The sequence below is a fragment of the Polaribacter sp. IC073 genome, assembly GCF_007997075.1.
Lineage (GTDB): Bacteria > Bacteroidota > Bacteroidia > Flavobacteriales > Flavobacteriaceae > Polaribacter.
Window position 1 is genome coordinate 115,343 of sequence record NZ_VORS01000008.1, and the last position, 57,671, is coordinate 173,013.

The following is a 57,671-nucleotide window of genomic DNA, read 5'->3' on the forward strand; positions in this document are numbered from 1 at the left end:
TGCATCTTCTCTAATAGGATCTTTAAACTATATTGTCACAGTTTTAAATATGCGAACAAAAGGAATGAAAATGACAAGATTGCCATTAACAATTTGGGCATTTTTTATTACAGCTATTATTGGTGTAGTTTCCTTTCCTGTGTTATTATCAGCATCTTTATTATTGGTTTTCGACAGAAGTTTTGGAACTTCATTTTATTTATCAGATATTTTTATTTCTGGAGAAGTCCTGCACTATCAAGGAGGTTCACCAGTATTGTATGAACACTTATTTTGGTTCTTAGGTCACCCAGAAGTATATATTGTTTTATTACCGGCATTGGGTATTACTTCAGAGGTGATATCTACAAATGCTAGAAAACCAATTTTTGGTTATAGAGCAATGATTGGTTCTATTATGGCAATTGCATTTTTATCTACAATTGTTTGGGGACACCATATGTTTGTATCTGGTATGAATCCTTTCTTAGGATCTGTATTTACATTTACAACCTTATTAATTGCAATTCCTTCTGCTGTAAAAGCCTTTAATTATGTTACTACCTTATGGAAAGGTAATTTGCAATTGAATCCTGCAATGCTATTTTCTATTGGTTTGGTTTCTACATTCGTAACAGGTGGTTTAACGGGATTGGTTTTAGGAGATTCTGCTTTAGATATTAATGTTCACGATACGTATTTTGTAGTAGCGCATTTCCACTTAGTAATGGGTGTTTCTGCAATCTTCGGTATGTTTGCTGGTGTGTATCACTGGTTTCCGAAAATGTATGGTAGAATGATGAATAAAACTTTAGGATACTGGCATTTCTGGTTAAGTATTATATGTGCTTACGGTGTTTTCTGGCCGATGCATTTTATTGGATTAGCAGGTTTACCACGTAGATATTATACAAATACAAACTTTCCAATGTTTGATGATTTAGCAGACATTAACGTTGTGATTACAATTTTTGCCTTAGTCGGTGGTATTGCTCAAATCTTCTTTATTGCAAATTTCTTTATCTCTATGTATAGAGGTGAAAAAGCAACACAAAATCCATGGAAATCGAATACTTTAGAGTGGACAACTCCGGTAGAACATGTACATGGTAACTGGCCAGGGAAATTACCAGTTGTTCATAGATGGGCTTATGATTATAGTAAGCGTGTAGATGCAAATGATGATGATAGTGATTACTTACACGGTCAAGATTTTGTTTTACAAACAACACCTTTATTAGAAGGTGAAGAGCCATCATAAATTATAAATCTTATGCTTGTGCAAACAAGAATCGACATAAAAACTAAAAAGCCTTTCCAATTCGGAAAGGTTTTTTTGTTATGTAACAAAAGGTACAATATAGTATTTGAATTAATATTATCTTTGTTCTATGAATGAAAACTTAAACCCTGAAAACGATAATTTATCTAACGAAGACTTAGACGTAGAAAAAAAATTACGTCCACTTTCTTTTGATGATTTTACAGGTCAAGATCAAGCAATTGATAATTTAAAAGTTTTTGTTGAAGCAGCAAATCAAAGAGAAGAAGCGTTAGATCACACTTTATTTCATGGCCCTCCAGGACTAGGAAAAACTACATTAGCCCATATTTTAGCAAATGAGTTGCAAGTGGGTATAAAGGTAACTTCCGGCCCGGTTTTAGACAAGCCAGGAGATTTAGCGGGTTTATTGACCAATCTAGATGAGCGTGATGTTTTATTTATTGATGAAATTCATCGTTTGAGTCCGATTGTAGAAGAATATCTATACTCTGCAATGGAAGACTATAAGATTGATATCATGATTGAATCTGGCCCTAATGCCAGAACGGTCCAAATCAACTTAGAACCATTTACTTTAATTGGTGCAACAACGCGTTCAGGATTGTTAACAGCTCCAATGAGAGCGAGATTCGGTATTAGTAGTAGATTACACTATTACAAAACGGAGTTGCTAACTACAATTATCCAAAGAAGTGCACACATTTTAAAAGTGCCAATTTCAATGGAATCTGCGATAGAAATTGCGGGCAGAAGTAGAGGAACACCAAGAATAGCAAATGCATTATTACGAAGAGTTCGTGATTTTGCACAAATTAAAGGTGACGGAGCAATTACTATTGAAATTGCAAAATATGCTTTGAAAGCATTAAATGTAGATGCACATGGTTTAGATGAAATGGATAATAAAATTTTGGCAACCATTATAGATAAATTTAAAGGAGGTCCGGTAGGTATTTCAACGATTGCGACTGCAGTTAGTGAAAATACGGAAACAATTGAAGAAGTATATGAGCCTTTTTTAATTCAACAAGGGTTTATCATGCGAACTCCAAGAGGAAGAGAAGTAACAGATTTAGCATACAAACATTTAGGAAGGGTAAAAGGTAGGAATGAAGGAGAATTTTTTTAAAAAATTGTAAGCTTGAGGCATCAAGTTTTAAGCATAATACCTCAAGTATATAGCTAAAAAATGAATATAAAAAAGATAATACCAATCTTAGAATGGTTACCAAACTACAATTCTTCACTTTTTAAAGGTGATTTAATTGCTGGAACCACTGTGGGTATTATTTTAATTCCGCAAGGTATTGCGTACGCACTTATTGCAGGATTGCCACCAATTTATGGTTTGTATTGTGCTTTAGTACCACAAATAATGTATGCTATCTTTGGTTCTTCAAGACAAGTTGCAATTGGTCCTGTAGCGATGGATTCTTTAATTGTTGCAACGGGAGTTTCTACTTTGGCATTGGCAGGTTCAGAAAGTTATATTGCTATTGCTATTTTATTAGCTTTAATGGTAGGCTCCATTCAGTTTATAATGGGGATTTTTAGTTTAGGTTTTATTGTAAACTTCCTTTCGAAACCGGTTATTACTGGTTTTACTTCTGCAATTGCACTAACTATTGGTTTTAATCAATTTAGAAATTTGTTAGGTGTAGATTTTGTTCAAAGTGATCAAATACAAGTTATTGTAAAAGATATTTGGCTTCACATAAGTAATTTTAATTATCATACGACTAGCATCGGATTGATTTCCGTAGTTGTAATTATCTTTTTTAGAAAAATAAATAAGAAAATTCCGAATGCATTAATTGTTGTTATTTTAGGGATTTTAATTATGAAATTTTTTGGTAAAGGTTTCGAAGACGTTTCCATAGTAAAAGACATTCCTTCTGGTTTACCAAAATTCGGAATGCCAAGTTTCGACTTAGATCAAATGAGAGAATTGTTGCCAATTGCTTTAACTTTAGTAATGGTTGGTTACTTAGAAACTATATCTATAGGTAAATCATTAGAAGCAAAACAAGACGAATATAGAATACGACCCAACCAAGAATTAATTGCTTTAGGAATCAGTAATATGGTAGGTTCTTTGTTTAAAGCATACCCAAGTACTTCTAGTTTCTCCCGATCTGCTATCAACCAAGAAAGTGGGGCAAGAACAGGAATGGCGGCATTAATTTCTGTTGTAATGGTGAGTATTACACTGCTATTTTTAACTCCGTTATTTTATCACTTACCAAAGACCGTTTTGGCTGCAATTATTATTGTAGCTGTTTTCGGACTCGTAAATTTTAAAGAAGCTAAGTTTCTTTGGAAAGCAAATCAGTTAGATTTCTGGTTAATGTTGGCTACATTTTCAGCAACATTATTATTAGGAATCGAATATGGAATAATTGTTGGAGTTGGCCTATCATTAGTCATATTAATTTATAGAACTTCTAGACCTTACGTTGCCGAATTAGGCAAAGTACCCAACTCTAATTTTTATAGAAATAAACACAGGTTCGATGATGTTATTATTGATGATGATATTTTAGTTTTTCGATTTGATGCTCAGTTATTTTATGCAAACTCAGGTTATTTTAGAGATAAATTAGATGAAATGATGGACAGGAAGGGCAGTGCCTTAAAATTGATTGTTCTAGATGCAGAAAGTATCAATAGAGTAGATAGCACAGGTGTAGAAATGCTAAAAGAACGCATTCGATTTTGTCAGAAAAAGGGAATCATTTTTTATTTAGCAGGTGTAAAAGGACCTGTAAGAGATGATTTATTTAGAAGCGGTATTTTAGAGATAATAGATTTAACTCATTTTTTTATGCGCCCTAATCAGGCAGTTAAATTTTATAAAACAGGAGATCGAAGACATCAAGAAAAATATGCGAAATACATACACCAAGCATATGACTAATAAAAAAATAATTTTCCGAGCTTAAAAGTGAAAATAGGAATCAAACAAAGTTGATAAATATCATTTGACATTATTTGTTGATACTGTTATTTAGAAGCTTACAAAAAGAGAATAAAATATGATTATAGAACAAATTTATACAGGTTGTTTAGCTCAAGGAGCTTATTATATAGAAAGTAATGGCGAAGTTGCTATTATCGATCCATTAAGAGAAGTACAAGATTACATCGATAGGGCTGCAAACAATAATGCTAAAATAAAATACATTTTTGAAACACATTTTCACGCAGATTTTGTGAGTGGCCACGTAACTTTAGCAGAAAAAACAGGTGCAAAAATAGTGTATGGTCCAACGGCAAAAACAAGTTTCGATGCAATCATTGCAGAAGATAATCAGGTTTTTAAAGTAGGGGATATTACCATAACGGTTTTACACACGCCAGGTCATACCATGGAAAGTTCTTGTTATTTATTGAAAGATAAAAATGGAAAAGATTATGCTATTTTTAGCGGAGACACACTGTTTCTAGGAGATGTAGGAAGACCAGATTTAGCTCAAAAAGGAGCTATTACAGAAGAAGATTTGGCAGGATTCTTATTCGATAGTTTAAGAAATAAAGTAATGCCCTTGGCAGATGATGTCATTGTATATCCGGCACACGGAGCAGGTTCTGCCTGTGGTAAAAATTTAAGTAAAGAAACTGTAGGTACTATTGGCAACCAAAAAGAAACCAATTATGCGTTAAGAGCAGACATGACAAAGGCAGAATTTGTTAAAGAAGTAACCGATGGTTTATTGCCTCCGCCAGCATATTTTCCTTTGAATGTAAAACTGAATAAAGAAGGTTATAAGTCTATAGATGAAGTTCTAGAAAATAGTGCAAAACCTTTATCTGTAAAAGCATTTGAGATTCATGCAAATGAAACAAACGCATTAATTTTAGATGTTCGTCATCAATCAGAATTTATAAAAGGTTTTATACCACAATCTATTTTTATTGGTTTAGGTGGTACTTTTGCACCTTGGGTTGGCGCATTAATTAAAGATATAAAACAACCAATTTTGTTAGTAACTCCAGAAGGCGAAGAAGAAGCTACTATTATACGTTTGTCTAGAGTTGGCTTTGATAACGTTTTAGGATATTTAAAAGGAAGTTTTTCTTCATGGAAAGAAGCAGGCAAAGAAATTGATACTTTAGAATCTGTATCTGCACATGTCTTAGAAGAAAAAATTAAAGAAAACATGCCTGTTTTTGATGTAAGAAAACCTGGTGAATATGAGAGTGAACATATAAAAGTAGCAGATAGTACGCCTTTAGATTTCTTAAATACTCATATTTCAGAATTTCCGAAGAAAGGAAACTTCTATGTGCATTGTGCTGGGGGTTACCGTTCTGTAATTGCTTCTTCTATTTTAAAAGCACGTGGTTTTCACAATGTTATTGATGTTTCTGGTGGTTATGCAGCTATAAAAGAAACAACTATAGAAAGAACAGCAGCAGTGTGTCCATCAACTTTAAAATAAAATAAGATGAAAAATATAATCGGTCTTTTTTTAATGAGTTTCTTTTTTATTAATTGTAGTTCTTCAGAAGAATTAAAATCTATTTCTACACAAGAATTAAAGGTTTTATTGGAAAAAGAAAAAGTGCAATTAATGGATGTTCGAACTCCTAAAGAAATTGAAGAAGGTTTTATAGAAAGTGCAAAATTTGCTAATTTCTTTGAGGCAGATTTTTATGAAAAAGCGTCTAAGCAGTTAGATAAAAACAAACCCGTCTACTTATACTGTAGAAGTGGTGGAAGAAGTGTAAAAGCTTCTTTAATATTAAAAGAAAAGGGATTTAAGGTTGTAAACGTCTTAGGAGGTTACAGTCAATGGGAAAAAGAAAATTAGAAATTATGATAATAGAAATTCAAATAGAAAACTTAAAATGTGGTGGTTGTGCGGCAACGATTAAAAAAGGATTGTTAAGTTTAGAAAATGTAGATGAAGTTGAAGTAAATGTAGAAAAATCTATTGTTTCTATTACTTCTGAAACTGAAAATCTAGTACTGATAAAAGAAAAATTATCTAAATTAGGATATCCGGAAGTGGGTGATAAAAATAGCATTGTTCACAAGGCAAAATCTTTTGTTAGTTGTGCCGTTGGTAAAATGGATTCATAAATAAAAAAGCGAGCTTTAAGCTCGCTTTTTTATTATAAATGTTTGCCAACATTAAGACTTTCGTAACTTCTTGTAAAATAGATACAAATACCTAATTTTTGGCACAAAAAAAATCCCAAAGGTAAGTTTGAGATTTTAAATTAGTTGTCATTTTTTGTTATCCTAAATAAGTTCTTAACATGTGCGTCTTAGATTTCGATTGTAAGCGCTTAATTGCTCGTTGCTTTACTTGTCTAACACGTTCTCTTGTTAAGTCGAAACGTTCGCCAATTTCAGACAAACTAGAAGCAACTTCATTACCAATACCGTAATACATTTTTATAACTTTTGCTTCTTTAAAAGTAAGGGTACCTAAAGCTCTTTCTATTTCAATTTTTAAAGATTGACTCATCAACTCCTTATCTGGTTTTGGTGAATCTTCAGATTGTAAAAGGTTGTATAAATTAGAATCTTCTCCTTCATTAAAAGGCGCATCCATAGAAACATGTCTTCCAGAATTTTTTAAAGATTGCTCTACTTCTGTTTCAGTCATGTCTAACTGTTTCGCAATTTCTTTATTGGTAGGCATGCGCTGCTCACCTTGCTCTAAGCGAGCATATATTTTTCTTATTTTGTTGATGCTTCCTATTTTATTAAGAGGCAAACGTACAATTCTAGATTGTTCTGCTAAGGCTTGCATAATTGCTTGACGAATCCACCAAACAGCATAAGAAATAAACTTAAAACCTCTAGTCTCATCAAAACGTTTGGCAGCTTTTACCAACCCTAAATTGCCTTCATTTATTAAATCAGATAATTTTAAACCTTGTCCTTGGTATTGTTTTGCAACGGAAACAACAAATCTTAAATTTGCGCTAACAAGTGCATCTAACGCGCGATTATCTCCTTTTTTAATTTTCAAAGCCAATTCTACTTCTTCATCAGCAGTAATAAGCCCAATTTTACTAATTTCCTGAAAATATTTATCTAAAGATTCTGCGTCACGATTAGTTACCTGTTTTACAATTTTAAGTTGTCTCATGTTTTTATTTGGATTTTTTTAAGGATTGATACTATGAAGTTTTAAAAAGAAATAGATCTTCTAAAAAATTATTGAAAATTGCTAAAAGAAATAAAAAGTTTTAGAATGCAGGAAGTGTAAAATCATTCAATTGACAAGCCTCAACATATTGCTTGTTGCTGTTATTGTATGTAAAAGTAGCAGTGTTTACCATAGATTTTTAATATACGAAAAAACGAGCGATTTTTCATGAAAATCGCTCGTTTTGGGTATTTTTTAACAGATTTTAATCAGTTTTGATTAAAAATAGGTGTTTTATTAAAATTTTAAAGTAACACCAACTAAGAAGTTTCTTGTTGCTTGCGGATAATAACCTGCACCATCTACCGTAGTCACTGTGCCTCGGTTAGACGAAGTGTCATCAAACGTGTAATAATAACCTCTGTCTACATATTCATTATTAAAAATGTTGTTTATCAAAGCAGAAAACACAATAGATTTAAAAATTTTGGTTGGTTTCATTTCATAAACTACATTAAGGTCTGAAGTAAAATAATTGTCTAAAACATCATTATTAGAGATTGCACTGCTAAAATTACTCATAAACTGCTTGCCAACATATTTAGATAGAAATGAAAATTGTAAATTATCCTTTGGTTGGTATGTAAAAATATTCCCGACAACAACATCTGGAGAAAAAGATAAATCTGTTTTACCCAAAGGTTGTGGCTCTACAATACCATCTCTAGTAATAAAAAAGTCTCTATTTTTATTAGAACTAAAAGCCGCATTTGGTTTTATAGAAAACTGATTACTCAAACGAATGTCTGCATCAATTTCTAAACCTAATCTGTAACTGCCACCAGAAGTTGCTCTTATTGGCGCTCCAACATCATCTAAAGCTCCCGTTAAAACCAACTGATTCTTATAATCCATATAATAAATGTTGGTATTTAATTTAATGGTTTCACTTTTTAGACGCCAACCCAATTCTAAATCATTTAAAGTTTCTGGTGTGGTAACTCCGCCTTCAAAATCATTTCTATTTGGTTCTCTGTTTGCTACTGCAAAAGAAGTGTACAGATTGTTCTGAGGATTCAATTTATAGGTAAATCCAAATTTAGGATTAAAGAAATTAAAATCTGCATCTACATTTATCTGCTTAATTTTAGAGGTAATTCCGTTTGTTTTATAATTCACAAAACGACCTTGAACATCTACATAAGCAGCTAATTTTTCGCTGATATCAAACGTTGCTTTTGCAAACAAAGAAAAATCTGTTTTTTTTGCATCCGAAAAATAATAACGATCTCTAATAGACACGTCAGAAGCTAAGTTTTCTCCCCAAATTACTTCACCAAAATGGTCTCCTGTATAATTAGAATACGAAATTCCTGTAATAAAATTTAGCTTATCCGTTTTATAATTGGTGTTGAAGTTAAAAACATAAAAATCATTGTCTAACCAACGTCTAACAATTAAATCGCTTCCGTTTACTATTAAATTATTAAAATCAGCAGCGTCTTCTTCACTTTTATACTGCTCAAAATAACCAGACCCTTTAGTGTAATTCAAACCAATGTTTGTAGACCAATTATCGGTCAGTTTTTCGTTCCAATGCAATTGATAATGATTCTGTTCGAAATTATCAACTTCATTCTCGTACGTGTATGGATTTTGCTTTCTATCTTCTTTTAATTGAGCCGCCGTTAAACCTTCCCAAGCTTGGTACGTTCTTTCCTTACCGCCAAAAGTAATTGCTTTTATCAGCGTATTTTCATCTGTATAACTTGCTTGTAAATAGTACGATTTTAAATCTGCAAAAGCTCTGTCTACATAGCCGTCTGAATAAATATTAGACAAACGACCAGCAACTTCTATGTGATCATTTAACTTCCCTGTACTAAACTTTACGGTATGTTTTCTGGTGCCGTAAGAACCAAAAGAATTTGATATTTCTGCAAAAGCATCTTCCGAAACAGCATCTGTTAAAATGTTTAAACTTGCACCAAAAGCACCAGAACCGTTCGTAGACGTACCAACACCACGTTGCAATTGTAAATTCTGAGTAGAAGAAGCAAAATCGCCTAAATTTACCCAAAAAGAACCATGACTTTCGGCATCGTTATAAGGAATTCCGTTTACGGTAACATTAATACGTTCACCGTTAGAACCACGAACACTCATGTAGGTATAACCAACACCAGCACCAGCGTCTGAAGACGAAACTACAGAAGGCATATAATTTAGTAAAACAGGAATGTCTTGCCCTAAATTACGTTTGGCAATTTCCTTTTTAGACAAGTTAGAGAATGTAACAGGCACATCTGCATTTACACGAACCGCAGAAACCAATACTTCTTCTAAAACGGTAGTATCTGGCTTTAGTTGAATGATATATTCTTCATCTTGAGAAATAATAATTTTTTCTGAAATTGTTTTATAACCCAGAAAAGAAACTTCAACCGTATACATTCCTTTTTTTAAGTTAAAGCTAAAGTTACCATCAATATTTGTTGATGTTCCTTTTTTTAGTTCTTTAACAAAAACAGAAGCGCCAATTAAATGTTTTTCATTTTCGTCTACAACTTTTCCTGAAAATGTAAAGGACTGTGCGTTTGCAAGTGTACTTACAAACAAGAATAAAAAAATGGTAATTTTTTTCATTTTAAAGAAATTTAAAACGAATAAAAAGAGGTAATTATTCTTGTGGTTATTATTGAATAATTAGTGTCATTACAAAGAATTACAACGTGGTAATCTCTTCATTTAAAGATTGTTTAAAGTCTTCGCAACAACTTGTTATAATTCCCTAAACAGCATTATCTGTTCTAGGTTCATTGGGTATGATCTCAGCTTTTTAAAGCACCCCTTTATGAGAACGCTGCAAAGATAATTTGGATTTTTGGAATGAGGAACAACAAACGTGTTTTTTTAGTAGCTATTTCCTGCTTTCCACTATATCTTTTTATTTTCTGTTATTGCAAAGGTTACTTTTTTATAAACGGTGTCATTTCATAATTAAAACAGATTGCTTCGTTCCTCGCAATAACGCTTATCTATTTTAAAAATAAAAAGGATGCCGTTTCAATCAGGGCTAGACTTGTTTGTGAGTTTTCGGTTTTACTAAAAAGAAATTTTATTTTTAATCTAGTTTTGGTTTCTTTCTAAGGGCCTTTTTTACAGAAGTCCTTTTTTTTCTTTCGGTATTTCTTTTAATAGAATTTTTACTAGGTTTTGTTTTCCTTCTTTTTTTAGGACGAATTAAATTCGTTTTTATCAACTGTAAAAAACGTTTAATAGCAAGTTCTTTATTTCTGTGTTGAGAGCGTGTTTCTTCACAAAAAAGAATAAGTACATTTTCTTTTGTTAGTTTTGATGAAAGTTTTGCCTTTAGAAGTAGTATTTCATTTTCAGAGAGCGCAAGTGAATTTTCTAAATCGAAACTTAGTTCAATCTTAGAAGACGTTTTATTTACATGCTGTCCGCCAGCACCAGAACTTCTAGTTGCTTTAAAGTTTAATTCTTTTAAGAGGATTTCTGAATTCATTTATTAAAAGAGTTTAGAGTATAGAAAACAGATGAGCTGTCTTTGCTCTATTTTCTTTTGTTTATTTTAATTAATACTCATAAGAATTGCTAAAATCACCCGTATTTTGGTGCAGAAAATGCATGTCTAAATCTTGCAAAGAATCAGAAAACGAGTGTAAATTTTCTTTATGAGCAATTATTTTATTGATTGCTTCTGTAGCATCTTTTAAACGTGTTTCTTTATTCCCCTTTAATAGAAGATACGGTTTGTTATTCGTTATTAAAGATTTTTCAAAGGCTTTAAACATTTCTAAACGTTGTTCTGGGCGGTCACGTAAATCATCTTCTTCCCAAGGTGTATCAATATACGTTAGTAAATACAAATTGTAGGTGTTTTTATTTGCCGCTTCGTTTAATTTTTCATCTACAAAGCCGCCATAAAAGAGTTCTGAATAGACTTTTGTTTCTAATAAGTCGGTGTCGCAAATTAAGATTTTATCAGCTTTTTTTGCCAAAGAATTCTCTAATTTCATTTGTCCGATTGCAATCGGTAATAAATCTTCTTTTTCACAAGTTTTACGCTCGTTATTCCATTTATTTTGCAAATACTCGCGCGCAAATTCTGGCGCCCAAACAGTATTATAGTATCGTGCTAAATGACGAGAAAGTGTTGTTTTTCCTGAAGATTCTGGACCAAATAAAACAACTTTTACGATGTTAATTGGGTCTTGTTTAAGTTCTTTTTCCATGCTAAATAACCAAAAATGGCAATAAAAGTAAATCCGAAATATTGAAAACTCGTAAAAGTAAATCCTTTATAGAAATATAAAGGTATAGAAATTAGATCTCCAACAATCCAAAATAACCAGTTTTCTACTTTACGTTTTGCCATTAGCCACATACCAACAAAGAAAATTGCAGTGGTAATGGTGTCTACATAAGCAACCCAACTTGTCCATTTGTCAAAACCTTTATAAATAATAAAAACAAAGAGCAACGCAGCAAAAAAGATGGCAACGGAAACTTTTTTTTCTTTAGTTGTTGTTAAAGAAATAGGTGTCACATCTACTTCATCTACTTTACGAGTCCAGATATACCAACCATAAACACTCATTATAAAATAATAACCATTAATCATCATGTCTCCTAAAAGGTCCCACTTGTAAAGAAGGTACACAAAAATAATTGTGCTAATCATTCCTGTTGGAAACACCCAAATTTTATTCTGTTTGGAATACCAAACTGATAAAAAACCGAAAATTACGGCAATAATTTCTAAAGTAATGTCTAGTTTAGAATAGGTATTGTATTGCTCGAAAAGAAAGTTGAAAATCTCTGACATTTATTGTTGTTTGATCTTGTAAATTTAAGGTTTTTTGTCACTCTAACCCAAGAACGATTTTTTTTATAATACTCGCTATTTTTTCAATTCTTCAAAAAAAGTGGCATCATTTTCAAAAGCAGTCCCAATAACCACAATATCTGCGCCAGCATTAAAAGCTATTTCTAATTGTTCTTTAGAACGTATTCCGCCTCCAACAATTAAAGGAATAGCAAGATTCTTTCTCACAAGAGAGATAATGTTCTCTTCCACAGGAACTCTGGCGCCGGAACCAGCTTCTAGATAAATTAGTTTCTTGCCAGCAAACTGACCAGCCAAAGCAGTATTTAAAATTAACTCTAAGTTTTCTTGGGCAATTGGCTTTGTGTTGCTCACTTTCTGTGTTGCCGTTTCTTTTTTGCCGTCAATCAATATATAACCCGTCGAAAGAATTTCTAAATTAGAATCTTTTAAAATCGGAGCTGCTTTTATTTGTTGTTCAATTAAATACTCTGGGTTTCTGCCAGAAATAAGACTTAAAAATAAAATTCCGTCTGCTTTGTGTGAAATTTGTGAAACATCACCAGGAAATAAAATAACAGGTAAGTTGGTTGCTTTTTTAATTGCAGTAACTACATTTTCTGTCTGATTGTCTTTGTCGGTGCTTCCGCCAACAAGAATATGTGTGGCAATTGATCTATGGACTTTCTTAAAAAAAGCAGGAATATTTTCTACATTCATTTTTTCAGGATCAATTAAAACAGCCAATAATTTTTTGCCTTGTTCTCTTGCCGATAAAATATTTTGGTAGATATTCACAATTGCGAAAATACAGTTTTTTGTCATCTTTCAAGGCTTCAAAAACTTTTAGGTATTTATGCTTATAAGTTTTCGATACAATTTCGAAGAAAAACCAGAATCACTTAAACTCACATTCCGTTTTCTTAATGGCGATTATCAGGTGATTTTTACATGCTGCTACATCGAGTGATTTTGCTTTTCGCAAAATTGTATCGAGATGTTTTGTTGTTTGTGTTTTCGATATTTTTTTCTTTACCCTTTAGAAAACACACAAACTAACACTAATTTCTATCAGCACAAATAAATAGAATTTCACTCGAGCAGTCTTCTATTTAATGGATGGAATTCTTAAGAATGAGATTGCTTCATTGCATTCGCAACGATGATAATTTTGCAAATTTTATACTTTTAACAGCACAAACTAGTACGCATACACACAAGTAAACCCTTCAAACTCTAAAAACTGAATGTTATAAGAAGCTGCTTTTCCTTCATATCTAATTTCACCGCTAGTTTTTTCATCTTCAAACTTAAAATCTTCAATATGAATATGATGTAAAAAGAGTAGTTTTTTCTTTCCGTAGATTTTATACAAACTTTCTTTTGCTCCCCAAACAATGGTTAATTTACTAATTAAAGCATCCGCATTTGCAATGGTTCTATACTCTTCAATAGGAGTAAATTTATGGGCTATTTTTAGAATTTTATCACGTTGTTTTTCAATATCAATACCAACATGTAGATCATCAGAAATAATCAAACCAGAAAAAGTAAAAGAATGTGTAATAGAAATAAATTTCCCGTCTTTTAAATGTGGTTTTCCAAATTCATCATAAATTAAATCGGTATCAGAATACCCAGCTTCCTTTAATAAATGGCGCACACTTAGAAATCCTCGTTGATGCAATTCAGATTTCATGCCATCTAAACGAATCTGATTATTTTCTGTTAGTAAAACGTTCTTATTTAAATCATTAAAAGATTCTTCAATCTTCCAGATTAGAACTTTTGTCTTTTCATTAACCGTTAAACTTTTGTAAAGAGCCATACTTTTTTAAAATGGATGTCGTAACTTTGCAGTTCGAAAAATTAGAATATAAATATACATAATATGAGCACAAAAACAGCTTACGTACCAAACAAAGTTAAGGATATTTCTTTAGCTGCTTGGGGAAGAAAAGAAATTAACTTAGCCGAAGCAGAAATGCCAGGTTTAATGTCTCTAAGAGAAGAATATAAAAACGAACAACCTTTAAAAGGTGCAAGAATTGCAGGATGTTTACACATGACCATTCAAACTGCAGTTTTAATTGAAACGCTACAAGCTTTAGGAGCAGAAGTAACTTGGAGTTCTTGTAATATTTTTTCTACGCAAGATCAAGCTGCGGCTGCAATTGCTGAAGCAGGAACTGCTGTGTATGCTTGGAAAGATATGACAGAAGAAGAATTTGACTGGTGTATCGAACAAACTTTATTTTTTGGTGAGGATAAAAAACCATTAAATATGATTTTAGATGACGGTGGAGATTTAACAAATATGGTTTTAGATCGTTTTCCTGAATTAGCTGCAGGAATTAATGGTTTATCAGAAGAAACTACTACAGGAGTTCATAGATTATATGAAAGAGTGAAAAACGGAACATTGCCGATGCCAGCAATTAATGTGAACGATTCTGTTACAAAATCGAAATTCGATAATAAATATGGTTGTAAAGAATCTGCAGTAGATGCAATTCGTAGAGCAACAGATATTATGTTAGCCGGTAAACGTGTAACTGTTTGTGGTTATGGTGATGTTGGTAAAGGAACAGCAGCTTCTTTTAAAGGTGCGGGTTCTATTGTAACGGTTACAGAAATCGATCCTATTTGTGCATTACAAGCGGCAATGGACGGTTTTGAAGTAAAACGTTTAGAAACGGTGATCGCAAATTCAGACATTATTATTACCACTACAGGAAACAAAGATATTATACAAGGACGTCATTTCGAAGCAATGAAAGACAAAGTTATTGTATGTAATATTGGGCATTTTGATAATGAAATTGATATGGCTTGGTTAAATACAAACCACGGAAATACTAAAGATACCATCAAACCACAAGTAGATAAATACAACATTAACGGAAACGATATTATTTTGCTTGCAGAAGGTCGTTTGGTAAACTTAGGTTGTGCAACAGGTCACCCAAGTTTTGTTATGAGTAATTCATTTACAAACCAGACGTTAGCGCAAATCGAACTTTGGAAAAATGCCGATGCTTATGGAAACGATGTGTATATGTTACCAAAACATTTAGATGAAAAAGTAGCCTTTTTACACTTAGCAAAAATAGGAGTAGAGCTTACAGAATTACGTGAAGAGCAAGCATCTTATATTGGTGTAACTGTAAACGGACCATTTAAGCCAGAGCACTATAGATACTAAATAGTTGTTAGGTTTTAGTCGTTAGCTATTAGTAGCAACTTAAATTTACAAACTATTTGTCATTTCGAAAGGAGTCTTTTTAGACGACTGAGGAATTTCACAAAATTAAAAAACCCTTTCATTTATTTGAAAGGGTTTTTCTTTTTCTGCCATTTTACCTTTTAATGCCTGTCATTCCGAAATGAGCCTTTTTAGGCGATTGAGGAATCTCATAACAATTTTATTTTTTGGGCGTTTTAACAGGCTTTCACTACTCGCTTTTTTGTTGAGAAAACAAAAAGAGCTCAAACAGACCGTTCTATCCTTAACGCGAATACTCAATAACTAAACTAGTTTCATCAATTTTAAGTACCTTTCAAAAAAATAGATCCTGAATGAAAACAGTAAATACTTCAACGTTAGAAAATAGATTAAACCTTTTAGAAAGTTATATTCCACATAGCAAAAGTGTAGCTGTTAATGTATCTAAAGCAGCTGTTGCATGGCATTTAGACCATAGTTTAAGAGTATTGAATGCTGTAGCAGAAAGTATGAGTAAATCTGACCCAACATTATTTAGAAATAACTTTACTTTCATCGGAAAAATATGCCTTAAAATAGGTTTCTTTCCAAGAGGAAAAGCGAAAGCACCAAAATATCTTAAATCTCCAGAAGTAATTTTAGAAGCAGCTCTTGTTTCACAATTAGCAGCAGCAAGAGCACATATAAAAGTAATTAAGAACTTAGAAGAAAATGCTTATTTCAGACATCCATTATTTGGACATATAAATAAGAAAAGAGTATTCCGTTTTATGGATACACATACAAATCATCACTTAAAAATAGTAAAGAGTATTTTAAAAAAGTAGATGCTACTTTTTAACTTCTATATCTTTGTGACAATTAAGGATTTTAAAAAAAAAATCTATTTTGAAGAAAAAAACATTGCTTTCCATAATTTCTGTAGTTATTTTAGTAGCTGTTTATGGTTACGAACAATTTTTAAACTCTAAAGAAGAAGGTGTTTTAATAGAAAATGGTAAAATATTAAAAGAAACTACCAACCAATATTTTCTACCAACAAGTACGACCAATCAAGTGGTGCATCATCAAAATTATTCGCTATCATATAGCGAGAAGCACGAACAAGCAGAATGGGTAGCTTATGAGTTAAAAGCATCACATATAAGTACTACAAATTATAAAAGGCCTTATTTTGAAATAGACAATGCCGTAAAAACCAAAGCAGCACATTGGCGGAATTATAAAAAATCTGGTTACGATAAGGGGCATTTATGTCCTGCAGCCGACAGACGTTTTTCAAAATCAGCACACGATGAAACCTTTTTAACAAGTAATATAAGTCCGCAAGAACATCGATTTAATGCAGGTATTTGGAATCGTTTAGAACAAAAAGTACGCTATTGGGCAAAGAAGAACGATGGAGTTTTTGTAATTACAGGTGGCGTTTTAGAGCATAATTTAAAAACTATTGGAAGTGAAGCCGTTGCTGTTCCAAATCAGTTTTACAAAGTAATTTTAGATAAAACAAAAGGTAAAATTAAAATGTTGGCTTTTTTAATGCCTCACAAAGAATCTAAGCTATCATTGTATAAATTTGTGGTTTCCGTAGATACAGTAGAAGCATTAACAGGTATCGATTTCTTTAAAGAGTTAGACGATACTATCGAAGAAAAATTAGAAAGCTCTAATAATTACAAAAATTGGAGTTTTTAATAAGAGGTGTTTTCTTTTTGGGCGTTCTAAAAGGCTATTCACTATATCTTTTTATGAAAAATAAAAAAGGATGTCGTTTCTATCCTTTACGCAGACTTTAGCCTTTTAAGAAAAGTGTTTGCAAATAAAAAAACCTCACAATTTAAATTGTGAGGCTTTTTGGTTTGCTAGTTTTTCTCTTTTTTGAGTTCACCTTTATGGTCTTCAATAATTTTGCTGTCTCTATATTTACAACAAGGATGTACAGAATTGTAAGCTTCATCTGTGGCTATAAAATCTTTAACATCGTGCCCAACATTGGCAATGTTTTGTTTTATGGTTTCAAGAGATGTTTTGCGTTCATCTAAAATGATGTTCATTTGATGCGATTTCACGTCCCAAATAGCAAATTTTACACCTTTGGTTTTTAAAGCAGCAGTTTCAATACGTTTTTTACACATACCGCAAATACCATTAACTTCAAAAGCAACTTTTGCATTTTTTTTCTTTTTCTCTTGTTTTACATCTTGTGCTTGAGCGGAAAACCCAATCAAGAATAAACTGAATATAAATAGTATTTTTTTCATTGTTTTAATTATTTCCACCGCGTGGGTTATTTAATTTTAAATCGTAAGCCTGCATACACTGCACGTCCAAAAATTGGCGAATACACAATTGTGGTATCAAAATATGCGCCAAAAGGATTGTCGCTAGCTAAAATAGGATTTTTCTGCTGCACATTGGTTAAGTTTTCGCTTCCTAAATATACTTCAAACTTCTTTGAAAACACTTTTGTAATCTGAGAATTTAATAAACTATAACGCTCGGTATACTTTGGTAGTTTATATTGTGTAGGATTTGTTGCGGTATTTGGCAAACGTTGTTTTCCTATATTGTTAAAGGTGACATCAAATTTCCATTGTGCACCATTCTCTTTTGCGGTTGTTTCGTAAGAAAGGTTTGCAAAGAATCTATTGTTTGGCTGAATTGGTTTTTGCAATTTTCCGTTTCTATAATCTGTAGAAATATCAAAGTATTTAAAAGCAGTTCTTAAATCAAGGTTTTTCGCCAATTCATAATTTACTTCTACCTGAAAACTATCTGCAATACTTTTTCCGTTTAAATCATAGAAAGAGATTTCTTGCGGATTCTCCCAATCTACCACCACTTGATTGCTGAAATCGGTTCTGTAAAAATCAAACGTAATATCTCCTTTTTTATTGAATAGATTAAATTTCTGTAAATAAGAAACGCCGTAATTCCATGCAACTTCAGCATTTAAACCGTAAATATCTCCACCTACATCATCAATATTTATTTGTCTAGAACTTGCAAATAATTGCTGGTTCTCGGCAAAAATATTCGCACTTCTTTTTCCTCTTCCTGCGGAAGCTCTAAAAACTCCTTTTTCCCAAGGAACATATCTTACGTGAATTCTAGGCGTAATAAAAGTGCCTAATAAATTATGCGTGTCTGCACGAATTCCGGCTGTTAAACTAAAATTATCTAAATTGTCAAAAGCATATTCGAAAAAAGCTCCGATAGAATTTTCTTTTCTGTTATAATTGGTACTATTCACAAGTTCATCAAATTTATCATAGGTAAAATTAATTCCAGTTTTAAACTTGCTTCTGGTGTCACCAATAATCGAGTTGAAAAGTAAGTTAGAATACAAACTTTCATGTTTAATATCGTAGACATTCAATCCGAAATAAGAATCTTGCTGATGATTGCTGTAGGCTACTTGTAAACCAAAGTTTTGAAAAGGTAATTCAGGAAAAACATAGCCTAATTTAAGCGAAGTCTCAAAACGTTTGGTGTCAATTTCACTTCCCCAAGTATTGGTAGTTCCTTTGTCTGTTTTTGGGTTAAAGTTCAATTCTCCTGTTTGTTTTTCATCATTTAAAAACCGAACATTTATAAAACTAACCCAACCATTTTGTGCATCTGTATATTGCCAACGGTTCATTACATTTATTTGATTTGCCAAAGGTGCATCTAGAAAATTATCGTTGTTTTTATCAAATTTCTCTCCTCTGTAATTTCCATGAATGTATAAACCTGTTTGCCATTTATCGGAAATTCTCTCGTTAAAATGCGTGTTTAATTCTAACCTACCATTCAAAGAACTGTAAGCGTTTAAAAAGAATTTATTGTCTGAAAAAGGTTTTACCAATTCAGCATTTATTTGTCCGGAAATACTCTCGTAACCATTTACAACAGAACCTGCTCCTTTGGTAATCTGAATGCTTTCTACCCAAGTTCCTGGGGTAAATGTGAGTCCGAATGCTTGTGCAGCACCCCGAATAGAAGGAATGTTTTCTTGCATAATTTGCAAATACGGACTTTTAAGTCCTAACATTTGTATTTGACGCGTTCCTGTTAACGCATCAGAAAAACTAACATCTATTGAAGGATTGGTTTCAAAACTCTCTGCCAAATTGCAGCAGGCAGCTTTTAATAACTCGTCATTATTTACAGTGAAAGTATTTGCAGTGGCAAACAAAGATTTCTGAATAGCATCTCTTTTAGCTCTAATTGTTATTTCTTCTAAAGCACTTTCCGAAGTTATAAAATGATGAATTACATCTAGATTATTAATAATTAACGTATCGGTTTTATATCCAATATAACTGACAACTAATTTTTTGTATTCCTTGTTGTACGGTATTGTAAACCATCCTTTTTCGTTGGTAATTGCACCAATATTTGTATTTAGCCAATTTACAGTTGCACCAGAAACACCTAAATTATCTTTCGGATTTTGTTTGTCCATAATCATTCCTTTTACATTCGTTTGGGCAAAAAGGAAGATTGGAAATAGCAGCACAAAACTACTAAGTAAGTATTTTTTCATTGATATTTAATTTATAATAATTAAAACGACACTTCTCTAAAAAGAAGTTTTTTAGTTGGAATTATAATAAAATCAAATTAAAAAAGATTGGTATAAAACCTGATAATCTAAGGGTTTATCTGGCAGAAAAAAGGAATTATAATTTACTTTAGTAGCCTTAGTTTCTACAAATAAGTTTTGATGAAAAGTAGTGTTAACAGTTAGAAATTGCTGTTTTTGAAAACTTATTTTATTTTTAGAATGTTGCTGTAGTTCTTTTTGACCCTCAATCTTATGAACTTCATCTGAACAGCAATCTTTTGATTCGATAGAAAATTCATCTTTTAAATCGCTTTTACAAACGTCTGCATCACCAGTAAAAGAAATAGCAATTAGAGAATCGCCACAATAATGACTTTCAACCGTAAAAGAAAAGGTTGAAAATAGCACTAAAAAGGCTAATAAAAAGGATGTTATTTTGGTAATACTTATTTTCATTTCAACTGCAAATTTACAATAAGAAACACTAACTTTTTTGTAAAATTATCTGTTACTTATTTTTTGAAAGTAAAATGCTGGTAACAGAATTAATAAGAATAACGGATGAATGATAAATCTTCGAATATAAAAAGGCAGTAAATAACCGCTTTCAAACTGATCTCTTAATAAAAGTACAAACACTACAATTAAGGTCATAAAAGCTGTCATTAAAAAAAAACCTGTAAATTTTATATAATCTTTTCTCTCAAAAAGTACCCAAATGAAGCCTAATGTTATTATTGAATTTAAAATATATCGATAAAGCATGTCTATTGTTAAAAACCACATGTTAATTTGAGGCATTTTTGTGTACAAGTAGTCGTTTTTAAAATATTCAATTAAAGGGTCATAAAATAATTCTGCAGAAAATGCTCTCACTATAAATAAGAGTGAGGTGAGTATTAAAAGCGACATTATCTTTAGGTATGTATTCATTTTTTATAGTTCGAAAATTTGTGAACCCAAAGTACCCAAAGTAAAAAGACAGTACCGTAAATTATGGCAGGAAATACTAGGTTGTGTAAAAATTCTTGCTGATTTGGGTACTTGTAAATCATTACTGCTAAAAAAGCAATTCGAGCTACATTTATACTGTAGATAAATAGGCTTCCTAAAATAACGTACAAAATAGTCGCTTTCAATGAACCAGAAAAAGCAATTATAAAAGCGATAAATAATATAATAATACTTAGAGAATTACAACCTTCAATTACTCTTGCGGTATACTTCCCTTCAATTAAAAGTTTAACAGAAAGTTCTTTTTTGTGCTGATACGCGCCAGCATCAAAATTAAAAAACTCTAATAAAGTTACCGTTTGGTCTGCAACGATTGTTGTTATAGATGCAGTTTTAAACCCTCCTTCTTTTTGTTGAGAATTTTGTAAGTAAGTAGCATATATTGCGAATAATATAAAATAGGTTGCAAAAAACTTAATTAGAAAAATGACTACGTTTTTATGTTTTTTCACAATGTAAAATCCTTTAATTTTGCAACTTTAAGTCTATAAACAAATATATAAAAATGGATACAAATACACTAAAGAATAAAATTGAAAGTATTATTTCGCTAAATGATACTAAAGAATTTATATTACAAGCAATTTGCGATTTATTAGAAAGCGAAATTTCGTATTATGATTGGGTTGGTTTTTATTTTAAAAACGGAGATAAGAATGAGTTAAAGTTGGCACAGTATACAGGGGAAGAAACAGAGCATACTATTATTCCTTTTGGAAAAGGTATTTGTGGGCAAGTTGCAGTAAGTAATAAAAATTTTGTGGTACAAGATGTTTCTGAGCAAGAGAATTATATTTCTTGTGGTTGGAAGGTAAAGTCGGAGATTGTAATTCCTATTTTTGTGAATGAAGAAAATATTGGTCAAATAGACATAGATTCTCATACAGCAAATGTTTTTACAGATAAAGACGAAGAACTTTTAGAATATATTTGTAAAAAAGTTGCAAAGATATTGGAGTAAAATACTTTTACAAGTATTTTTTACTTATATTTATTAGATTATAGGATTTCTATAATTATTAAACCCCTAAGTAATGAGAAAAAAACAGTACACTGCAATTGCTGTTGGTAGCAATAACCATTCTAATTTTATTAAAAAAGAGGAGTCTTGGACAAATAAATTCGTACAATGGTTTCATGATTTTTTAGAATCTACATAGTTTTTTTATTGATTTTTTTTTAGCCCTCTAAAGAAATGAAAAAAACCTTCAAATTTTTTGTCTAAAATAGCTACTTTTTTAAAAAAGAAGGAACCTAAAAGAACACCAAGAAATTACAATGCTTTGGTAGCGAATTTTAAAGCAAAAGTTAAAGTAATCTAGTTGTTAATTACTTCTGTTTTTTGTTGCTCTTTTTTATTGAATTTAAAGGTTGGTTTTACTAATTTTGCATGCTTAACAACACAACACTAAATGAGCACTTCAAAAACAATTAAATCCGCATTAATTTCGGTATTTCACAAAGATGGTTTAGCACCAATTGTAAAAAAATTAGATGAATTAAATGTTACTATTTATTCAACAGGAGGAACCGAGAAGTTTATCAAAGAACTTGGTATCGATGTAGTTCCTGTAGAAGATGTTACCTCTTACCCATCTATTTTAGGCGGAAGAGTAAAAACATTACACCCAAAAGTTTTTGGAGGAATTTTAAATAGACAAGAGCATGCAGGTGATGTTGCTGAGTTAGCAGAGTATAACATTCCGCAAATAGATTTGGTTATTGTAGATTTATATCCGTTTGAGAAAACAGTTGCTTCAGGAGCATCTGAAGAAGATATCGTAGAAAAAATTGATATTGGTGGTATTTCTTTAATTAGAGCATCAGCAAAAAACTTTAAAGATACGTTTACCGTTTCTTCAATGGACCAGTATGACGATTTCTTATCAGTTTTATCAGAAAATAAGGGAGAAACTACCATTGCGCAAAGAAAGAAATTTGCTTCAAAATCTTTTAATGTTTCTTCACATTACGATACTGCCATTTTTAATTACTTCAATAATAATGAAGAACCTGCTTTAAAAATAAGTGAAACGAATGCGCAAGTTTTAAGATATGGAGAAAATCCACATCAAAAAGGATATTTCTTTGGAGATTTAGAATCAATTTTCGATAAGTTACATGGTAAAGAATTAAGTTACAACAATTTATTAGATGTGGATGCTGCTGTAAATTTAATAGAAGAGTTTAAAGGAGAAACACCAACTTTTGCAATTTTAAAGCATAATAATGCATGTGGTTTTGCTCAAAGAGAAACCATTAAGCAAGCGTATGTAGATGCATTGGCTGGAGATCCTGTTTCTGCTTTTGGAGGTGTTTTAATTGCAAATACAGAAATAGATGCAGCAACTGCAAAAGAAATTCATAAATTATTTTGTGAAGTTGTAATTGCACCAAGTTATTCAGACGAAGCTTTATCAATCTTAAAAGGAAAGAAAAATAGAATTATCTTAATTAAGAAAGAAGTAGCATTACCTACAACAACAATTAGAACATGTTTAAATGGTAATTTAGTGCAAGATAAAGACAGTATTACAGATCAATTAGAAGATTTAAAATACGTTACCAACAATAAACCAGCTCAATCGGAGTTAGATGATTTATTATTTGCTTCTAAATTATGTAAGAACACCAAGTCTAACACAATTATTTTAGTAAAGAATAAACAATTGTTAGCTGGTGGTACAGGACAAACAAGTAGAGTAGATGCTTTAAACCAAGCAATTGAAAAGGCTAATTCTTTCAAATTCGATTTAAACGGATGTGTAATGGCAAGTGATGCTTTTTTCCCTTTTCCAGATTGTGTAGAAATTGCAGACAATGCAGGTATAAAAAGTGTGATTCAACCAGGAGGTTCTATTAAAGATCAATTAAGTATAGATTATTGTAATGACCACAATATATCTATGGTAATGACAGGAACTAGACATTTTAAACATTAATAATTTATAGGTAATTTACAATCAGAAATTTAGTAAATTTGTAACACTATAGTAAGAATAATACAACAAAGATATTTTATGGGTTTTTTTGATTTTATGACCGAAGATATTGCGATTGATTTAGGGACCGCAAATACTTTGATAATTCACAACGGAAAAGTGGTTATCGACAGTCCTTCTATTGTCGCAAGAAATAGAATTACTGGAAAAATTATTGCAATTGGTCAAGAAGCCAATTTAATGCAAGGAAAAACCCATGAAAATATCAAAACAATTCGTCCCTTAAAAGACGGAGTTATTGCAGATTTTCAGGCTTCTGAAGAAATGATTAAAGAATTTGTAAAGCAGATTCCGTCTATTAAAAAGAAATTATTTCCACCAGCATTAAGAATGGTTATTTGTATTCCTTCGGGAATTACAGAGGTAGAGAAACGTGCTGTTAGAGATTCTGCAAAACACATGAATGCCAAAGAAATCTATTTAATTTATGAACCGATGGCTGCTGCAATTGGTGTTGGAATCGACATTATGGAGCCTAAAGGAAATATGATTATAGACATAGGAGGTGGTACTACAGAAATTGCAGTTATAGCTTTGGCTGGTATTGTGTGTGATCAATCTGTAAAAGTTGCAGGAGATCTTTTTACCAATGATATTATGTATTATATGCGCACACAGCATAACTTACATGTTGGTGAAACTACGGCAGAAAAAATAAAAATCACAATTGGTGCAGCTACAGAAGATTTAGAAGTTCCGCCAGAAGATATGTTGGTTCAAGGAAGAGATTTATTAAGTGGTAAGCCAAAACAAGTGCAAGTTTCTTACAGAGAAATTGCAAAAGCATTAGACAAATCTATTTTAAGAATAGAAGATGCTGTTATGGAAACGTTGTCTAAAACACCACCAGAATTAGCCGCAGATATTTATAATACCGGTATTTATTTAGCCGGAGGAGGTTCTATGTTAAGAGGTTTAGATAAAAGACTTTCTAGAAAAACAGATTTGCCTGTTTATGTAGCAGAAGATCCTTTAAGAGCTGTAGTTCGTGGAACAGGAATTGCTTTAAAAGAATTAGATAAATACAAAAATGTATTAATGAAATAATCTTTTAGCAGCCTTAAAATGCAACAACTTATTTACTTTTTTCAAAAGTTTAAACATTTTTTATTCTTTTTGTTGTTGCAATTAATTGCTTTAACACTTACTTTTAATAATCTTAATTTTCATAAAAGCAAATATGTAAATTCGGCAAATGCCATAACAGGTGGTATGTATAATCAGGTTTCTAGTATTTCTGATTATTTTGATCTAAAAAAGACAAATACAGCACTTTTAGAAGACAATACACGCCTAAGAAATTTGCTGCAACAAAAAACAGCAATGTCTTTTGCTTCGGATTCTATTGTTATAGATACCGTTAAATATCATCAAAAATATACATTCTCAAACGCGAAGATCATCAACAATAATTATGTGAACGCATTTAATTTCTTAACAATTGATAAGGGAAGAAATGATGGCTTAGAGAAAGAAATGGCTGTTGTAAACGGCAAAGGAGTTATTGGTATTACAGACAACGCGTCTTCTAATTACACAAGAGTTCAATCTATTTTAAATAAAAATAGTAGACTAAACGCAAGGTTAAAAAACGGTTATTTTGGTACTTTAAAGTGGAATGGATTAGATTATAATGTTGTTCAATTAACAGACATTCCTAGGCAAGCGCCTGTAAAAATAGGCGATACTATTGAAACTGGTGGTAAATCTACTATTTTTCCAGAAGGAATTTTGATAGGAACCGTAATAGAAATTAATAATGATAACGCTGTAGACAATGCAATTAATGTAAAGTTGTTTAATGATATGAGTAATATCGGACCTGTTTATGTTATTAAAAATTTAGAGAAAAAAGAAATTCAATTTTTAGAAAACCCTATAAATGAATAAAACGATATATTTCGGATTGCTGTTTGTATTCTTGGTTTTTCTTCAAGTTTTTGTTTTGAATAATATGCTATTTTTAGGATATGTGAATCCGTATTTATACATTATTTTTGTTTTTTTATATCCATTAAAAAAAAGTCGATTTACTTTTTTATTATTGTCTTTTCTTTTAGGTTTAAGCATTGATTTTTTCTCTGATTCTGGAGGAATTCATGCTTTTTCAATACTAACAATTGCATACTTAAGGTTGTTTTTTATCAAAGTTTTTTTTAGAAAATACGAAATAGATTACCCTTTTTTTAGTCTGAACTTAGAGCCTTTTGGTAAAAGTTTTAATTATGTAGTAACTTTAACAGTAATACATCATTTTATACTATTTTCTTTGATTAACTTTAGTTTTCAAAATATTTCTCATGTAATTTTAAATACGCTTTATTCAAGTGTTTTTACATTGGTGTTATATTTTTTATCAGTATATATTTTTTCTAAAAAACAATAATGCATAAAAGTTTTTTACTTTATTCTCTAATTACAATATTAGGTGTGATTTTCATCGGTCGTTTATTTCAACTTCAAGTAATTGGAAGTGAAAGTTATGATCCTATTCATAATTCTGCTGTAAAAACTGTTTTCGACTACCCAGAAAGAGGGTATATTTATGATCGAAACGGAACGTTGTTAGTTGCAAATCAGCTTTCTTATGATGTAATGATTCAGCCAAATCAGGTGAAACCTTTAGACACTTTAGAATTTTGCAAACTTTTAAAAATTGACAAAGAAGATTTTATAAAGAGATATCAAAAAGCAGACAATTACGCACCATATCTTCCTTCTGTTTTTTTGAAACAATTGGCAAAAGAAGATTTTGCTTTTCTTCAAGAAAAATTACATAAATATCATGGTTTTTTTATTCAGAAAAGAATCATTAGAAAATACCCTATAAATGCGGCAGCAAATGTTTTAGGATATATTGGCGAAGTTAATGAGCAACTTGCTAAAACTAATACCTATTATCAAGCAGGAGAATTAATAGGTAAAGATGGTATTGAAAAACAGTATGAAGATTTTTTAAGAGGAAGTAAAGGAAAAAAATACTTTAAGCGAAATAACCTAAATAAAGTTACAGGTTCTTTTAAGAACGGAGAGAAAGATACTTTGGCAGAAAACGGTAAAGATTTAACCCTTACATTAGATATTCAGCTGCAACAATATGCTCAGAAATTAATGACAGGTAAAAGAGGAGGTATTGTTGCGATAGAACCTTCCTCTGGTGAAATATTAGCTTTGGTTACGGCGCCAACCTATGACCCTAATATGTTGGTAGGTAGAAAGCGTTCTAGAAACTCAGCCGTTTTAATGGATCCTGACAATCTAGAAAAACCTACGTATGACAGAGGATTGAAGGCTTCTTATCCACCAGGTTCTCCGTTTAAAATGATGAATGCTTTAATAGGGTTGCAAGAAGGTGTAATTACAGAGGAAACCCCTTTTTATTGTTACAACGGGTATAAGTACGGAAATAGAAAAGGAGAGTTTATGGGGTGCCATTGCGGAATTTTTGGCAGGCCTATAAAATTAAAAACAGCGATTGCTAAATCTTGTAATAGTTACTTTTCTAATACATATAAGCGTATTGTAGAAAAAGATAACAAACCATCTGAAGGTTTAGATAATTGGGCACATCATGTGAAAAGTTTTGGTTTAGGTGATTATTTAGGCTATGATTTACCTCAGGGAAGTCCGGGTTTAATTCCGACCGGGAAATATTATGATGATATGTATCGATATTCTTGGAATGCTTCTACAAATATTTCGAATGCAATTGGGCAAGGAGAAGTGCAAACAACACCAATTCAACTGGCTAATTTTACAGCAGCAATTGCTAATAAGGGCTTCTTTTATACACCACACATTTTAAAGGAAGTAGATGATAAACCAATTGACTTTCCTAATTATACAGAAAAAAAGCGAACAACTATAGATCAAGAGCATTTTGAACCTGTAATAGAAGCGATGTACGAAGTTTATAAAACGGGTACAGGAAGATGGAATCAAGTAAAAGGAATTGAAATTTGTGGTAAAACAGGTACTTCCGAAAATTATGCTGTTGTTAACGGGGAAAGAATAAAGTTAGAAGATCATTCTATTTTAGTTGCATTTGCACCAAAAGATAATCCTAAAATTGCCATTGCCATTTTTGTTGAAAATGGAGGGTATGGTTCTATGGTTGCTGCACCTATAACAAGCTTAATGATAGAGAAATATCTAAATGGAGAAATTTCTAAAGCAACAAAACATAGAGAAACGAAGATGCTAAATATTAGCTTACAGTCTCAATATGATAAATTAATCCCTAAAACAGAAGAAGAAATTGCGTCAGGAACATAATAATATATTTGCAGGAATCGATTGGCTTCTCGTACTTATTTTTGCAGCTTTGGTTGGTTTTGGTTGGTTAAATATTTATTCTGCTTCAAGAACAAGTGAGGATGTTGAATTGCTGAGTTTTTCAACCAAATACGGAAAGCAACTTATATTTATCTGCGCAACAATTCCATTAATTATTATTATTCTATTTTTTAATGCTAAATTTTACGAGAAATTTTCGAGCATATTCTACATCATTTCATTACTATCACTTGTAGGGCTATTTGTTTTTGGTAAGACAATAAACGGTGCCACTTCTTGGTACAATTTTGGAGTGTTGGGGCTACAACCTGCAGAGTTTGTAAAAGCTTTTACGGGATTAGCAATTGCAAAACTGTTAAGTGATAGGCAGTATAACTTCAAGTTAATTAAAAATCAAATTAAAGCCTTTGTAATTATTTTTACACCCGCTTTTTTAATCACTTTACAACCAGATATAGGTTCTGCTTTAATTTACCTAGCTTTTTTCTTTGTACTGCATAGAGAGGGGTTAACTTTAAATTATATAACTTTAGGTACTTTAGTTATTGTATTATTTGTTTTTACTATTTTATTTGGAGCATCTTGGGTTTTAGTAACGTTGTTTTCATTGATGACTCTTTTCACGGTATATATTACGTACAAAGGAGGAAACCGATTTCTTCGTTTTAATTGGCATAAAATTATTGGCGTTTATGCTGTGGTAACTATTTTTATTCTAGGATCAGAATTTTCATACAATAATATTTTTAAACAACACCATAGAGATCGTTTTGAGATTCTTTTAGGTTTAAAACAAGACAACCAAGGTATTGGTTATAATTCCTATCAATCTGAATTAACAATTAGCTCTGGAGGACTTAATGGAAAAGGGTTTTTAAAAGGAGATCTAACACAAGGAGATTTTGTACCAGAACAGCACACAGATTACATTTTTAGTGTTATTGGTGAAGAATGGGGATTCTTAGGAAGTGTTTTTGTTATTGTCTTATTTATGATAATGATGTATCGAATTATTTATTTAGCAGAAACGCATACAAATAAATTTGGTAGAATTTATGGATACAGCTTAGTGTCAATATTATTTTTTCATGTAATTGTAAATATAGGAATGGTCATTGGTCTGTTACCAACTGTAGGAATTCCTTTGCCGTTTTTTAGTTATGGTGGATCATCGCTTTGGGGGTTTACAATTTTACTCTTTATTTTTATCAGATTAGATGCCCATAAAAATTACGATTGGTAATCCTTGTAAATAAACTTACAGGCAAACTACAATTACCTTTAATGAACTAAAGCGCTACATACGTTGTTTACTAATACTTACTAGCTTAATTAAGGTTATTTGGCAACGAAAACGACAAATGATTGGATGTATTTTATTAGAATTAAAAGAACTTCAATATAAGTAAGGTGAATGTTGCTTGTTTATACTCTAAAATATTTTTTTATCTAGAAATGTTAAAACGGAATAGCTATAGTTATGCAGGTGGCTAATAACAAGAGTCATTTAGTCGCCATACAATGCCCTGGCATATAATTTATTTAACGCAAAAATTAAAGCGTTTAGAGCACAATTTAGAGGTGTAAGAAATATAGAATTCTTCCTGTTTAGATTAACTAATATTTATGGTTAAAATCTAAATTCCACAACTTTTGGTATTGATCCAATAAACCTTCCTAAAATTTGAGCATAAAAAAAACTCTGAATATTTATATTCAGAGTTTTTTTAAATTTCTTAAGAGTTGTAAATCTTACAATGCAGCTACGTGCTTTGTCAATTTAGATTTTAAATTAGCAGCTTTATTCTTATGAATAATGTTGTTTTTAGCTAATTTGTCTAACATAGATAGTACAGTGTTTAATTTAGCTTCTGCTTCTTTCTTGTCTTCAAATGTACGTAAGTCTCTTACAGCATTTCTAGCTGTTTTGTGCTGATACTTGTTACGTAATCTTTTAGCTTCGTTACTTCTAATTCTCTTTAATGCTGACTTGTGATTTGCCATAATTTCTTAATTCGTTTTTTTATTAAAACTTTGTAGTCCGTACGGGAATCGAACCCGTGTTACATGGATGAAAACCATGCGTCCTAACCCCTAGACGAACGGACCATAACAATCAATCTTTTATATTGTTCCTGATTGCGGGTGCAAATATACAACCTTTTTTGACTTTGGCAAGTAAAATTAAAAAAAAATGCATTTTTTTTTAATTTTAATATGCTTTTGCAAAAAGCACCCTTCTAGAAGACGGTTTTCCGCTAAAAACACAGGTACCAATTTCTTCTTTGGCGTCATTAGGTATACATCTAATGGTTGCCTTTGTTAATTCCTTTATTTTGTCCTCTGTTTCTTCCGTTCCGTCCCAATGGGCAGAAACAAAACCACCTTTATTTTTTATTGTAGCTTTAAAATCTTCAAAATTATCTACAGAAGTGGTGTGTTCACTTCTAAAATCAAGTGCTTTCTTAAATAAGTGCTCTTGAATCTCTTCTAAAAGGTTGCTTACAAAATCTACAACATCTGTTTGAGCAACTGTTTGTTTTTCAAAAGTATCTCTTCTGGCAACTTCTACAGTGCCGTTTTCTAAATCTCTTTTTCCTATAGCGATTCTAACAGGAACTCCTTTTAATTCATATTCAGCAAATTTTGCTCCGGGTCTATAGGTATCTCTATCGTCAAACTTTACCGAAACACCTCTTTTACGCAATTCTTTTACAAGGACAGCTACTTTCTCTGAAATAGCTTCTAATTGCTCTTCACCTTTGTATATGGGCACAATTACAACTTGTATTGGTGCTAGTTTTGGTGGAAGTACCAAACCGCTATCATCGGAGTGCGTCATTATCAGTCCGCCAATCAAACGCGTAGAAACTCCCCAAGAAGTAGCCCAAACATGCTCTTGTTTTCCTTCTTTAGAAGTAAACTTAACATCGAAGGCTTTTGCAAAATTCTGACCTAAAAAGTGACTTGTACCTGCTTGTAAGGCTTTGCCATCTTGCATTAAAGCTTCAATAGTTAAGGTGTCTACTGCGCCCGCAAAACGTTCGCTATCAGATTTTGAGCCTTTTACAACGGGCATTGCCATGAATTCTTCCGCAAAAATCGAATATATGTCCTGCATTTGATTTGCTTCTGTGATTGCTTCTACTTTTGTTGCGTGTGCCGTATGACCTTCTTGCCATAAAAACTCTGTGGTTCTTAAAAATAAACGTGTACGCATTTCCCAACGAACAACATTTGCCCATTGATTTATTAATAACGGTAAATCTCTGTATGATTGAATCCATCCTTTATAAGTATTCCAAATAATAGCTTCAGAAGTTGGTCTTACCACCAATTCTTCTTCTAGTTTAGCTTCTGGGTCTACTCTTAATTTTCCAGGATTGTCAGGATCATTTTGTAATCTATAATGTGTTACAACCGCGCACTCTTTTGCAAAACCTTCTGCATTCTTTTCTTCAGCTTCAAACAAACTTTTAGGAACAAAAAGCGGGAAATAGGCATTTTCATGACCTGTTTCTTTAAACATTCTGTCTAGTTCTGCTTGCATTTTTTCCCAAATAGCAAAACCATAAGGTTTTATAACCATACAGCCTCTTACAGCAGAGTTTTCTGCTAAGTCTGCCTTAACAACCAACTCGTTATACCATTTGGAATAATCGTCTGCTCTTTTTGTTAAATGTTTACTCATAGTTAAAAGTTTGGCACAAATATTGTTACCTTTAAAGTGAAATTTATGTTAAAAGAATGTTTCGTATTTTTATAGAATTAATACAAAACTACTACAAAAAGGTTAGAGACCAAGTAAAGTTTAGATTTTTTTGCGTAACAATTTTCATCAAAATTAATGTTTACTAAAAAACAAGTCTTATGAAACCATCATATATAAAACGCAACATAAACAAATTCATCTTATTTATTACAGCGAGTTTACTTTTATCGGCTTGTGGTACTTATCAAAGTGCTTATAATGATGATGGTATTTATGGTAGCGACACAAATAATTACAGAGAAAATAAAGTTGTTGTTCTAGATGACGCTGGTTATGAAAGATATAACAATAACTATTTCACAAACGAATTAGAACGTCTGGATGTCTTAAATGATGAAGCTATTTTTACGGATGTAGATACTTATAATTCACCCAATGATACTTACGTAGAAGATGATTTAAATTACAACACAAACCCTTCTTGGGGAAACGACTCTAATAATAATGTTGTTGTACACATAAATTTAATCAACGATCCTTATTGGAATAATTATGGATCTGCCTACAATAATAATTGGGGGTATAATTCTTATGGCTACAATAATTGGAACTATGGCAGTAGATTTGGTTATCACAACTGGGGTTACAATCCTTATTGGCATCCATATCATAATAATTATGCTTGGGGTTATAGCGGTTTTTACAATCCTTATTATAGTTATAGAGCAGCGTATAGATATAACAGGAATAGCAACTATAATAACACCTATTATAGAAACACAACCTACGGAAGAAGAGCTACATACAATAATACCTATAGAAAAGGCAACGTAGATGCTAGGAGCTCTACAACTACTTCAAGAAGAACAAGTAGTACTAGACCAAACTCTTCTGCAACAAGGAGAAGAAGTACAACAACTACAACGCCTACAAGGAGAAGTTCGTCTACTACCAGAAGAAGTTCATCTAACACTTCTAGAAACTCTAGCAGTACAAGACGAAGTTCATCAACCAGAGGAAATTCATCAACAAGAAGAAGTAACGGTTCTTCGAGCACAAGAAGAAGCAGTGGCTCTTCGGGTACAAGAGGAAGCAGTTCATCGTCTAGAAGAGGTAATAATATAAGTAGTATTAATAGCAGTTCTAACACAGCAAACACAAGTAGATCTGTGGCAACTGCTAGACCTACAAGAAATACGTCTTCAGTAAGAAGAAGTTCTACTATTACTTCTAGAAGTGCAAACACACCTTCTCGAACAAGTTCTAGAGCAACTCCTTCTAGAACTGCAACTTCAACAAGAAGCAGTTCAAATAGAAATACTTCATCTCGTAGTAATTCTAATAGAAGTTCACCTTCATCTAGAAGAAGAAACTAAGATTTTTGTACAAATTAGAAAAATATTGAAATGAAAAAATACATAACATTAGCGGCATTGTTCGCAGTAGTTTTAACGTCCTATTCTCAGTCTTTAGGGTACCAAGATTTGGCTTTGTTGTTTTCTAAAAATGACGCTAACGGAACTGCAAGGTTTACCTCTATGAGTGGTGCATTTGGTGCTTTAGGAGGAGATATTTCTGTAATGAATATTAATCCTGCTGGTTTAGCAGTGTATAATAACAGTTCTTTTGCAGGTTCTCTTAATTCTAGAAACACAGGCATAACCTCTAACTATTACGGAATTTATAGAAATAATGAAGAAGATTTTTTTAATCTTTCTCAAGCAGGTGCGGTGCTTGTTTTTGATAGTGCTTACAAATCTGACTGGAATAAATTCGCAATTGGTTTTAATTATAGCATCACAAAAGATTTTACCAATAGTTTTGACGCTAGAGGAAATAGCGGAATTGCAACTTTTAGAGATTTTCCTTTAGACAATAATATACCCACTATAGATTATGGTGTAGCAGAAGAGCAACGTTTTTTTAACAATTATGCAGGTGAAATAAATGAAATGAACATTGCTTTCTCTTCCGTTCATAAAAATAAATTATACTTAGGTGTCGGTTTTAATTTTTACGATTTAAATTTCACACAACGTTCTACTTTAGTCGAATTTAATAAGGATGGTAACGGGAATACATTAGACGCAAACTTGTATCAAGAAAATTTTACAACAGGAGCAGGTATTTCTATAAATACTGGTTTTATTTACAAAGCACATCAAAATTTTAGGTTTGGGTTGTCTTATCAAACACCAACATGGTATACAGAATTATTAGAGGAATCTAATATTATAGACAACGGTGGTTTTAGAATTAATGATGTCCAATTTGATGGTGATACAGAAATTTCGGTTAGTAATAACTCAACCACATACGACAATACTTTTGGAGGAAACTTTCCGTCACAAAGATTTATCTACAAATTTAAAACTCCAAGTAAACTAACAGCAAGTGCTGCTTTTATTTTTGGTAAAAATGGTTTGTTGAGTATTGATTATATCAACAAGAATTACAAAAACATGAAATTATCGAATGCTAATTTCTCTGTTGAAAATAACTTTTTTCAAAATGAATTAAGAAATACACATTCTGTAAATATCGGTTCGGAATGGCGCTTCGATAGATTTAGTGTAAGAGGAGGTTATAAATATGAGCAGAGTCCAGATAAATTGGCTTTCGATTCAGATAATTTAGAAGGATACTCACTGGGTGGAGGTTATGATTTTGGAAACTTTAAATTAGATTTCTCCTACAGTGATAATAATAGAACGGCCCCTTATAATTTCTACCCTGGTTTTAATGTAAATTCAGCCAATTTAATACTTGATAATAAAGTTTTTACAGGCACAGTTACTCTAAATTTATAGGCTATGTCTAGTTATAAATAAAGACTCCGCTGGATTTAGCATTTAATTTGTTGTTTCTAGCGGAGTCTTTGTGTTTTATCTCTTTAAAATAATCTTATTTATCTTTTTTCCCTTAATTTTGCAATTCAATTTTTAGAACATGTCAGATACTAAAATTACCATACAAGAAACTACTAATAATACCATTATTAAATATAATAGTAACACCATTTTAATTAATGGCGGTAGTTATGAGTTTAACAATATAGATGAAGCTAAGAACTCACCTTTAGCTCAAGAATTATTTTATTTACCATTTGTAAAAAAGGTATTTATTACAGCCAATTTTATTGCGATTCAGCGTTTTGATATTCTAGAATGGATAGACGTTCAAGAAGAAGTAAAAGAGCAGATAGAAGCCTATTTAAATGATGGAAATGTTGTTGTAAACGAACAAAAAACATCAAAAAAAGAAGCAATCGAAGTGTATGCAGAGGTAACGCCAAACCCAGCAGTTATGAAGTTTGGTACAAACAAAGCACTAACACAAACAGATGTAGAGTTTAAAAATATAGATGAAGCAAATGCATCATCACCTTTAGCGCAAGCAATTTTTAATTTTCCGTTTGTAAAAGAAGTTTTTATTTCAGACAATTACATTTCTATTACCAAATATGATATGGTAGAATGGGGAGATGTTTACGGAGAAGTTAGAACTTTTATTAGAGAATATTTAGCCGACGGTAAAACAATTATTAAAGAACTACCAAAAGAAGAAACGGCTACTACAGAAGATAAAGTAGAAGCACCAGTTGTTGCTTTAGAAGGAATTGCTGCACAGATTGTAGATATTTTAGACGAATACATTAAACCTGCAGTTGCTGGCGATGGTGGTAATATTGCTTTTCGTTCTTATGACGAAGCAAACAAAGTAGTTAGCGTTGTTTTACAAGGAGCTTGCAGTGGGTGTCCTTCTTCTACAGCAACTTTAAAAAACGGAATAGAAAGTTTACTAAAAGAAATGTTGCCTAATCAGATTAATGAAGTAGTTGCAATAAACGGATAATTTTTACGATAAGTAATCTGCTTTGAGCATGATGCCAAAGCAGATTACTTAAAGCATACAAGATATGATAAAACCATACAAAGATTCAGAATTAGGAAAAAAAGAACAAGTAGCACAAATGTTCGATAACATCTCTGGTAATTACGATGATTTAAATCGTGTGATTTCTTTAGGAATTGATGTAAAGTGGCGTAAAAAAGTAGTTGAAATTATTGGCGAAAGCAAGCCAAAACAAATTTTAGACATTGCAACAGGAACCGGAGATTTAGCTTTAATGATGGCTGCTTTAAAGCCAGATAGAATTGTAGGTTTAGATATTTCTGCAGGAATGCTAGAAGTAGGAAAACAGAAAATAGCCAAAGCAAATCTTTCTGATAAAATAGAAATGGTTGTAGGCGATTCTGAAGAGATGCCTTTCGAAGACAATACCTTTGATGCAATTACAGTTTCTTTTGGTGTGCGTAACTTTGCGAATTTAGCAAAAGGAATTAAAGAAATAGCTAGAGTTTTAAAGCCAACGGGCGTTTTAGTTATTTTAGAAACGTCTAACCCAACCAAGTTTCCATTTAAACAAGGATATAAATTATATACAAATTTATTTTTACCAGTTGTAGGTAAGTTGTTTTCTAAAGACAAGGTTGCCTATTCTTATTTATCTGAAACTGCAAATTCTTTTCCTTTTGGAGAGGCTTTCAACAATATTCTACAAAAAAATGGGTTTACCAATACAGAACATACACCTGTAACTTTTGGAGTTGCAACAATTTATATTGCACGTAAATAATTATGAGTAAAAAATTCTTGATTTTTGGATTTTTCCTAGTGTCTTCTATCGCGTTTTATGCGCAAAGAGAAACTGTAGAGTATTTACCAACGTTTGATAGAAAACTTTTGCATTATGGTTTCTATTTAGGATTAAATCAGAATGATTTTAAATTAAATTTAAGGAACAGTACTATTCCAAATGCAGATATTACTGTAGAAGCAACAGCAGGTTTTAATGTAGGTTTAATAGCAGATTTACGTTTACATAAAAACCTAAGCTTACGCTTAGAACCTGGTTTGGTAAGTAATTCTAAGACTATAAACTTTAATCATTTAGCAACAGACAATGTTAGAGAGGTTAGTTCTACATACTTGCACGTTCCTTTGGTGTTTAAATTTAGCACAGATCGGTATAAAAACATACGTCCGTATTTATTAGGAGGAATTTCTTATGATTATAACTTCTCTAGTAATGAAAACAACCAAGATGATAATTTTGCAAAGCAATTTAGAATGAAGACCCATAACTTTATGTATGAAGTTGGTGTTGGTGTAGATTTCTATTTGTATTATTTTAAGTTTTCGCCATCAATTCGTGGTGTATTTGCTATAAATAATGAAATTAAATATGACAACCCTATTAATGGTCCTAGTAAATGGACAGACCCTATAAACTTCCTAGGAACGCGTGGTGTTTTCTTGAATTTTGCTTTTGAGTAAATTTATTTTAAAAGCGGCAAAGTTGGGATTTTTCCTTTTTTTTCGTTAAAATGATAAACTGAGATTGTAAATTAAAAGTTCCTTTTAAACTCACTTAATAAAATAGCAGTTGCAGTAGCAACATTTAAACTTTCCGTTTCTTGCGTTTCTCCAAATCTAGGAATCGATATTCTATGCTCAATTAATTTTTTAATTTCTTCGGAAACGCCATTTGCTTCATTTCCCATAACTAGAATTCCCTCTTTTGGTAAAACGGTTTTGTATACATTTTCACCATCCATATCGGCAATAAAACGAGGTAAACTACTTTGGGATAAATAGGCTTTCAAATCAGTATAATGAATCGAAATTCGAGTTAAAGAGCCCATAGAAGCTTGTACTACCTTTTGGTTGTAGCAATCTACCGTGTCTTTGGAGCAAATTAATTGAGAAATGCCAAACCAATCACACAAACGAATAATTGTACCTAAATTTCCAGGATCGTTAATAGCATCTAAAGCAATAATTAAACCAGTATCTTGAAGCTGTTTCTCTTCGGAGATTTTAAAAATTCCTAAAACTTTGTTGGGCGATTTTAACGTGCTAATTTTTTTTAATTCTGTTTCAGAAATTAAGGTAATCTTCTCTTCAGAAATAGTAGTTTCAAAGTCATCTGTACAAAAAAGGACTTCAACTTCAAAAGAAGAATTTAGCAATTCGTTGACCACCTTTATACCTTCCGCTATAAATAAATGATGCTTTTGGCGATACTTTTTTTGCGATAAACTTGTAATTAATTTTAGTTGATTTTTTGAGATACTCATTAATTGTTTCTAATTGGAAATAAACCGTTGAAAAATACTATTTTTGATCTTAAATGTATTGCTAAAGTAATGAAAAAACTTTCTTTTTACTTTTTACTTATTTTATTTTTTGCAGCTTGTAATTCTACAAAACATGTTGCCGAAAATGAGCATATGCTTACGCGTAATTATATTTTTATTGATAATGTTAAAGATAATAGCTCAGCGTTAGAAAAATACATTCTTCAAAAACCAAATCCTAGATTGTTAGGAGCGCCAATTGGTTTGTATTTTCATAACTTGGGTGATCATGAAAAGCCAAAAACGGCATTAAAATGGGGCGAAAAACATCCGAAGAAATATAAGATTGTTAAAAATATTTTTTCAGAAAAGCAAAGTATTGCCTATGCAAATTCATTTATTAAATTAAACAATTGGTTTTTAAGTTATGATGCTCCTGTAATTATTAGTGATCATAAAATAAAAAGAACGTCAGATAATTTGTGGGCTTATTATAAAACACAAGGGTATTTTGAGTCTGAAGTTAGTGCTACAATTATTAGAGATTCTATTCATAAAAAAGCAACAGCAGAATACCGCATAAATAGAGGAAGACCAACGCTGTTAGATACGATTAAGCTAAAAACAGAATCGCTAGTTTTAGATTCTATTTATAAAGATGCTGGAATGCGCTCTTTGTTAATAAGTGGCGATCAATACAATGATAAGGTTTTTAGAAAGGAAGCTAGTAATGTGGTTAAACTCTTTAGAAATAGTGGTATTTATCATTTTTCTGAAGCAGCATTAGGTTTCTATGTAGATTCTACAAGAACAGATTATAAAACAAATGTTGAGTTTTTAATTGCTAAAGATCGTTTTAAAGACGATAAAGGCGTGTATGTAAAGAAAGATTATAAAGTACACCGAATTAAAGAGATTAATGTATTTACAGATTATTCTTACACAAAAAAAGAAGAGATTCATAAAGATACTGTTACTTATAATGGCATCAACTTTTTGGCGCACAGAAAGCTAAAGTATAATCCTAAATATTTAGCACAATCTATCTTTTTTAGTGCAGGTGATGTTTATAAAGATACGTTAAGAGACCTTACTAGAAATCACTTAAAATCACTTAATAATTTTAAATCTACCAGCATTAAGTTTACCCCCATTAGTGGTTTAGATAATGCGTTAAAAATGGATTTGTTTTTAGCTCCCAAAGAAAAGTTTACGTTAGGTTTCGAAACAGAATTAACACATTCTAATATTAGAAATATTGGTTCTTCTGCAAAATTCTCTTTAACAAATAGAAATGCATTTAGAGGTGCAGAATTGTTGAAGTTTTCTTTTTTAGGATCTTATTTTAACGCAAAAAATGGTCCTGGTTGGGAAATAGGAGCAGATGCTTCTTTAGAGTTTCCGAGGCTAATAGCACCATTTGGTTTAAGCAAATTAGTGCCAAAAAGAATGTCTCCAAGAACTTTATTTTCTTTGGGGTCTAGCTTTCAAAAAAACATAGGTTTAGATAGACAAACGTTTACATTTGTATCTGATTATAAATGGCAATACAATATTAAAAAGACCATACAGTTAGAGCTTTTTAATACACAGTACATTCAGAATTTGAATGTAAATAGGTTTTTTGATATTTATAGTTCTGAGTTTACAAACCTAAATACCGTTGCAGAAGTTTATGATATTGCAAACGGAACCTCTTACTTTCCTTTAGCAACAGATTTAAAAACTCAGGCTTCGGAATCTTTAAGGTTTATAAAAGCAGTTGCCTCAAATAATGGATTTAAGATTTCGAACTCTAGTGATTATAATACTGTTTTAAATATTCAAAATAGGTATAATATTGTTACTTCAGATTTTCTAATTCCTACGTTGGCGTATTCTTACACGTATAATAGTCAGATTGATTTTAAAGATAATAACTTCTCTTTCTTTAAGGCTAGATTTTCTAATTCGGGAAATCTATTAGGACTATTATCTAACAATTACAATGTAAACGGAAAGAAAACACTTTTTAAAATTCCTTTAGCGCAATATTTTAAAACAGATTTAGAATACAAACGTTTTTGGAGTATTGGGTCTAACTCCGTTTTCGGTTTTAGAACATTTTTAGGAGCTATCTTAACGTATGACAATTCAGACATTCCTTTCACAAGAAGTTATTTTGCTGGCGGTTCTAATGATATTAGAGCGTGGCAAACGTATGAGCTGGGACCAGGAAGTAGAAATAGCGGTTTAGAATTTAACGTGGGTAGTTTTAAATTTTTAACGAGTGCAGAATATCGTTTCGACTTAGTAAGTAGCTTAAAAGGAGCGTTGTTTTTAGATGCTGGTAATATTTGGGATATTTCTGGTTCTGAATTTGTAGATGAGGATTCTAAATTTAATGATTTATCTTCCTTAAAAGACATTGCAATAGGTTCTGGTTTCGGAATACGATACGATTTAAACTTTTTTGTGTTAAGATTTGATATTGGTTTTAAAACGTATGAACCTTACCTAGAAGAGAGTAAATGGTTTAAAAATTACAACTTTGCGAGTGCAGTTTACAACATAGGAATCAATTATCCTTTTTAATGAAAATGGCTGTAATTCTATAACGTTTTCGTTATTTTATGCTTTCTTCAAACAAAAAAAGGTCTATTTTTAGTATTTTTGATAAAATTAAGAAACATAAAATTAAAATATAATACGATGAGTCACAACATAAAACCTGGAGTTGCAACAGGAAAAGAAGTACAAGCAATTTTTAAACTTGCAAAAGAAAAAGGATTTGCATTACCAGCGGTTAATGTTGTTGGTTCTAGCACAATAAATGCTGTTTTAGAAACTGCAAAAGATTTAAATGCACCCGTTATCATTCAGTTTTCAAATGGTGGAGCTCAGTTTAACGCAGGTAAAGGTTTGTCTAATGAAGGTGAGAAAGCAGCAATTGCTGGTGGTATTGCAGGGGCAAAACATGTACACGAATTAGCTGTAGTTTACGGGGTTCCTGTAATTTTACACACAGACCACGCAGCAAAAAAATTATTACCTTGGATAGACGGTTTATTAGATGCTTCTGAAAAACATTTCGCAGAAACAGGTAAACCTTTATATAGTTCTCACATGATAGATTTATCTGAAGAACCTATAAAAGAAAATATAGAAATTTGTAAGACATATTTAGCTCGTATGAGTAAAATGGGTATGACTTTAGAAATTGAATTAGGAATTACTGGTGGTGAAGAAGATGGTGTAGATAATTCTGATGTTGATGCATCTAAATTATACACACAGCCAGAAGAGGTTGCTTATGCATATGAAGAGTTATTAAAAGTTTCTCCTCAATTTACAATTGCTGCTGCATTTGGGAACGTTCATGGTGTTTATAAGCCAGGAAACGTAAAATTAACGCCAAAAATTTTAAAGAACTCTCAAGAGTTTATTACAAAAAAGTATGGTGTTGAAGAAAATCATATCGATTTTGTATTTCATGGTGGTTCTGGTTCTACAGTTGAAGAAATTAGAGAAGCTATTGGTTACGGAGTTATAAAAATGAATATCGATACAGATTTACAATTTGCTTTTACAGAAGGAATTAGAGATTACATGCAAGGAAAAGCAGCTTATCTAGCTACTCAAATTGGTAATCCTGATGGAGCTGAACAACCAAATAAAAAATACTACGATCCTAGAAAATGGTTGCGTGAAGGAGAAATTACTTTTACAAACCGTTTAAAACAAGCGTTTCAAGACTTAAATAATATAGATACTTTATAGTATATATTCTTTGTAATAGATTAAAAAGCATTTTGAAATTTTTTCAAAATGCTTTTTTTATGGAAATAAAGGATTACTTGTGAATAATCATTTGAAGAAGAAAGTAGAATTAGAAAAAATCTTTTACATTTGTATTTCATATTTTGAAGCAATAAATTAAAACAAACACATTACATGGCTTGGTTTAAAAGAACAGATAAAGGAATTCAAACTTCTACGGAAGATAAAAAAGACACCCCAAAGGGCTTGTGGTACAAGACTCCTAGCGGAAAAGTTATAGATACAGAAGAATTAAAGAGAAACTTATATGTAAGTCCAGAAGATGGTTACCACGTAAGAATAGGAAGTAAAGAGTATTTCGAGTTATTTTTTGATGACAATAAGTTTGAAGAATTAAACGAAAGCTTAACTTCTAAAGATCCTTTAAAGTTCGAGGACACAAAAAAATACCCAGACAGACTAAAAGCAGCTCAAGAAAAAACAAAATTAAATGATGCTGTTAGAACTGCTGTAGGAAAATCTATCGGTAAAGATATTGTAATTGCTGCAATGGATTTTGCTTTTATTGGAGGCTCTATGGGATCTGTCGTTGGAGAAAAGATTGCAAGAGCTATTGATTATTCAATAAAAAATAAGATTCCGTTTTTAATGGTTTCTAAATCTGGTGGCGCAAGAATGATGGAGGCATCACTTTCTTTAATGCAATTGGTAAAAACATCTTCTAAATTAGCACAATTAGCGGGTGCTAAAATTCCTTATATCTCTTTATGTACAGATCCAACAACAGGGGGTACAACAGCTTCTTATGCAATGTTAGGTGATATTAATATTGCCGAACCAAATGCACTAATTGCCTTTGCAGGACCAAGAGTTGTAAGAGATACTACAGGTAAAGATTTACCAGATGGTTTTCAAAAATCAGAATTTGTGTTAGAACACGGTTTCTTAGACGCAATTTATGAGCGTAAAGAACTAAAAAAAGAGATAAATTTATATATAGATTTAATACAGAATCTTCCTATTAGAAAAGAAGTAGCAGTATCGTAAAAAGTATATTTTATATAGAAAAAAGCCAGCGTAAGCTGGCTTTTTTAGTTTATTAAGGGGTTGATAGGTTAAAATCTCCAACCAACATTTACACCTACTCTAGGTACCAATATTGGCGAATCTGTACCAAACAGGTTTCTACCTAAACCGCCATAAATATCAATACCTAAACCACCTTCAGAAGAATATTTTGTTCCTATAGCAACACCTAAGGCTGCGTCTGTATATTTTAAATCATAATTACCTGAATCTTCTACAGACTCTATTTTACCAGAATTTATACCTAAAAAACCTTCACCAAAGAAATTCCATTGTGCATCTGAAGTAAAGTAATGACGAAAATAAGGAGTAATCATTGTGTTTTCATTATATCTAAAATTAGCATCTTGTTTTGCTAAATTGAATAAAGCAGAAATACCGAAAGAATTATCTGTAGTAATATAGTTTTCATAGGAAACCTCTATACTTTTTATAATTAGTGCATCTGCAATATCTAATTTTACTTCTTGCTGAGAAAATCCTAAAGAGCTTATGAGAAGTCCAAATATTAAAATTATTTTTTTCATCTATTTTTTGTTTTTAATTAACTTTTAAAAGTATGATTTAAACATACTGAATTTTAAGTATTTATTTTAGAATCTATATCCTAGTGAAATACCTCCTCTGGTAATAATATTATTATTTATGAAATCACCATTATCATCATCATTATTGCTGTTATTAAATAAATTTCTACCTATTCCTAAATAAACTTCAGCTGTAAAGCCAGATTTTATAATAAATTTTCCACCAACAGAAACACCTAAAGCAAAGTCAGTTTCTTTTTCTATTTTAGAAGGACTTCCATAATAATACAACTCTTCCTCATATGAGTTTAGCATTCCGAAACCTTCTACGAAAAAGCCTCTAGCAAATCTTGTTTCAGAAAAAAACCATCTATAATAAGGAGTAATCGAGAATTTTTTCGGATAATATAGGTCGTTATTAATATCATTAAAATTATAGAAAACACCAACACCAAATGAAGAATCTTTGTTTAAAAGATGTTCATAGGAAATGTCTAAAGAAGAGAAAACAATCAAACTAAAAGCATTCAGCTTTATTTCGTGTTTTTTGTTGCTGTCTTGAGGATAGATTTCTCCTTTTTCTTGAGCTGTAATCTGTAAACTTGCCACTACTAGTAACAACATTAAGATGTTTTTTTTCATTTTATTTATTTAAGACAAATATATTAAAAAGTAGCACGCAATTGAATGCTTCCTGTGTGTATTGTTTTAGAATTTTTGCTTCCTAAATCATTCAAATTTAAATTTAAAAAATAATTGAACCTTCTATTGAATAAAAGCGCCCTTTGTTAGTATTTTTCTGCCTTCAATTGCTTTATAATTATTTATTTGTGTATAATTTTCGTTTTCAGAACCTTTATCAATACTTACTTTATCAAAAATATAGGTGTTTTCTTTTTCTGAACTCAGTACTAAAATTATAGATTTATTCTTATTTTTTAGAATAGCTGCTCTTGGAAGTGCAATTTCTTTTTTAGGGAGACAAATAATCTCAGCTTCTACAAACATACCAGATATAAAATTATTTTTTTCTTCATTATTTATATGACCGTGAACCTTAATTGTTTTGTTTTTATTGATAGACGTACCCACCAGATGAACTTGTGCTTCATAAGTTTTATTAGAAGATTCAGGTATTTTAAAATGAATCTTTTGATTTTTTTTGATTTTTGTAATATCTTTCTCAAAAACGTTTAGTTCTAAGTGAATATGATCTGTATTAATAATTTCTATCAACTCACTTGCAGAAGATACAAAAGAACCAATGTTAACATTTACTTTGGTTACATAACCGTTTATTGGGGCATATAAATTTATTGTTGAAGTTATTTTTCCTTGCGCAACAGCAACCGGATCAATATTTAACATCTGTAATTTTTTACGCAATCCGTTATAAGTTGCTAGACTAACTTTGTAAACACTTTCTGCTTCAAGATACTTTCTTTGAGAGGTGATTTTTTCATCAAACAAGGTCTTTTGTCTATCGTATTCGTTCTTTAAAAATTTTAGTTGTACAGAGGTTTCTACGTATTGTTGCTGAATTTCTACAAACTCGATATTTTTTAAACTTGCAATTAATTCTCCTTTTTTAACCTTATCGCCAATTAAAAGAGGAATATTAGTAACATAACCCGCAATAAAAGTACTTACACTGGCTCTGTTTTCTGGCGGAACATCTATCATTCCGTTTACATTTATAATGGTATTAAAATCTTGGGTTGCAAGCTCACCAAACTCCATTTTTTCACTTTCAAATTGTTCTTTACTAATTTTAATTTGATTGCTATTAATTTTGATTTCTTGAATAGTTTCAGTTAATTTTTCTTTGTTACCACAGGCTAAAAGTAGCAACAAAAATAAAAGGGTATATAGGTTTTTCATTTTTTTATATATTTAAAATAAGGTAATTTATATTGATAATCGTTTGGTTGTATGCATTTAAGTTTTCTAAATAAGACAACTCAATAGCTATAGCGGTCTCTAAACTCTGAATGTATTGAAAAAAGTCAATTTCACCTTCTTTAAAAGTACGATTGGCTGTTCTTATAATTTCTTCTTTTAGTTTTTTTCCTTCATTATCATAATACATAATCACTTCTTCGTATTGTTTTAAAGTTGCTAAAAGTGAATTGTGTTCAGCGTTCAACTTTACTCTATAATCTTGTTGTTGCTGGGTAACGATATCTCTAGCAATTCTTGAAGCTTTAATTTTAGATGTATTTCCAGAAAATAATAATGGCACTTTTAAACCGATTTGATACCCTTTAATAGTAGTATTTAACAACCTATTTGTGCCTTGAAAATATTCTAAACTAATATCTGGTAACAAACTTTGTTTTTCTTTTTTGTATACTGCATTTTGATAGTTTCTAACATCCTCAAAATACTGAACTCCTAAATTAGTGTTCGTAGAAATAGTTTCTAATTCTAACTTTTTTAAAGGTTGACGTGCTATTTCTAAGTGACTAATCTGAACCACACTTTTTAATTTTTCTTTAGAAATTAGCACCTCTCGATACGCTTGTTTATAAGAATTTTCTAACTGCTTTTGTTTAGATTTTGCGGTAATCATTTCTAAATAATTAGTTTCACCTAGCTCAAACCTACGGATGGCTTTTTTTGCAAAATCTTGATATAAACTATCTAAAAAAAGATAGGTCTTTGCTTTATTCTTAAGGTAACTTAAATGGTAGTAATTGCTATACACCTCTTTTTTTATTTTTAGAAACTGCATATTATAATTTGTTTCTTCTAAATGAACTCTAGCTTTATAAACTTTTTTATCAGCAAAATAAACGGTTGGAAATTTAAAGTCTTGTGCAATTCCAAAAATGGTTAACGGTTGGTTATTTACTGCTAAGTTATTTTCGTCATAATTATAATAAATTTCAGTTTTATCAAAATGAAACGCACTTCCAACCAATGCATTACTTTCATCAACTTTTAAGTTAGATGCTTTTAAACCTGCATTATTCTCAATTGCCAAGGCCAAAGTTTCTTCAACTGTTAATTTAGATTGTGCACTTGTACCAATAATAGAGAGAAAGCTAATGATAGTTAGAAGGGCTGTCTTATTTACTTTAAGTGCTTTTTTTTCTTCAAACCACGCATACAAAACAGGTAAAACAATTAATGTTAAAATGGTTGCTGTAATTAGACCACCAATAACTACAGTTGCTAACGGTCGCTGTACTTCTGCACCAGCGTTTGTTGAAATGGCCATCGGTAAAAAACCTAAAGCAGCAGCAGCAGCAGTTAATAAAACGGGTCTTAATCGTTCTGTAGTGCCACGTTTTACAAGTTCTTCAATATTGGTAAAACCTTCTTCTCTAAGATGCTTAAAATGTTCTATTAAAACAATTCCGTTAAGAACAGCAATACCAAAAAGTGCAATAAAACCAACACCGGCAGAAATACTAAAAGGTAAATCTCGAATCCATAATAATAAAATTCCTCCTACAGCAGAAAGCGGAATAGCAGCGTACACCATTAATGCTTCTTTTACTGAACCAAAAGCAAAATAGAGCAGTATAAAAATTAAAATTAATGCTATTGGTACGGCAACTTTTAAACGATTTTTAGCACTTTGTAAATTCTCGAATTGGCCACCATAAGCAATGGTGTAACCTGCGGGTAATTCCAGGTTATTATCAATAATGGTTCTCATTTCATTCACAACCGATTGTAAATCTCTATTTCTAACATTTACACCAACCACAATTCTACGTTTTGTATCATCTCTAGATATTTTTGCGGGACCTGTTGTGTATTCAATTTCTGCCAATTCACTAAGCGGAATTTTAGATCCATTTGGTGTATCTACATATAAGTTTTGAAGACTCGCTAAATCCTTACGGCTATTTCTGTCTAAACGAATGACCAAGTCAAATCGTTTTTCACCTTCAAAAACATTTCCCATGGTTTTACCAGCAAATCCCATAGAAATTAATTCATTTACATCTGCAATATTTAAACCATAACGCGCAATTTTAGCTCTCTTGAAAGTAACGCTCATTTGTGGCAAACCTTCTACTTTTTCAGTAATAATATCTGCTGCGCCTTCTACATTTGTAATGAGTTCTTTTATCTCATCTGCTTTACGTGCTAAAACACCTAAGTCTTCACCAAAAATTTTGATAGCAACGTCTGCTCTAACACCTGTAATTAATTCGTTAAATCGCATTTCTATAGGTTGAGTAAATTCTACTTCCATACCAGGAATGATAGCCAAAGCTTCTTTAAATTTATCTGCTAACTCATCTTTACTTTCTGCGGAAACCCATTCATCCTTTGGTTTTAATTTAATAATTACATCGCTTTCTTCCATAGACATTGGGTCTGTGGGTATTTCTGCAGCACCAATTCTGCTTACAACTTGGGCTACTTCTGGAAAATTTTCAAGTAATATTTGTTCTATTTTTGTAGTAATTTCAATGGTTTTTCCTAAGGAAGTGCCTGTTTTTAATACCGGTTGAATTACAAAATCGCCTTCATCTAAAGTCGGTACAAATTCTCCTCCCATTCTGCTAAATAACACAACACTTGATGCCAATAAAATTACAGACAACCCCATAACCAATCGTTTATGATGCAAAGCCCAATGAATAACTGGTTTGTACCAAGAATTTATAGCTTTCATTGTACGTACTGAAATATTTTTCTCGCTTGGCTTATGCGGCTTTAAAAACAGTGAGGAAACCACCGGAACGTAGGTTAGGCATAACAACATTGCGCCAATTAAAGCAAAACTAAATGTTAAAGCCATGGGTTTAAACATTTTTCCTTCTATACCCGTTAAAGATAAGATGGGTATAAATACAATTAAAATAATTAATTGTCCAAAAATGGCAGAATTCATCATTTTCGAAGCACTTTTTAGCGTAATTGCATCAATTTCATTTTGTTTTCCTTCTTTTGTGAGCGATTTTAGTTTGTTACTTTCCGATATAATCCGGAATGCAATAAACTCTACAATAATAACAGCACCATCAATTATAATTCCGAAATCGATAGCACCCAAACTCATTAAATTTGCGTCTACATTAAAAAGATGCATCAAAGAAATAGCAAATAATAAACTTAAAGGAATAACAGAGGCTACTACTAAGCCAGAGCGTAATTCTCCGAGAAGTAAAACCACTACAAAAATGACAATTAAAGATCCTAATATTAGATTTTCTGACACGGTAAAAGTGGTCTTAGCAATCAGTTCGCTACGTTCTAAAAAACCATTTATGTAAACGCCTTCTGGCAAGCTATTTTGTATGTCTGCGACGCGCTCTTTTACTGCATCTATAATGGCCTTAGAATTGCCGTCTTTCAACATCATAATTTGACCGAGAACTTTTTCTCCTTCTCCATTTCCTGTAATGGCACCGAAACGAGTTGCGCTTCCAAAGCCAACTTCTGCAATGTCTTTTATGTAAATAGGGGTTCCTTCATTTTTAACCACAATATTACCAACATCTTCTAGCGTTTTTATAAGACCTTCTCCTCGAATGAAAAAAGCTTGATTTGTTTTTTCGATGTAACCACCACCAGCGACACTATTATTTTTCTCTAATGCGACATAAATATCAGAGATTGAAATATTCATGGCATTTAATTTACTAGGATTGATGGCAACTTCGTACTGTTTTAGGAAACCGCCCCAAGTATTTACCTCTACAACACCAGGGATTCCAGAAAGCTGTCTCCTTACAATCCAATCTTGAATGGTTCTTAGTTCTGTAACAGAATATTGGTCTTCATACCCAGGCTTAACATCTAGTATGTATTGATAGATTTCGCCTAAACCTGTTGTAATTGGCCCCATTTCTGGACTACCAAAACCTGCTGGGATTTTTTCGGATGCAGATTTAATTTTTTCTGCAATCAATTGTCTCGGTAAATACGTACCCATATGATCATCAAAGACAATAGTTACTACAGATAAGCCAAACTTTGAAACTGATCGAATTTCATTTACACCTGGTAAATTTGCCATTTCTAGCTCTATCGGGTAGGTTATAAATTGCTCTACGTCTTGTGTAGATAAGTTACGAGATGTTGTTATAACTTGTACTTGGTTATTGGTAATGTCTGGCACTGCGCCTATAGATATTTGGGTTAAAGAGAAAAGACCAAAGCCAATAATAAATGTTGTGAATAGGAAAATAATCAGCTTATTTTTTAAGCTGAACTTTATGATGTTTTCTAACATAATTCATATTAATTAAAGAAATAAATAAATGCCTGTTTTAAAAACAGGATTAAAAATCTAAAACAAATTATGCGTACTTGGGTGGTTGGAAAATAGTTCTTTTTTCAAAAAAAGAGAAGGATTCTTTATAAAAATAATTTGGTTTTATATTTAAAATAATGTCATCTTTTAATTCAAAAACATTAATTTTAAAACTAAAAGCAGAAATATGATGGTTATAACTTTGTGTGCTCTTTTTAAATGGTAAGTCTTTATGTTCTTTATGGTTACTGTTATCTAAGACATCTTTGTCTCCATAATGTCCATACAAAAACTCAAAAAAGTTGTCGCCATATTTTTCTTGATGAAATTGCGCATGTTCTAATAATACGTTTAACTTAGAAAAAGATTCCAAATTAATGTTTAGACTCTGAATAAGAATCAAATTAGATAATAATATGGCGATGATTTTCATCATAATCATACAAATTAAAGGATTTTTTTTAACTAATGATCTAACATTTGTTACAAATATTAAAATTTAACATATTAGAAAACAGCACGTAATTGAACACTTCCGGTATGAATTGTTTTAGAGTTTTCGCTTTTTCTACCTAAATAATTTAGATTTAAATTTAAAAAGGAATTTAATTTTCGATTGAATAAAACATTCCAGGTATAATTTTTACCATCTTGTAAACCTTCTAACATTTGATAGGCAACTGGCGAATTTGTATCGCCTTTAAAATCATTTAAAAATACATTTACATTAGCTGTAATTTGATTTTTCTTACCGCTTAAATAGAAGTATTCCAATCCGAATTTTTGCTGATTCAACGCTTCAAAATTATCTAAACTATTTTCTTTAATTTTATAATGATAAAAAGCCGTTAACCTGTTATTCTGATTGTATAAAAAACTAATTTTTGGCTGAATTTCTTTCCCTTCAATACTATAATTCCGATTATCGAAGTTTTCGGTTTGCAAATCATTTTCAGAAACTTTACCCATGAACTCAAACAACCAAAAAATAGCAAGTTTATGCGCAAAATCTAACTGATGCATTTTTGTATTATTCTCTTGATTCCCTATAAAATACTGTTGCTTGTTTCTTCGTTTACCAAAAGTATAAGTTGTGCTATAATTCTGAAGATTTCTGTTAAAATATAAGCTATTTCTTACACTAAAGTTTAAGCCAATGAGTTTGTCTTCATCAAAATTAAAAGGGTTAAAATTAAAGGAATTTCCAATTCTAGATTGTTCATTTTCGATGCTTAAAAAACTCTCGTTGTTAAAATGAGAAAGTGTTTTTCTGAATCCGTTTTTTGTTTTCCATGGATTAAAATTAAGGTTGATACCTTGTCTAAACTTTGCTCTTTGGGTTGCAAGAAAACGTAAATTTGGTTTTGGAACGCGTAAATAATTCGCCTGATCTTGAAATTCTGCAATTTCAAATTCATCAAAATCCTGAACACCATCGCTGTTATAATCAATCCACGTATAATATCCCAAACCAGGTGCTGTTTTAATATACAGATATTCTTGTCTAGCCACGTTACCAGAAGAAGTCTCATAAAGTGTATTTAGATTTACAAAGTTGTTGAATAATTTCTGATTAAAAACGAATCTTGAATTTAAAGATTTTTCATCTTCAGAAAAAATATTTTGGGTAAGTCTGTAACTTGCAAACACCCGTAAATTTGTGTTTTTATTTTGAATTAATTTACTATTCATATAAAACGATTTTCGATTATTGACTTCTGTAAATTCATTCAATTTTATGCTATCGTTATTTCTATAATTAAATCCGAATTTAGCAAACACTTTCGCAGTATCCCCAATACCCAAATAAGTTTCAAACTCTTTAAACCTGTGACTGGTATTGTTGTAATTATTAGAACCCCTATTTTTTCTGCTATTGGTTTCTAAATTGGTAAAAGCACCCAACCAACTTTTATTAAAAGAATGTTCTACAGTTGCTTTTGCTCTTAAAAAAGAGTTGTCTTCTGCGGTTGAGGTATTTGCTAAGAAACTTCCATTCATAAAAAAAACAGTATTGTTTCGTTTTATTTTAGATTGAAGTTCATGCTTATTTCCAGTATACGTATCTAAATAACTTAAGTGATTGTATCGGTATAGAAAAAAATCGTTTTTCTTATTTTGAAGATTCCATTCCGATTGAAAATAGTTTTTTGTAGCATTATTTGTGAGTAAATTCCAATCTCTATTAAACTCTATAGATTCCCATCTTTGTAGGGTTTTAAAATTTTGATGCGCATATTCATGGTTTAGAACACTTGTCAATTGCCATTCTTTATCAATTAGAACTTGTTGCCAACCAATTTTTGCTGCAAGACCTGTATTCTGATTGTTATCGATTGCTGAGAATAAATTGGCATCATTATTACTAAGGGCTATTTCAGAGGTTATTTTCGTCTTTTTAGAAGCATTATAGTCAGATTTTAATACGAAAACCTGCGACTTTGTTGGCGGAATTAATCGCGTTATTGGCGCATAATTTCCTTGGTTTATACCAATATAACTATAAATAGTCCCAATTGCTGTAGTACTGTCTATACTATAATCACCATTATTTGCACCAACATTTCTAAACGAAACAAAGTACAAATCATCATTTTCATTGGTAGTATATTCAAAGTTTTCTACGGCGCCATTTGTAACTTTTCTATACAAGATCTTGTTCTCATCAAAAGCATCTATAAAAGCACTTTCTGCAAACATTAAATCGGTATTATTACCTGCATCTGCTAAAATCTGTTTTTGTTCGTCTGTTAATGCTTGTTGCAAAGGTTGATTTTTAGCATCGTTTTCACTGTAGAAAAAACCACTAATATTTAATTTTTCTGTTTTGTAGCTCACAGATTCATAGGTAACAAAACGCGTGTAATTTCTATCGGAATATTGAAAATCAATGGTGATTCTCATATCATTTGTAATAGGGTAGGTGGTGTTAAAAGTAATTTCTCCTAAATTATAATCTATGGTATACTCATTATTTTCTCCTTTTTTAAGTTGAATTCCGTTAATGTAGACCTGTTCACTACCGCCAATAATTATAATATTAGGTTCGGTATTCGCACCAACAATTTTATAAGGACCTTGGTTGCCTTCACTACCAACAATTGTAAACGTATTAAACTTACCACGCACAATTGCACCAGAAGCACTCACCTTTACATTTTGGGTTATATTTGCTGCGACCTCTAAACCAGAAACTTGTTTTGTAAAAGGAGCAAAGTAACTCTCTTTGTTTTGTAAGGATAAATCTCCTGCTTTTACACGCCAATCATCTGTAAACATTTCAATGAATATTCGATCGAAATCTGTAATGTTTTGCGAATATCCGTTTTCTTGAATAGGGATATTTGTATCCCAAATATTTGCTCTTAAGGTTACTTTGTCAGATAATTTACCAGAAATTTCTAAATCTAAAGCTGCATTGGTAACCGCATTCTGATTATTACCCGAAGTAATTCCTCTAGAAATAAACCCTTTTGTTTGCAAACCTTCAAATAATTTAACTTCCGAAGCTTTTTTATTAGTGGTTAAACTGTATAATTTGCCAGTGTTTGTGCCATTTGGTACAATTAAACTTTCGTCATAAGGTGTGTATGTTTTGGTAAGGAATTCTGGAAACCGAAAATATTCGATGGTAATTTCTTTGTATAATTGGGCACTTATAATAAGTGTTGCATTGTTATAATCTACAAAATAGTTAGAAACCGCTATCGGTTTTAGTGTCTCGTTTAAAACTTTAAAACGTTGCGGATTTATAGCAACAGAGTCAAATTTTATCGTGTCTTTTTGAATTAGAAATTTGGTGGATCTAAAATCTGTAGCTATCGTTTGAGATTGGATCGAAAACCCAAGAATCAAAAATAAAAAAAAGAGAATTTTTTTAAACATCTACAACTATACGTTCTAAACGTAAAAATAGTATTTTTAATATCTGAAATAGGAATTTAAAAAAGCGATTGCTGTTTTACAGGGTTTTCATGCGCTAATAACCATTTTTTTCGCCAGATTCCGCCAGCGTAACCCGTTAGAGAACCATCAGTACCAATAACTCTGTGACACGGAACAACAATCCATAACGGATTTTTACCATTTGCAGAAGCAACGGCTCTTATGGCTTTTACATCGCCTAAAAACTTACTTTGCTCTAAATAGCTTTTCGTTTTTCCGTAAGGAATTTTTAACAAAGCTTTCCATACTTTCTTTTGAAAAGCAGTTCCTTTAGGATTTACGGTTAAATTGAAACTAGCTCTTTTTCCTTTAAAATACTCTTCCAATTGCACCACACAATCTTGCAAACATTCAGCAGTTTTTGTATTCAGTAATTCTTCTGAAACCGAATCTTCATCTAAAACAGACACAGATTGAATTCCGTTTTTATCACCAACAATTTTTGCGATTCCTATGGGTGTTTTGTAATATGTTGTTGCTGTCTCTAACATTATATTCCAAAAACATCTTTAGAATTCTGTGTTGTAATTTCAGCTATTTCTTTAAATGAAAGTCCGTATATATCTACTAATTTATCAACAACATTTGTAATAAATGCACTTTCATTTCTTTTCCCTCTATAAGGTGTTGGTGCTAAATACGGTGCATCTGTTTCTAAAACAATATGCTGAATGTCTATTTCGTTCAAAAATTTATCAATCTTACCATTTTTAAAAGTTGCAACGCCGCCAATACCCAACTTCATATTGTAAGAAATGGCTTGTTCTGCTTGCTCTTTAGTTCCTGTAAAACAGTGGAAAATTCCTCTTAAATCAGCTGCTTTTTCTGCTTCTAAAATTTCAAAAATTTCATCAAAAGCATCTCTACAATGAATTACAATAGGCAATTTTTTTTCTTTTGCCCATTTAATTTGGGTTCTAAAGGCTTCTTGTTGCTGAATTAAAAAAGATTTGTCCCAAAATAGATCAATACCAATTTCGCCAATTGCATAAAAATCTTTTTTATCGATCCATTCTTTTACATGTGCCAATTCTTCTAAATAATTTTCATTTACAGAAGTAGGGTGCAAGCCCATCATTAAATACACCTCTAAAGGAAAATTTTCTTCTAGTTGTAGCATGCTTTCTGTATACGTAGAATCTATTGCAGGAATAAAAAACCGAGAAACACCCGCATCTTTAGCGCGTTGCATCATCTCTTTTTGGTCTTCGTTAAACTGGCTAGAATATAAATGTGTGTGTGTATCTGTAATCATTATTATTTGTGATAAATTTCTGTAAAATTACAAATTAATCCAACGTTGAAGACTTGTTGTATAACATTTTATAAAACGTACCTTTGCACAAAATTTATAAGATGACTTTTGAAGATTTAGATTTATCAAATCAATTACAATATGCAATTGACGATTTGGGTTTCGATACACCAACGCCAATTCAAGAACAAGCATTTTCTGTTGTAAGATCTGGTAAAGATGTTGTGGGAATTGCGCAGACTGGTACCGGTAAGACTTTTGCATACATGTTGCCAATTCTTAGAGACTTGCCATTTTCTAAGCAACAACACCCAAGAGTTTTAATATTGGTACCAACAAGAGAGTTGGTTTTACAAGTTGTAGAGCAGATAGAACAATTATCTAAATATATTAATACACGTGTTTTAGGAGTTTATGGTGGTGCAAACATCAATACTCAAAGGCAAGCTATTATGCAAGGGCAAGATATTATTGTAGCAACACCAGGTAGATTATATGATTTGGCAATCAGTAATTCTTTAAAATTGAAGTCTATTCAGAAATTGGTTATTGATGAAGTAGATGTAATGTTAGATTTAGGTTTTAGATTTCAATTGATGAATATCTTTGACGTGATTCCAGAAAAAAGACAAAACATTTTGTTTTCTGCAACCATGACAGAAGATGTAGATGCGTTAATTTACGATTTCTTTAAAAATCCAGAGAAAATATCTGTTGCAGTTAGTGGAACACCGCTAGACAATATAGAACAAGTTTCTTATAACCTTCCTAACTTTTTCACGAAAGTGAATCTGTTACACCAGCTTTTAAGAGATAAAGAAGAATTTAGTAAAGTGCTAATTTTTGTTGGTTTTAAAAGAACGGCAGATTTGTTATTTAAGCATTTAGAAGAAGCTTTTAATGATGAAATGTGTGTAATTCACTCGAATAAAACGCAGAACTATAGAATAAGATCTATCAAACAATTCGATGAAGGTAAAAATCGAATTTTGTTAGCTACAGATGTAATGGCACGTGGTTTAGATTTTGATAAAGTTTCTCATGTAATTAACTTTGATACGCCAGACTTTCCTGAAAATTATATGCACAGAATTGGTAGAACGGGTCGTGCAGAAAAGGCAGGAAAAACAATTCTATTCTCAACACCAAAAGAACAAGAAGCAAAAGCAGGAATTGAAACATTGATGAATTACGAAGTTCCGGTTTTAGAGCTTCCAGAAGAGGTAGAAATTTCTACAATGTTAACAGAAGATGAACGCCCAAGAGAAGACCAAGGGATTTCTAAAAACAGAACTTCTTTAGAATATGTTCCTGGGCCAGCATTTCATGAGAAAAGTGAAAAGAATAGCCAGGTAAATAGAGGGGGGTCTTATAGAAGAGAAATTGCTATAAAATATAAAAAGCCAAAAACAAAAGGAGATAAAAATTACAACAAACATAACAAGAAAAAGAAAAAATAATGCAGATTTTAACGGCGCAAGAATTGCACAATTTGGCGATGAATACTGTAGGGGAGAAGCTCGAGAAAATGGGGTATGAATTTCAGGCAATTAACAGCACGTTAAAAAGGCATCCTCAATTTGTGCTGTTTAAAAAAGGAGAACAAACCATTTTTGTATTGGTGAAGGTTTCTAGCAATATGCAAAACCCTAATGAGTATGATGTTTTATGGATGGAAACTTTTAAAGACCACGCTAAAAAACAAAATGCAAAAGTTTGGTTTGCTGGTGTAGGTATTGCAAACGCAGAAAGTGTAGAGAATCCGGTTTTTAAAGACCAACCTTACTATGTTGCTTTTAATGATTTTATTAAGATTTTAGAATAGTTTTAAGCTATTTTTAGCTATAAAAAAAGGAGTGTTGTTTTTTAAAACGACACTCCTTTTTGTTTTATAATGGATTTAATTATGGATTCGTAGACCATAAAGCAGCACTTTTAAGCATGGCTCTTCTTGGTAATTTTAAACCAGCAACTATTAATTCTGCAAAATCTTCTGGTTGTAAAACACTCTCTTCAGAATCTTTATTTGCAATACCTAATTCAATAGACATGTCAGAGGCAATTGTACTTGGCGTAAGTGTACAAACTCTAATATTATTCTTACGAACTTCTTTCATTAAAGATTCCGACAGACCAATAACAGCAAATTTTGATGCAGAATAAGCAGAGGTATTTGCGTTTCCGTTTAAGCCAGCAGTAGACGCTACGTTAATAATATCACCTACATTATTCTCGATTAAATGAGGTAATACTTCTTTCGTAACATAATACATTCCCATTACATTGGTTTGAATAATTTGTTCCCATTTATTTACTTTCATTTCATTAAAAGAGCCAAAAGCAGCAATTCCTGCATTGTTTACCAAAATATCAATAGTACCAAACTCACTCATAATATTTCTTATACTCGCCTTTACCTCCTCATAATTACCAACGTCAAATACAGCGTACATTGCATGAACTCCGAGTTCCTTAAGCTCAGTAACAGCTTCTTTTAAAACAGCTTCATTTCTACCTGTTATGGCAACGTCTATTCCTTCTTTAGCAAATGCAATTGCAGTTGCTTTTCCTAAACCCCTTCCTCCTCCGGTTATGATTGCTTTTTTATTCTTTAAGTCTTTCATATGTATTAGTTTTAAAATATGCTTTAGTAAAAATACTTGTTAAAAATGTAAAAATCACTCAATAAGAGTGGTTTTTTATTTTTT

51 protein-coding genes, 1 tRNA gene and 1 riboswitch (1 of these 53 cut by a window edge) are annotated in these 57,671 nt (G+C 31.5%); of the genes, 27 read left to right on the forward strand and 25 right to left on the reverse strand.

Features of this window, described 5'->3' with window-relative positions; all coding sequences use genetic code 11:
* The 6 genes from ES045_RS12635 to ES045_RS12660 form a co-directional block, all read left to right on the forward strand.
* Window positions 1–1,240 carry the 3' portion of a cbb3-type cytochrome c oxidase subunit I gene (locus ES045_RS12635; protein ID WP_147116654.1) on the forward strand. Its footprint begins 542 nt before the window's first position, so the window shows 1,240 of its 1,782 coding nt (coding positions 543–1,782); its start codon lies beyond the left edge, outside the window; the stop codon is at window positions 1,238–1,240.
* Window positions 1,241–1,370: 130 nt separating this feature from the next.
* Entirely contained in the window at window positions 1,371–2,393 is a 1,023-nt protein-coding gene (gene ruvB / locus ES045_RS12640) for a Holliday junction branch migration DNA helicase RuvB (RefSeq protein ID WP_147116655.1), read from the forward strand.
* A 60-nt stretch (window positions 2,394–2,453) separates the two neighbouring features.
* On the forward strand, window positions 2,454–4,181 hold the full coding sequence (locus ES045_RS12645; protein ID WP_147116656.1) for a SulP family inorganic anion transporter: 1,728 nt from the start codon (window positions 2,454–2,456) through the stop codon (window positions 4,179–4,181).
* A gap of 118 nt (window positions 4,182–4,299) precedes the next feature.
* Complete coding sequence (locus ES045_RS12650) at window positions 4,300–5,706, forward strand: MBL fold metallo-hydrolase (protein ID WP_147116657.1); 1,407 nt, start codon at window positions 4,300–4,302, stop codon at window positions 5,704–5,706.
* A gap of 6 nt (window positions 5,707–5,712) precedes the next feature.
* Window positions 5,713–6,078, forward strand: coding sequence for a rhodanese-like domain-containing protein (locus ES045_RS12655; protein ID WP_223267251.1), 366 nt, complete (start codon window positions 5,713–5,715; stop codon window positions 6,076–6,078).
* Between the two features lie 5 nt (window positions 6,079–6,083).
* Entirely contained in the window at window positions 6,084–6,350 is a 267-nt protein-coding gene (locus tag ES045_RS12660; protein WP_189663101.1) for a heavy-metal-associated domain-containing protein, read from the forward strand.
* A 157-nt stretch (window positions 6,351–6,507) separates the two neighbouring features.
* Here ES045_RS12660 and ES045_RS12665 read toward each other — a convergent pair whose 3' ends face one another.
* The 7 genes from ES045_RS12665 to ES045_RS12695 all read right to left on the reverse strand — a co-directional run bounded on the left by ES045_RS12665 (window position 6,508) and on the right by ES045_RS12695 (window position 14,051).
* The gene (locus ES045_RS12665; protein WP_147116658.1) at window positions 6,508–7,371 is read right to left on the reverse strand and encodes an RNA polymerase sigma factor RpoD/SigA; all 864 of its coding nucleotides are present in this window, start codon (window positions 7,369–7,371) and stop codon (window positions 6,508–6,510) included.
* Window positions 7,372–7,668: 297 nt separating this feature from the next.
* On the reverse strand, window positions 7,669–10,017 hold the full coding sequence (locus tag ES045_RS12670; RefSeq protein ID WP_147116659.1) for a TonB-dependent receptor: 2,349 nt from the start codon (window positions 10,015–10,017) through the stop codon (window positions 7,669–7,671).
* 124 nt (window positions 10,018–10,141) lie between these two features.
* A riboswitch (TPP riboswitch) is annotated at window positions 10,142–10,233 on the reverse strand.
* Window positions 10,234–10,495: 262 nt separating this feature from the next.
* Window positions 10,496–10,900 (reverse strand): alternative ribosome rescue aminoacyl-tRNA hydrolase ArfB, encoded by a 405-nt coding sequence (gene arfB / locus ES045_RS12675; RefSeq protein WP_147116660.1) that lies wholly within the window; start codon window positions 10,898–10,900, stop codon window positions 10,496–10,498.
* Window positions 10,901–10,970: 70 nt separating this feature from the next.
* Window positions 10,971–11,630, reverse strand: coding sequence for an AAA family ATPase (locus tag ES045_RS12680; RefSeq protein WP_147116661.1), 660 nt, complete (start codon window positions 11,628–11,630; stop codon window positions 10,971–10,973).
* A complete protein-coding gene (gene pnuC / locus ES045_RS12685; protein ID WP_147116662.1) occupies window positions 11,591–12,223 on the reverse strand; it encodes a nicotinamide riboside transporter PnuC in 633 nt (210 codons plus the stop codon). Before pnuC ends, ES045_RS12680 begins: the two co-directional genes overlap by 40 nt.
* Window positions 12,224–12,298: 75 nt before the next feature.
* The gene (locus ES045_RS12690) at window positions 12,299–13,048 is read right to left on the reverse strand and encodes a geranylgeranylglyceryl/heptaprenylglyceryl phosphate synthase (RefSeq protein WP_147116663.1); all 750 of its coding nucleotides are present in this window, start codon (window positions 13,046–13,048) and stop codon (window positions 12,299–12,301) included.
* 376 nt (window positions 13,049–13,424) lie between these two features.
* A complete protein-coding gene (locus ES045_RS12695) occupies window positions 13,425–14,051 on the reverse strand; it encodes a 4'-phosphopantetheinyl transferase family protein (RefSeq protein WP_147116664.1) in 627 nt (208 codons plus the stop codon).
* 63 nt (window positions 14,052–14,114) lie between these two features.
* Here ES045_RS12695 and ahcY point away from each other — a divergent pair, with 63 nt between their 5' ends.
* From ahcY to ES045_RS12710, 3 genes are all read left to right on the forward strand, one after another.
* Complete coding sequence (gene ahcY, locus ES045_RS12700) at window positions 14,115–15,428, forward strand: adenosylhomocysteinase (RefSeq protein WP_147116665.1); 1,314 nt, start codon at window positions 14,115–14,117, stop codon at window positions 15,426–15,428.
* A 374-nt stretch (window positions 15,429–15,802) separates the two neighbouring features.
* Window positions 15,803–16,276 carry a DUF1569 domain-containing protein gene (locus ES045_RS12705; protein WP_147116666.1) on the forward strand — a complete coding sequence of 158 codons (474 nt, stop codon included), beginning with the start codon at window positions 15,803–15,805 and terminating at the stop codon, window positions 16,274–16,276.
* A 61-nt stretch (window positions 16,277–16,337) separates the two neighbouring features.
* The gene (locus tag ES045_RS12710) at window positions 16,338–17,144 is read left to right on the forward strand and encodes a DNA/RNA non-specific endonuclease (protein ID WP_147116667.1); all 807 of its coding nucleotides are present in this window, start codon (window positions 16,338–16,340) and stop codon (window positions 17,142–17,144) included.
* A 167-nt stretch (window positions 17,145–17,311) separates the two neighbouring features.
* Here the strand turns inward: ES045_RS12710 and ES045_RS12715 are convergent, their stop codons facing one another.
* The 5 genes from ES045_RS12715 to xrtF all read right to left on the reverse strand — a co-directional run bounded on the left by ES045_RS12715 (window position 17,312) and on the right by xrtF (window position 21,467).
* Window positions 17,312–17,710, reverse strand: coding sequence for a heavy-metal-associated domain-containing protein (locus tag ES045_RS12715; protein WP_147116668.1), 399 nt, complete (start codon window positions 17,708–17,710; stop codon window positions 17,312–17,314).
* A 26-nt stretch (window positions 17,711–17,736) separates the two neighbouring features.
* Window positions 17,737–19,980: a carboxypeptidase-like regulatory domain-containing protein gene (locus ES045_RS12720; RefSeq protein ID WP_147116669.1), complete on the reverse strand. Its 2,244-nt coding sequence runs from the start codon at window positions 19,978–19,980 to the stop codon at window positions 17,737–17,739.
* A 72-nt stretch (window positions 19,981–20,052) separates the two neighbouring features.
* On the reverse strand, window positions 20,053–20,457 hold the full coding sequence (locus tag ES045_RS12725; protein WP_147116670.1) for an HYC_CC_PP family protein: 405 nt from the start codon (window positions 20,455–20,457) through the stop codon (window positions 20,053–20,055).
* Window positions 20,458–20,502: 45 nt separating this feature from the next.
* Window positions 20,503–20,934 carry an exosortase F system-associated membrane protein gene (locus tag ES045_RS12730; protein WP_147116671.1) on the reverse strand — a complete coding sequence of 144 codons (432 nt, stop codon included), beginning with the start codon at window positions 20,932–20,934 and terminating at the stop codon, window positions 20,503–20,505.
* Entirely contained in the window at window positions 20,931–21,467 is a 537-nt protein-coding gene (gene xrtF, locus ES045_RS12735) for an exosortase family protein XrtF (protein WP_147116672.1), read from the reverse strand. Before xrtF ends, ES045_RS12730 begins: the two co-directional genes overlap by 4 nt.
* A 53-nt stretch (window positions 21,468–21,520) precedes the next feature.
* Here xrtF and ES045_RS12740 point away from each other — a divergent pair, with 53 nt between their 5' ends.
* The 8 genes from ES045_RS12740 (at window position 21,521) to rodA (ending at window position 29,556) form a co-directional block, all read left to right on the forward strand.
* The gene (locus ES045_RS12740; protein ID WP_189663102.1) at window positions 21,521–21,976 is read left to right on the forward strand and encodes a GAF domain-containing protein; all 456 of its coding nucleotides are present in this window, start codon (window positions 21,521–21,523) and stop codon (window positions 21,974–21,976) included.
* Between the two features lie 73 nt (window positions 21,977–22,049).
* Window positions 22,050–22,175 (forward strand): hypothetical protein, encoded by a 126-nt coding sequence (locus tag ES045_RS16765; protein ID WP_262712868.1) that lies wholly within the window; start codon window positions 22,050–22,052, stop codon window positions 22,173–22,175.
* Between the two features lie 252 nt (window positions 22,176–22,427).
* On the forward strand, window positions 22,428–23,957 hold the full coding sequence (gene purH / locus ES045_RS12745) for a bifunctional phosphoribosylaminoimidazolecarboxamide formyltransferase/IMP cyclohydrolase (protein ID WP_147116674.1): 1,530 nt from the start codon (window positions 22,428–22,430) through the stop codon (window positions 23,955–23,957).
* Between the two features lie 78 nt (window positions 23,958–24,035).
* Window positions 24,036–25,064: a rod shape-determining protein gene (locus tag ES045_RS12750; protein WP_147116675.1), complete on the forward strand. Its 1,029-nt coding sequence runs from the start codon at window positions 24,036–24,038 to the stop codon at window positions 25,062–25,064.
* 18 nt (window positions 25,065–25,082) lie between these two features.
* Window positions 25,083–25,907, forward strand: coding sequence for a rod shape-determining protein MreC (gene mreC, locus ES045_RS12755; RefSeq protein ID WP_147116676.1), 825 nt, complete (start codon window positions 25,083–25,085; stop codon window positions 25,905–25,907).
* Complete coding sequence (gene mreD, locus ES045_RS12760; RefSeq protein WP_147116677.1) at window positions 25,900–26,403, forward strand: rod shape-determining protein MreD; 504 nt, start codon at window positions 25,900–25,902, stop codon at window positions 26,401–26,403. The genes mreC and mreD overlap by 8 nt, the downstream gene beginning before the upstream one ends.
* Window positions 26,403–28,292 (forward strand): penicillin-binding protein 2, encoded by a 1,890-nt coding sequence (gene mrdA / locus ES045_RS12765; protein WP_147116678.1) that lies wholly within the window; start codon window positions 26,403–26,405, stop codon window positions 28,290–28,292. Before mreD ends, mrdA begins: the two co-directional genes overlap by 1 nt.
* Complete coding sequence (rodA, locus tag ES045_RS12770; protein ID WP_147116679.1) at window positions 28,276–29,556, forward strand: rod shape-determining protein RodA; 1,281 nt, start codon at window positions 28,276–28,278, stop codon at window positions 29,554–29,556. Before mrdA ends, rodA begins: the two co-directional genes overlap by 17 nt.
* Window positions 29,557–30,065: 509 nt before the next feature.
* Here the strand turns inward: rodA and rpsT are convergent.
* The 3 genes from rpsT to proS all read right to left on the reverse strand — a co-directional run bounded on the left by rpsT (window position 30,066) and on the right by proS (window position 32,004).
* Complete coding sequence (rpsT, locus tag ES045_RS12780) at window positions 30,066–30,317, reverse strand: 30S ribosomal protein S20 (RefSeq protein ID WP_147116680.1); 252 nt, start codon at window positions 30,315–30,317, stop codon at window positions 30,066–30,068.
* 33 nt (window positions 30,318–30,350) lie between these two features.
* Window positions 30,351–30,422 (reverse strand) — tRNA-Glu (locus ES045_RS12785).
* 103 nt (window positions 30,423–30,525) lie between these two features.
* Entirely contained in the window at window positions 30,526–32,004 is a 1,479-nt protein-coding gene (gene proS, locus ES045_RS12790; protein WP_147116681.1) for a proline--tRNA ligase, read from the reverse strand.
* 179 nt (window positions 32,005–32,183) lie between these two features.
* Between proS and ES045_RS12795 the strand changes: the two genes are divergently transcribed.
* From ES045_RS12795 to ES045_RS12815, 5 genes are all read left to right on the forward strand, one after another.
* On the forward strand, window positions 32,184–33,401 hold the full coding sequence (locus ES045_RS12795) for a hypothetical protein (RefSeq protein ID WP_147116682.1): 1,218 nt from the start codon (window positions 32,184–32,186) through the stop codon (window positions 33,399–33,401).
* Window positions 33,402–33,431: 30 nt separating this feature from the next.
* Complete coding sequence (locus ES045_RS12800) at window positions 33,432–34,835, forward strand: OmpP1/FadL family transporter (protein WP_147116683.1); 1,404 nt, start codon at window positions 33,432–33,434, stop codon at window positions 34,833–34,835.
* A 139-nt stretch (window positions 34,836–34,974) separates the two neighbouring features.
* On the forward strand, window positions 34,975–35,880 hold the full coding sequence (locus ES045_RS12805) for a NifU family protein (protein ID WP_147116684.1): 906 nt from the start codon (window positions 34,975–34,977) through the stop codon (window positions 35,878–35,880).
* A gap of 64 nt (window positions 35,881–35,944) precedes the next feature.
* A complete protein-coding gene (gene ubiE / locus ES045_RS12810) occupies window positions 35,945–36,664 on the forward strand; it encodes a bifunctional demethylmenaquinone methyltransferase/2-methoxy-6-polyprenyl-1,4-benzoquinol methylase UbiE (RefSeq protein WP_410524644.1) in 720 nt (239 codons plus the stop codon).
* Window positions 36,665–36,666: 2 nt separating this feature from the next.
* Complete coding sequence (locus ES045_RS12815) at window positions 36,667–37,365, forward strand: porin family protein (protein ID WP_147116686.1); 699 nt, start codon at window positions 36,667–36,669, stop codon at window positions 37,363–37,365.
* A 71-nt stretch (window positions 37,366–37,436) separates the two neighbouring features.
* Here the strand turns inward: ES045_RS12815 and ES045_RS12820 are convergent, their stop codons facing one another.
* Window positions 37,437–38,168 carry a TrmH family RNA methyltransferase gene (locus tag ES045_RS12820; protein ID WP_147116687.1) on the reverse strand — a complete coding sequence of 244 codons (732 nt, stop codon included), beginning with the start codon at window positions 38,166–38,168 and terminating at the stop codon, window positions 37,437–37,439.
* 69 nt (window positions 38,169–38,237) lie between these two features.
* On the opposite strand from ES045_RS12820, the gene ES045_RS12825 reads away from it, so the two are divergent.
* From ES045_RS12825 to accD, 3 genes are all read left to right on the forward strand, one after another.
* Complete coding sequence (locus ES045_RS12825; RefSeq protein ID WP_147116688.1) at window positions 38,238–40,742, forward strand: BamA/TamA family outer membrane protein; 2,505 nt, start codon at window positions 38,238–38,240, stop codon at window positions 40,740–40,742.
* Window positions 40,743–40,859: 117 nt separating this feature from the next.
* The gene (gene fbaA, locus ES045_RS12830; RefSeq protein WP_147116689.1) at window positions 40,860–41,927 is read left to right on the forward strand and encodes a class II fructose-bisphosphate aldolase; all 1,068 of its coding nucleotides are present in this window, start codon (window positions 40,860–40,862) and stop codon (window positions 41,925–41,927) included.
* Between the two features lie 174 nt (window positions 41,928–42,101).
* A complete protein-coding gene (gene accD / locus ES045_RS12835) occupies window positions 42,102–42,974 on the forward strand; it encodes an acetyl-CoA carboxylase, carboxyltransferase subunit beta (protein WP_147116690.1) in 873 nt (290 codons plus the stop codon).
* 68 nt (window positions 42,975–43,042) lie between these two features.
* On the opposite strand, the gene ES045_RS12840 is transcribed toward accD, so the two are convergent.
* The 8 genes from ES045_RS12840 to ES045_RS12875 form a co-directional block, all read right to left on the reverse strand.
* Window positions 43,043–43,540, reverse strand: coding sequence for a DUF3575 domain-containing protein (locus ES045_RS12840; protein WP_147116691.1), 498 nt, complete (start codon window positions 43,538–43,540; stop codon window positions 43,043–43,045).
* Window positions 43,541–43,606: 66 nt separating this feature from the next.
* Window positions 43,607–44,182: a DUF3575 domain-containing protein gene (locus ES045_RS12845; RefSeq protein WP_147116692.1), complete on the reverse strand. Its 576-nt coding sequence runs from the start codon at window positions 44,180–44,182 to the stop codon at window positions 43,607–43,609.
* Between the two features lie 123 nt (window positions 44,183–44,305).
* On the reverse strand, window positions 44,306–45,421 hold the full coding sequence (locus ES045_RS12850; protein WP_147116693.1) for an efflux RND transporter periplasmic adaptor subunit: 1,116 nt from the start codon (window positions 45,419–45,421) through the stop codon (window positions 44,306–44,308).
* Window positions 45,422–45,425: 4 nt separating this feature from the next.
* Window positions 45,426–49,742 (reverse strand): CusA/CzcA family heavy metal efflux RND transporter, encoded by a 4,317-nt coding sequence (locus ES045_RS12855; protein ID WP_147116694.1) that lies wholly within the window; start codon window positions 49,740–49,742, stop codon window positions 45,426–45,428.
* A 67-nt stretch (window positions 49,743–49,809) separates the two neighbouring features.
* Window positions 49,810–50,199, reverse strand: coding sequence for a hypothetical protein (locus ES045_RS12860; RefSeq protein ID WP_147116695.1), 390 nt, complete (start codon window positions 50,197–50,199; stop codon window positions 49,810–49,812).
* Between the two features lie 71 nt (window positions 50,200–50,270).
* Window positions 50,271–53,648, reverse strand: coding sequence for a hypothetical protein (locus ES045_RS12865; RefSeq protein WP_147116696.1), 3,378 nt, complete (start codon window positions 53,646–53,648; stop codon window positions 50,271–50,273).
* A 56-nt stretch (window positions 53,649–53,704) separates the two neighbouring features.
* Window positions 53,705–54,199: a methylated-DNA--[protein]-cysteine S-methyltransferase gene (locus tag ES045_RS12870; RefSeq protein WP_147116697.1), complete on the reverse strand. Its 495-nt coding sequence runs from the start codon at window positions 54,197–54,199 to the stop codon at window positions 53,705–53,707.
* A complete protein-coding gene (locus ES045_RS12875) occupies window positions 54,199–54,963 on the reverse strand; it encodes a TatD family hydrolase (RefSeq protein ID WP_147116698.1) in 765 nt (254 codons plus the stop codon). The genes ES045_RS12870 and ES045_RS12875 overlap by 1 nt, the downstream gene beginning before the upstream one ends.
* A 101-nt stretch (window positions 54,964–55,064) precedes the next feature.
* Between ES045_RS12875 and ES045_RS12880 the strand changes: the two genes are divergently transcribed.
* A complete protein-coding gene (locus ES045_RS12880; RefSeq protein ID WP_147116699.1) occupies window positions 55,065–56,423 on the forward strand; it encodes a DEAD/DEAH box helicase in 1,359 nt (452 codons plus the stop codon).
* The gene (locus ES045_RS12885) at window positions 56,423–56,788 is read left to right on the forward strand and encodes a Na(+)-translocating NADH-quinone reductase subunit F (protein ID WP_147116700.1); all 366 of its coding nucleotides are present in this window, start codon (window positions 56,423–56,425) and stop codon (window positions 56,786–56,788) included. Before ES045_RS12880 ends, ES045_RS12885 begins: the two co-directional genes overlap by 1 nt.
* 79 nt (window positions 56,789–56,867) lie before the next feature.
* Here ES045_RS12885 and ES045_RS12890 read toward each other — a convergent pair whose 3' ends face one another.
* The gene (locus tag ES045_RS12890) at window positions 56,868–57,587 is read right to left on the reverse strand and encodes a 3-ketoacyl-ACP reductase (protein WP_147116701.1); all 720 of its coding nucleotides are present in this window, start codon (window positions 57,585–57,587) and stop codon (window positions 56,868–56,870) included.
* Between the last annotated feature and the right edge of the window lie 84 nt (window positions 57,588–57,671).

Coding starts and splice junctions, on each gene's coding strand:
- ES045_RS12825 (WP_147116688.1), top strand. CDS start 38,238: ATGAAAAAACTTTCTTTTTACTTTTTACTTATTTTATTTTTTGCAGCT.
- ES045_RS12875 (WP_147116698.1), bottom strand. CDS start 54,963: ATGATTACAGATACACACACACATTTATATTCTAGCCAGTTTAACGAA.
- ES045_RS12665 (WP_147116658.1), bottom strand. CDS start 7,371: ATGAGACAACTTAAAATTGTAAAACAGGTAACTAATCGTGACGCAGAA.
- arfB (WP_147116660.1), bottom strand. CDS start 10,900: ATGAATTCAGAAATCCTCTTAAAAGAATTAAACTTTAAAGCAACTAGA.
- ES045_RS12845 (WP_147116692.1), bottom strand. CDS start 44,182: ATGAAAAAAAACATCTTAATGTTGTTACTAGTAGTGGCAAGTTTACAG.
- ES045_RS12730 (WP_147116671.1), bottom strand. CDS start 20,934: ATGAATACATACCTAAAGATAATGTCGCTTTTAATACTCACCTCACTC.
- ES045_RS12715 (WP_147116668.1), bottom strand. CDS start 17,710: ATGAAAAAAATACTATTTATATTCAGTTTATTCTTGATTGGGTTTTCC.
- ES045_RS12705 (WP_147116666.1), top strand. CDS start 15,803: ATGAAAACAGTAAATACTTCAACGTTAGAAAATAGATTAAACCTTTTA.
- ES045_RS12840 (WP_147116691.1), bottom strand. CDS start 43,540: ATGAAAAAAATAATTTTAATATTTGGACTTCTCATAAGCTCTTTAGGA.
- pnuC (WP_147116662.1), bottom strand. CDS start 12,223: ATGTCAGAGATTTTCAACTTTCTTTTCGAGCAATACAATACCTATTCT.
- ES045_RS12855 (WP_147116694.1), bottom strand. CDS start 49,742: ATGTTAGAAAACATCATAAAGTTCAGCTTAAAAAATAAGCTGATTATT.
- mrdA (WP_147116678.1), top strand. CDS start 26,403: ATGCATAAAAGTTTTTTACTTTATTCTCTAATTACAATATTAGGTGTG.
- ES045_RS12850 (WP_147116693.1), bottom strand. CDS start 45,421: ATGAAAAACCTATATACCCTTTTATTTTTGTTGCTACTTTTAGCCTGT.
- ES045_RS12880 (WP_147116699.1), top strand. CDS start 55,065: ATGACTTTTGAAGATTTAGATTTATCAAATCAATTACAATATGCAATT.
- ES045_RS12820 (WP_147116687.1), bottom strand. CDS start 38,168: ATGAGTATCTCAAAAAATCAACTAAAATTAATTACAAGTTTATCGCAA.
- ubiE (WP_410524644.1), top strand. CDS start 35,945: ATGATAAAACCATACAAAGATTCAGAATTAGGAAAAAAAGAACAAGTA.
- mreC (WP_147116676.1), top strand. CDS start 25,083: ATGCAACAACTTATTTACTTTTTTCAAAAGTTTAAACATTTTTTATTC.
- fbaA (WP_147116689.1), top strand. CDS start 40,860: ATGAGTCACAACATAAAACCTGGAGTTGCAACAGGAAAAGAAGTACAA.
- purH (WP_147116674.1), top strand. CDS start 22,428: ATGAGCACTTCAAAAACAATTAAATCCGCATTAATTTCGGTATTTCAC.
- ES045_RS12655 (WP_223267251.1), top strand. CDS start 5,713: ATGAAAAATATAATCGGTCTTTTTTTAATGAGTTTCTTTTTTATTAAT.
- ES045_RS12690 (WP_147116663.1), bottom strand. CDS start 13,048: ATGACAAAAAACTGTATTTTCGCAATTGTGAATATCTACCAAAATATT.
- proS (WP_147116681.1), bottom strand. CDS start 32,004: ATGAGTAAACATTTAACAAAAAGAGCAGACGATTATTCCAAATGGTAT.
- ES045_RS16765 (WP_262712868.1), top strand. CDS start 22,050: ATGAGAAAAAAACAGTACACTGCAATTGCTGTTGGTAGCAATAACCAT.
- ES045_RS12795 (WP_147116682.1), top strand. CDS start 32,184: ATGAAACCATCATATATAAAACGCAACATAAACAAATTCATCTTATTT.
- ES045_RS12750 (WP_147116675.1), top strand. CDS start 24,036: ATGGGTTTTTTTGATTTTATGACCGAAGATATTGCGATTGATTTAGGG.
- ES045_RS12645 (WP_147116656.1), top strand. CDS start 2,454: ATGAATATAAAAAAGATAATACCAATCTTAGAATGGTTACCAAACTAC.
- ES045_RS12815 (WP_147116686.1), top strand. CDS start 36,667: ATGAGTAAAAAATTCTTGATTTTTGGATTTTTCCTAGTGTCTTCTATC.
- rpsT (WP_147116680.1), bottom strand. CDS start 30,317: ATGGCAAATCACAAGTCAGCATTAAAGAGAATTAGAAGTAACGAAGCT.
- ES045_RS12805 (WP_147116684.1), top strand. CDS start 34,975: ATGTCAGATACTAAAATTACCATACAAGAAACTACTAATAATACCATT.
- ES045_RS12740 (WP_189663102.1), top strand. CDS start 21,521: ATGGATACAAATACACTAAAGAATAAAATTGAAAGTATTATTTCGCTA.
- ES045_RS12725 (WP_147116670.1), bottom strand. CDS start 20,457: ATGAAAATAAGTATTACCAAAATAACATCCTTTTTATTAGCCTTTTTA.
- ES045_RS12870 (WP_147116697.1), bottom strand. CDS start 54,199: ATGTTAGAGACAGCAACAACATATTACAAAACACCCATAGGAATCGCA.
- ES045_RS12800 (WP_147116683.1), top strand. CDS start 33,432: ATGAAAAAATACATAACATTAGCGGCATTGTTCGCAGTAGTTTTAACG.
- ES045_RS12720 (WP_147116669.1), bottom strand. CDS start 19,980: ATGAAAAAATACTTACTTAGTAGTTTTGTGCTGCTATTTCCAATCTTC.
- ES045_RS12660 (WP_189663101.1), top strand. CDS start 6,084: ATGATAATAGAAATTCAAATAGAAAACTTAAAATGTGGTGGTTGTGCG.
- ES045_RS12680 (WP_147116661.1), bottom strand. CDS start 11,630: ATGGAAAAAGAACTTAAACAAGACCCAATTAACATCGTAAAAGTTGTT.
- ES045_RS12885 (WP_147116700.1), top strand. CDS start 56,423: ATGCAGATTTTAACGGCGCAAGAATTGCACAATTTGGCGATGAATACT.
- ES045_RS12890 (WP_147116701.1), bottom strand. CDS start 57,587: ATGAAAGACTTAAAGAATAAAAAAGCAATCATAACCGGAGGAGGAAGG.
- ahcY (WP_147116665.1), top strand. CDS start 14,115: ATGAGCACAAAAACAGCTTACGTACCAAACAAAGTTAAGGATATTTCT.
- ES045_RS12865 (WP_147116696.1), bottom strand. CDS start 53,648: ATGTTTAAAAAAATTCTCTTTTTTTTATTTTTGATTCTTGGGTTTTCG.
- ES045_RS12860 (WP_147116695.1), bottom strand. CDS start 50,199: ATGATGAAAATCATCGCCATATTATTATCTAATTTGATTCTTATTCAG.
- ruvB (WP_147116655.1), top strand. CDS start 1,371: ATGAATGAAAACTTAAACCCTGAAAACGATAATTTATCTAACGAAGAC.
- accD (WP_147116690.1), top strand. CDS start 42,102: ATGGCTTGGTTTAAAAGAACAGATAAAGGAATTCAAACTTCTACGGAA.
- ES045_RS12695 (WP_147116664.1), bottom strand. CDS start 14,051: ATGGCTCTTTACAAAAGTTTAACGGTTAATGAAAAGACAAAAGTTCTA.
- mreD (WP_147116677.1), top strand. CDS start 25,900: ATGAATAAAACGATATATTTCGGATTGCTGTTTGTATTCTTGGTTTTT.
- ES045_RS12650 (WP_147116657.1), top strand. CDS start 4,300: ATGATTATAGAACAAATTTATACAGGTTGTTTAGCTCAAGGAGCTTAT.
- ES045_RS12670 (WP_147116659.1), bottom strand. CDS start 10,017: ATGAAAAAAATTACCATTTTTTTATTCTTGTTTGTAAGTACACTTGCA.